The 56328-nt window shown below is 71.4% G+C and carries 54 protein-coding genes, 1 tRNA gene and 2 pseudogenes (1 of these 57 only partly in view); 42 read left to right on the top strand and 15 right to left on the bottom strand.

What is annotated here, in order from left to right:
• Positions 1-107 carry the end of a hypothetical protein gene (locus AC07DW_RS04360; protein ID WP_478856103.1) on the top strand. 325 nt of this gene lie to the left of the window's left edge, so 107 of the gene's 432 nt are visible here — the last part of the coding sequence; its start codon lies off the left edge, out of view; it ends in the stop codon at positions 105-107.
• On the opposite strand, the gene AC07DW_RS04355 is transcribed toward AC07DW_RS04360, so the two are convergent.
• The 3 genes and pseudogenes from AC07DW_RS04355 to AC07DW_RS04345 all read right to left on the bottom strand — a co-directional run bounded on the left by AC07DW_RS04355 (position 55) and on the right by AC07DW_RS04345 (position 2439).
• On the bottom strand, positions 55-951 hold the full coding sequence (locus tag AC07DW_RS04355; RefSeq protein WP_478856102.1) for a putative protein N(5)-glutamine methyltransferase: 897 nt from the start codon (positions 949-951) through the stop codon (positions 55-57). The two genes, AC07DW_RS04360 and AC07DW_RS04355, sit on opposite strands and share 53 nt — an antisense overlap.
• A gap of 436 nt (positions 952-1387) precedes the next feature.
• Positions 1388-1837: pseudogene (locus AC07DW_RS04350) on the bottom strand (MarR family winged helix-turn-helix transcriptional regulator); the annotation flags it as partial.
• Positions 1834-2439, bottom strand: coding sequence for a DJ-1/PfpI family protein (locus tag AC07DW_RS04345; RefSeq protein ID WP_478856101.1), 606 nt, complete (start codon positions 2437-2439; stop codon positions 1834-1836). The pseudogene AC07DW_RS04350 and the gene AC07DW_RS04345, both read right to left, overlap by 4 nt.
• Positions 2440-2681: 242 nt before the next feature.
• On the opposite strand from AC07DW_RS04345, the gene AC07DW_RS04340 reads away from it, so the two are divergent.
• From AC07DW_RS04340 to AC07DW_RS04330, 3 genes are all read left to right on the top strand, one after another.
• The gene (locus AC07DW_RS04340) at positions 2682-4055 is read left to right on the top strand and encodes an aminotransferase class III-fold pyridoxal phosphate-dependent enzyme (RefSeq protein ID WP_478856100.1); all 1374 of its coding nucleotides are present in this window, start codon (positions 2682-2684) and stop codon (positions 4053-4055) included.
• Positions 4056-4121: 66 nt separating this feature from the next.
• Positions 4122-4802: a GntR family transcriptional regulator gene (locus AC07DW_RS04335; protein WP_478856099.1), complete on the top strand. Its 681-nt coding sequence runs from the start codon at positions 4122-4124 to the stop codon at positions 4800-4802.
• A 177-nt stretch (positions 4803-4979) separates the two neighbouring features.
• Positions 4980-5630 (top strand): hypothetical protein, encoded by a 651-nt coding sequence (locus AC07DW_RS04330; RefSeq protein ID WP_478856098.1) that lies wholly within the window; start codon positions 4980-4982, stop codon positions 5628-5630.
• 12 nt (positions 5631-5642) lie between these two features.
• On the opposite strand, the gene AC07DW_RS04325 is transcribed toward AC07DW_RS04330, so the two are convergent.
• Positions 5643-6392: an SLATT domain-containing protein gene (locus AC07DW_RS04325; RefSeq protein WP_478856097.1), complete on the bottom strand. Its 750-nt coding sequence runs from the start codon at positions 6390-6392 to the stop codon at positions 5643-5645.
• 271 nt (positions 6393-6663) lie between these two features.
• On the opposite strand from AC07DW_RS04325, the gene AC07DW_RS04320 reads away from it, so the two are divergent.
• The 7 genes from AC07DW_RS04320 (at position 6664) to AC07DW_RS04290 (ending at position 13122) form a co-directional block, all read left to right on the top strand.
• Positions 6664-7005 carry a YbaB/EbfC family nucleoid-associated protein gene (locus AC07DW_RS04320; RefSeq protein ID WP_336323334.1) on the top strand — a complete coding sequence of 114 codons (342 nt, stop codon included), beginning with the start codon at positions 6664-6666 and terminating at the stop codon, positions 7003-7005.
• 110 nt (positions 7006-7115) lie between these two features.
• The gene (gene recR, locus AC07DW_RS04315) at positions 7116-7715 is read left to right on the top strand and encodes a recombination mediator RecR (protein ID WP_478856096.1); all 600 of its coding nucleotides are present in this window, start codon (positions 7116-7118) and stop codon (positions 7713-7715) included.
• A complete protein-coding gene (locus AC07DW_RS04310; RefSeq protein ID WP_478856095.1) occupies positions 7708-8367 on the top strand; it encodes a DUF5063 domain-containing protein in 660 nt (219 codons plus the stop codon). The genes recR and AC07DW_RS04310 overlap by 8 nt, the downstream gene beginning before the upstream one ends.
• A gap of 219 nt (positions 8368-8586) precedes the next feature.
• On the top strand, positions 8587-9858 hold the full coding sequence (locus tag AC07DW_RS04305) for an aspartate kinase (protein WP_156693136.1): 1272 nt from the start codon (positions 8587-8589) through the stop codon (positions 9856-9858).
• A 16-nt stretch (positions 9859-9874) separates the two neighbouring features.
• On the top strand, positions 9875-10933 hold the full coding sequence (locus AC07DW_RS04300) for an aspartate-semialdehyde dehydrogenase (RefSeq protein ID WP_478856094.1): 1059 nt from the start codon (positions 9875-9877) through the stop codon (positions 10931-10933).
• A 294-nt stretch (positions 10934-11227) separates the two neighbouring features.
• Positions 11228-11935 carry a SigE family RNA polymerase sigma factor gene (locus AC07DW_RS04295; protein ID WP_478856093.1) on the top strand — a complete coding sequence of 236 codons (708 nt, stop codon included), beginning with the start codon at positions 11228-11230 and terminating at the stop codon, positions 11933-11935.
• A complete protein-coding gene (locus AC07DW_RS04290) occupies positions 11932-13122 on the top strand; it encodes a hypothetical protein (RefSeq protein ID WP_478856092.1) in 1191 nt (396 codons plus the stop codon). The genes AC07DW_RS04295 and AC07DW_RS04290 overlap by 4 nt, the downstream gene beginning before the upstream one ends.
• Before the next feature lie 136 nt (positions 13123-13258).
• Here the strand turns inward: AC07DW_RS04290 and AC07DW_RS04285 are convergent, their stop codons facing one another.
• The 3 genes from AC07DW_RS04285 to AC07DW_RS04275 form a co-directional block, all read right to left on the bottom strand.
• Positions 13259-14059 (bottom strand): SURF1 family protein, encoded by an 801-nt coding sequence (locus AC07DW_RS04285; RefSeq protein ID WP_478856091.1) that lies wholly within the window; start codon positions 14057-14059, stop codon positions 13259-13261.
• Between the two features lie 22 nt (positions 14060-14081).
• The gene (locus AC07DW_RS04280) at positions 14082-15893 is read right to left on the bottom strand and encodes a S9 family peptidase (protein WP_478856090.1); all 1812 of its coding nucleotides are present in this window, start codon (positions 15891-15893) and stop codon (positions 14082-14084) included.
• Between the two features lie 283 nt (positions 15894-16176).
• Positions 16177-16650 (bottom strand): DUF7144 family membrane protein, encoded by a 474-nt coding sequence (locus AC07DW_RS04275; RefSeq protein WP_478856089.1) that lies wholly within the window; start codon positions 16648-16650, stop codon positions 16177-16179.
• 272 nt (positions 16651-16922) lie between these two features.
• Here AC07DW_RS04275 and AC07DW_RS04270 point away from each other — a divergent pair, with 272 nt between their 5' ends.
• From AC07DW_RS04270 to AC07DW_RS04230, 9 genes are all read left to right on the top strand, one after another.
• A complete protein-coding gene (locus tag AC07DW_RS04270; RefSeq protein WP_478856088.1) occupies positions 16923-17636 on the top strand; it encodes a Crp/Fnr family transcriptional regulator in 714 nt (237 codons plus the stop codon).
• Between the two features lie 134 nt (positions 17637-17770).
• Positions 17771-18052, top strand: a complete 282-nt coding sequence (locus tag AC07DW_RS04265) for a hypothetical protein (RefSeq protein ID WP_478856087.1) — start codon at positions 17771-17773, stop codon at positions 18050-18052.
• A 6-nt stretch (positions 18053-18058) separates the two neighbouring features.
• Positions 18059-18538, top strand: a complete 480-nt coding sequence (locus AC07DW_RS04260) for a hypothetical protein (protein ID WP_478856086.1) — start codon at positions 18059-18061, stop codon at positions 18536-18538.
• A complete protein-coding gene (locus AC07DW_RS04255) occupies positions 18531-20804 on the top strand; it encodes a hypothetical protein (RefSeq protein WP_478856085.1) in 2274 nt (757 codons plus the stop codon). The genes AC07DW_RS04260 and AC07DW_RS04255 overlap by 8 nt, the downstream gene beginning before the upstream one ends.
• A complete protein-coding gene (locus tag AC07DW_RS04250; RefSeq protein ID WP_478856084.1) occupies positions 20801-21868 on the top strand; it encodes a hypothetical protein in 1068 nt (355 codons plus the stop codon). The genes AC07DW_RS04255 and AC07DW_RS04250 overlap by 4 nt, the downstream gene beginning before the upstream one ends.
• The gene (locus AC07DW_RS04245; protein ID WP_478856083.1) at positions 21861-23939 is read left to right on the top strand and encodes a DUF4407 domain-containing protein; all 2079 of its coding nucleotides are present in this window, start codon (positions 21861-21863) and stop codon (positions 23937-23939) included. The genes AC07DW_RS04250 and AC07DW_RS04245 overlap by 8 nt, the downstream gene beginning before the upstream one ends.
• A 427-nt stretch (positions 23940-24366) precedes the next feature.
• Complete coding sequence (locus AC07DW_RS04240; protein ID WP_478856082.1) at positions 24367-25674, top strand: ice-binding family protein; 1308 nt, start codon at positions 24367-24369, stop codon at positions 25672-25674.
• 112 nt (positions 25675-25786) lie between these two features.
• Positions 25787-26554 carry a DUF5819 family protein gene (locus AC07DW_RS04235; protein ID WP_478856081.1) on the top strand — a complete coding sequence of 256 codons (768 nt, stop codon included), beginning with the start codon at positions 25787-25789 and terminating at the stop codon, positions 26552-26554.
• A gap of 79 nt (positions 26555-26633) precedes the next feature.
• Positions 26634-27692 (top strand): HTTM domain-containing protein, encoded by a 1059-nt coding sequence (locus tag AC07DW_RS04230; RefSeq protein WP_478856080.1) that lies wholly within the window; start codon positions 26634-26636, stop codon positions 27690-27692.
• A gap of 428 nt (positions 27693-28120) precedes the next feature.
• On the opposite strand, the gene AC07DW_RS04225 is transcribed toward AC07DW_RS04230, so the two are convergent.
• On the bottom strand, positions 28121-28666 hold the full coding sequence (locus tag AC07DW_RS04225; RefSeq protein WP_478856079.1) for a GNAT family N-acetyltransferase: 546 nt from the start codon (positions 28664-28666) through the stop codon (positions 28121-28123).
• 40 nt (positions 28667-28706) lie between these two features.
• Positions 28707-29465 carry a GntR family transcriptional regulator gene (locus AC07DW_RS04220; RefSeq protein ID WP_478856078.1) on the bottom strand — a complete coding sequence of 253 codons (759 nt, stop codon included), beginning with the start codon at positions 29463-29465 and terminating at the stop codon, positions 28707-28709.
• 444 nt (positions 29466-29909) lie between these two features.
• Here AC07DW_RS04220 and AC07DW_RS04215 point away from each other — a divergent pair, with 444 nt between their 5' ends.
• The 12 genes and pseudogenes from AC07DW_RS04215 to AC07DW_RS04160 all read left to right on the top strand — a co-directional run bounded on the left by AC07DW_RS04215 (position 29910) and on the right by AC07DW_RS04160 (position 40136).
• Positions 29910-30161 (top strand): DUF6284 family protein, encoded by a 252-nt coding sequence (locus AC07DW_RS04215; protein ID WP_478856077.1) that lies wholly within the window; start codon positions 29910-29912, stop codon positions 30159-30161.
• Positions 30158-31027 carry a DUF2637 domain-containing protein gene (locus AC07DW_RS04210; RefSeq protein WP_478856076.1) on the top strand — a complete coding sequence of 290 codons (870 nt, stop codon included), beginning with the start codon at positions 30158-30160 and terminating at the stop codon, positions 31025-31027. Before AC07DW_RS04215 ends, AC07DW_RS04210 begins: the two co-directional genes overlap by 4 nt.
• On the top strand, positions 31027-31365 hold the full coding sequence (locus AC07DW_RS04205) for an RRQRL motif-containing zinc-binding protein (RefSeq protein WP_478856075.1): 339 nt from the start codon (positions 31027-31029) through the stop codon (positions 31363-31365). The genes AC07DW_RS04210 and AC07DW_RS04205 overlap by 1 nt, the downstream gene beginning before the upstream one ends.
• 78 nt (positions 31366-31443) lie before the next feature.
• The gene (locus AC07DW_RS04200) at positions 31444-32997 is read left to right on the top strand and encodes a hypothetical protein (RefSeq protein ID WP_478856074.1); all 1554 of its coding nucleotides are present in this window, start codon (positions 31444-31446) and stop codon (positions 32995-32997) included.
• A 2-nt stretch (positions 32998-32999) separates the two neighbouring features.
• Complete coding sequence (locus tag AC07DW_RS04195; protein ID WP_478856073.1) at positions 33000-35069, top strand: hypothetical protein; 2070 nt, start codon at positions 33000-33002, stop codon at positions 35067-35069.
• A gap of 211 nt (positions 35070-35280) precedes the next feature.
• Positions 35281-35790 carry a hypothetical protein gene (locus tag AC07DW_RS04190; protein ID WP_478856072.1) on the top strand — a complete coding sequence of 170 codons (510 nt, stop codon included), beginning with the start codon at positions 35281-35283 and terminating at the stop codon, positions 35788-35790.
• A 177-nt stretch (positions 35791-35967) separates the two neighbouring features.
• A pseudogene (locus AC07DW_RS04185) lies at positions 35968-36084 on the top strand (DNA methylase); the annotation flags it as partial.
• Positions 36081-36977: a bifunctional DNA primase/polymerase gene (locus tag AC07DW_RS04180; RefSeq protein ID WP_478856071.1), complete on the top strand. Its 897-nt coding sequence runs from the start codon at positions 36081-36083 to the stop codon at positions 36975-36977. The pseudogene AC07DW_RS04185 and the gene AC07DW_RS04180, both read left to right, overlap by 4 nt.
• A gap of 170 nt (positions 36978-37147) precedes the next feature.
• The gene (locus AC07DW_RS04175) at positions 37148-37327 is read left to right on the top strand and encodes a hypothetical protein (RefSeq protein WP_478856070.1); all 180 of its coding nucleotides are present in this window, start codon (positions 37148-37150) and stop codon (positions 37325-37327) included.
• The gene (locus AC07DW_RS04170) at positions 37324-38487 is read left to right on the top strand and encodes a DUF3631 domain-containing protein (RefSeq protein WP_478856069.1); all 1164 of its coding nucleotides are present in this window, start codon (positions 37324-37326) and stop codon (positions 38485-38487) included. The genes AC07DW_RS04175 and AC07DW_RS04170 overlap by 4 nt, the downstream gene beginning before the upstream one ends.
• 186 nt (positions 38488-38673) lie before the next feature.
• Complete coding sequence (locus AC07DW_RS04165; RefSeq protein WP_478856068.1) at positions 38674-38889, top strand: helix-turn-helix domain-containing protein; 216 nt, start codon at positions 38674-38676, stop codon at positions 38887-38889.
• 68 nt (positions 38890-38957) lie between these two features.
• Positions 38958-40136 carry a site-specific integrase gene (locus AC07DW_RS04160; protein WP_478856067.1) on the top strand — a complete coding sequence of 393 codons (1179 nt, stop codon included), beginning with the start codon at positions 38958-38960 and terminating at the stop codon, positions 40134-40136.
• An 83-nt stretch (positions 40137-40219) separates the two neighbouring features.
• Here the strand turns inward: AC07DW_RS04160 and AC07DW_RS04155 are convergent.
• A tRNA-Pro gene (locus AC07DW_RS04155) sits at positions 40220-40293 on the bottom strand.
• 226 nt (positions 40294-40519) lie between these two features.
• Entirely contained in the window at positions 40520-41458 is a 939-nt protein-coding gene (locus AC07DW_RS04150) for a metallophosphoesterase (RefSeq protein WP_478856066.1), read from the bottom strand.
• A gap of 78 nt (positions 41459-41536) precedes the next feature.
• Between AC07DW_RS04150 and AC07DW_RS04145 the strand changes: the two genes are divergently transcribed.
• A complete protein-coding gene (locus AC07DW_RS04145) occupies positions 41537-42001 on the top strand; it encodes a GatB/YqeY domain-containing protein (RefSeq protein ID WP_478856065.1) in 465 nt (154 codons plus the stop codon).
• A 223-nt stretch (positions 42002-42224) separates the two neighbouring features.
• On the opposite strand, the gene AC07DW_RS04140 is transcribed toward AC07DW_RS04145, so the two are convergent.
• Positions 42225-44543 carry a transglycosylase domain-containing protein gene (locus tag AC07DW_RS04140; RefSeq protein WP_478856064.1) on the bottom strand — a complete coding sequence of 773 codons (2319 nt, stop codon included), beginning with the start codon at positions 44541-44543 and terminating at the stop codon, positions 42225-42227.
• Positions 44544-45129: 586 nt separating this feature from the next.
• Here AC07DW_RS04140 and AC07DW_RS04135 point away from each other — a divergent pair.
• Entirely contained in the window at positions 45130-45474 is a 345-nt protein-coding gene (locus AC07DW_RS04135; RefSeq protein WP_478856063.1) for a WhiB family transcriptional regulator, read from the top strand.
• Between the two features lie 240 nt (positions 45475-45714).
• Here the strand turns inward: AC07DW_RS04135 and bagB are convergent, their stop codons facing one another.
• Both bagB and bagA read right to left on the bottom strand, forming a co-directional pair.
• Entirely contained in the window at positions 45715-46992 is a 1278-nt protein-coding gene (bagB, locus tag AC07DW_RS04130) for an ATPase BagB (protein ID WP_478856062.1), read from the bottom strand.
• A complete protein-coding gene (gene bagA / locus AC07DW_RS04125) occupies positions 46989-47951 on the bottom strand; it encodes an ATPase BagA (RefSeq protein WP_478856061.1) in 963 nt (320 codons plus the stop codon). The genes bagB and bagA overlap by 4 nt, the downstream gene beginning before the upstream one ends.
• Positions 47952-48090: 139 nt before the next feature.
• On the opposite strand from bagA, the gene AC07DW_RS04120 reads away from it, so the two are divergent.
• The 5 genes from AC07DW_RS04120 to AC07DW_RS04100 all read left to right on the top strand — a co-directional run bounded on the left by AC07DW_RS04120 (position 48091) and on the right by AC07DW_RS04100 (position 51687).
• Entirely contained in the window at positions 48091-48249 is a 159-nt protein-coding gene (locus AC07DW_RS04120) for a Sp36 family protein (RefSeq protein ID WP_003967454.1), read from the top strand.
• The gene (locus tag AC07DW_RS04115; RefSeq protein ID WP_478856060.1) at positions 48246-48716 is read left to right on the top strand and encodes a RidA family protein; all 471 of its coding nucleotides are present in this window, start codon (positions 48246-48248) and stop codon (positions 48714-48716) included. The genes AC07DW_RS04120 and AC07DW_RS04115 overlap by 4 nt, the downstream gene beginning before the upstream one ends.
• Positions 48717-48909: 193 nt before the next feature.
• A complete protein-coding gene (locus AC07DW_RS04110; protein WP_478856059.1) occupies positions 48910-49815 on the top strand; it encodes an NUDIX hydrolase in 906 nt (301 codons plus the stop codon).
• Positions 49812-50642, top strand: coding sequence for an MBL fold metallo-hydrolase (locus AC07DW_RS04105; protein WP_478856058.1), 831 nt, complete (start codon positions 49812-49814; stop codon positions 50640-50642). Before AC07DW_RS04110 ends, AC07DW_RS04105 begins: the two co-directional genes overlap by 4 nt.
• A 160-nt stretch (positions 50643-50802) precedes the next feature.
• Complete coding sequence (locus AC07DW_RS04100; protein ID WP_478856057.1) at positions 50803-51687, top strand: prohibitin family protein; 885 nt, start codon at positions 50803-50805, stop codon at positions 51685-51687.
• Between the two features lie 89 nt (positions 51688-51776).
• Here AC07DW_RS04100 and AC07DW_RS04095 read toward each other — a convergent pair whose 3' ends face one another.
• Positions 51777-52451: a Crp/Fnr family transcriptional regulator gene (locus tag AC07DW_RS04095; RefSeq protein WP_073756902.1), complete on the bottom strand. Its 675-nt coding sequence runs from the start codon at positions 52449-52451 to the stop codon at positions 51777-51779.
• 304 nt (positions 52452-52755) lie between these two features.
• On the opposite strand from AC07DW_RS04095, the gene nth reads away from it, so the two are divergent.
• From nth to AC07DW_RS04080, 3 genes are all read left to right on the top strand, one after another.
• On the top strand, positions 52756-53697 hold the full coding sequence (gene nth, locus AC07DW_RS04090; RefSeq protein ID WP_478856056.1) for an endonuclease III: 942 nt from the start codon (positions 52756-52758) through the stop codon (positions 53695-53697).
• Positions 53698-54217: 520 nt separating this feature from the next.
• Positions 54218-54916: an NUDIX hydrolase gene (locus tag AC07DW_RS04085; protein WP_478856377.1), complete on the top strand. Its 699-nt coding sequence runs from the start codon at positions 54218-54220 to the stop codon at positions 54914-54916.
• A 74-nt stretch (positions 54917-54990) separates the two neighbouring features.
• Positions 54991-56190 carry a MarP family serine protease gene (locus AC07DW_RS04080; protein ID WP_478856055.1) on the top strand — a complete coding sequence of 400 codons (1200 nt, stop codon included), beginning with the start codon at positions 54991-54993 and terminating at the stop codon, positions 56188-56190.
• The last annotated feature ends 138 nt before the right edge of the window (positions 56191-56328 follow it).

The raw sequence follows: 56328 nt of genomic DNA, 5'->3' as shown, positions 1-56328 counted from the left end.
CGTGGCGGTGCCCGCCGACAGCGGCCGACCGGTTCGTCCACCCGTACCTTCTGCTCAACGTTCTGCTGGCCGTCGAGCGGGCGGCTTCTGCGCCCGAGTCGCGATGAGCACCGTGGCGTACAGGTCCGCACAGGTCACCACGTGCGGGACGAGCCCGGCGGCGGCGACGACCGCCGTGGCGGCGGGCGCCTGGCGCTCGCTCGTCTCGAACAGCAGACGGCCGCCCGGCGCCAGCCAGGCGCCGGCGTCGGCGGTGACCCGGCGCAGGACGTCCAGCCCGTCCGCACCGCCGTCGAGAGCGACACGCGCCTCGTGGACGCGGGCCTCGGCGGGCAGTAGTTCCAGCTCCTCGGTCGGGACGTAGGGCACGTTGGCGAGCAGTATGTCGACGCGGCCCCGCAGCGCCGCCGGGAGCGGCCCGTACAGGTCGCCCTCGTACACCCGGCCCCCGGCGGGCGTCACGTTCCGGCGGGCGCAGCGCACGGCGGCCGGGTCGATGTCGGAGGCGTGCAACTCCGCGCCGTCGAGCGCCGATACCAGGGCGGCGCCCAGCGCGCCGGTGCCGCAGCACAGGTCGACCACCACCGCGCGGGGCGGAGCGAGGGCGGCGGCCCGGGTGACGAGGAACTCGGTGCGGCGGCGCGGGACGAAGACCCCCTCGTCCACGGCGACGCGCAGGCCGTGGAACTCGGCCCAGCCCAGGACGTGTTCGAGGGGATGCCCGGCGACGCGGCGCTCGACCATGGCGTCGAGTTCGCCGGGCGTGCGGGCCGTCGACAGGATCAACCGGGCCTCGTCCTCCGCGAAGACGCAGCCGGCGGCACGGAGGGTGGCGACGACGCCGGACTCGGCAACGGCCGGGCGGGCGATCGAGGGGTCGGACGAGGCGTCGGGCGAGGGGTCGGCCGAAGGCGCGACGGTGTGGGCGGTGGGCTTGTTGAACGCAGACATGGGGAGCCTTCCGGGAGCCGTGGGGGCGCTCCCTCGGTCCCGTTGCCCCTATGTGGGGTCGACCGCACCGCGGTGAGAAGAGAGCACCCAGCCTGACCTGGCGTTGATGGGTCTCACCTCCTCGGATCGGTCTCCTGCCGCCACCGGCGCGGTGGCTGGAGAGACGGCCACCCTACCGGCTCGCAGGTCCCGGCGCAGACGCGTCGACCGGCTTGTCGCCCAGGATCCTTCCCCCCGACCGTCACCCCGACCGGCCCCGCTGCCCCTGCCCCTTTCCCGGCGCCCGTGCCGCTCCCGCCCGGCCCCGGCCGCCCCGCCGTCAACCGCCCCTCGCCCCGGAGCCTGCCTCCGAAGCCGCTCCCGAACCCGCCCCCGTTCCCCCCTCGGAGCCCGGCTCCGCCGCCAGGCCAGGGGCGGCACCCGCTCCCGGTCCCGCGACGGTGACCGTGTCGAGCACCGCGGACAGGCGCTCCAGCACGCTCGCCGTCTCGGCGAACGCCTCCTCGCCGAGCGCGGCGGCAAGGCGCGTCGCCAGGTCCGCGTGGCCGGGCTCTATGCGGGCGACCGTCACCCGGCCCAGGTGCGTCGGGGAGAGGAGCTTGGCGCGCCGGTGGGCCGGGTTCGGCAGGTACTCGGCCAGGCCCTCGTGGACCAGCAGGTCCGCGATCCGCTGCACGCTCTGCCGGGTGATGCCCATGGCGCGGGCGATCCCGGACACCGGCAGCGGCTCGGTCAGCACGGCGCCGAGGACCTGCCACCACGCGGCGGTGAGCCCGGCCGGCCTGGCCAGCTTCTCCGAGACGGCGAGGAACTGGCCGTTCAGCCGGAACACGCCGAGCGCCGTACGGCTGAGCAGGGCTTGAAGCTCCCTTTCCGCGCGGGTCATGCGTTCAGTTCCTCGAAGGCGGCCTCGTCCGAGTGGTGGAACAGCCGGTACCAGGCGTCCAGCCGCGTGCCCTCGAACGCGCCCATCCTGCCCAGCACTTCGCGGGCGAAGGCGACCGGTTCGGTGGGCCCGGCCGTGATCAGGTCGCCGTCGGTCACCGCGTCCGTGTCGACGTAGTGCTCGCCGCCCGCGTACCCGGTGGCCGCCAGGTAGAACGGCGCGGCACTGGTGTGGGGCCGGTCGTCGAGCAGACCCTCGCGGGCCAGCCCCGCGGTCGCCCCGCATATCGCGGCCACCGGCACCCCCGCGGCGAGGAAGGCGCGGGCCGTGGCGGCGAACGGCGCCAGTTCGTCGCCCGCGTCCCAGAGGTCGGCGCCCGGGAGGATCAGCAGCGCGCTGTCCTCGGGCCGCAGATCGGCCAGGGCCAGGTCGGGCAGGACGCGCAGTCCGCCGATGCTCCTCACCGGGTCGTCGGTGAGGCCGACCGTGCGGACCTCGTAACCGCCGCGTGCCAGCCAGGCCGTGGCGTGCCCGGTCTCCCAGTCGGCCAGCGTGTCGTAGACGCCGAGGTGAACGGTCTTGCGGTCGTCGGTGCCGGACATGGTGGCCTCCTGGATGGACGCGTCTTCGGCCGTACTGGATGCGGGGTGCTCCGCTCACACCGTCCGGTCCCGGTCGGCGTGTTCGATCCGTTCGATCTATGACAGAATGCTGTCAGGCCGACAGGATGCTGTCAACCCCTCTCTCCGGGAGCCGAGGGGGCGACACCCTGCCGACCCGCGCGCCTTCCGGCATACAAGATGGCCATACCGGCGCCCACCAGCACGTCCTTACCCTGTGCGGCATGACCCCTCATGCCGATCCCGCTCCGCTCGCCGATCCCGAGGCCGGCGCCGCCGTCAAGGCCGCCGACCGCGCGCACGTCTTCCACTCCTGGTCCGCCCAGGGCCTGATCGACCCGCTCGCCGTCGCCGGCGCCGAGGGGGCGTACTTCTGGGACTACGACGGCAACCGCTACCTCGACTTCACCAGCGGCCTCGTCTTCACCAACGTCGGCTACCAACACCCCAAGGTCGTCGCCGCGATCCAGGAGCAGGCCGCGAAGATGACCACCTTCGCGCCCGCCTTCGCCATCGACGTACGCTCCGAGGCCGCACGCCTCATCGCCGAGCGCACGCCGGGCGACCTCGACAAGATCTTCTTCACCAACGGCGGCGCCGAGGCCGTCGAGAACGCCGCCCGCATGGCCCGGCTGCACACCGGCCGCCCCAAGATCATGAGCGCCTACCGGTCGTACCACGGCGCCACCTCCACCGCGATCAACCTGACCGGCGACCCGCGCCGCTGGGCCTCCGACACCGCGTCCGCCGGCGTCGTGCGCTTCTGGGCGCCGTTCCTCTACCGCTCGCCGTTCCACGCCGAGAACGAGGCGCAGGAGTGCGAGCGCGCCCTGCGGCACCTGGAGGACACCATCGCGTTCGAGGGCCCGCGGTCCATCGCCGCGATCATCCTGGAAACCGTCCCCGGCACCGCCGGCATCATGACCCCGCCGCCCGGTTACCTCCCCGGCGTGCGCGAGATCTGCGACCGGTACGGGATCGTCCTCGTCCTCGACGAGGTCATGGCCGGCTTCGGCCGCACCGGCGCGTGGTTCGCGGCCGAGCACTTCGGCGTCGTCCCCGACCTGCTCACCTTCGCCAAGGGCGTCAACTCCGGCTACGTGCCCCTCGGCGGCGTCGCCATCTCGGCGGAGATCGCCGCCACCTTCGAAACCCGGCCCTACCCCGGCGGCCTCACCTACTCCGGCCACCCGCTCGCCTGCGCCGCCGCCGTCGCCACCATCCGGGCCATGGAGGAGGAGAAGGTCGTCGAGCAGGCCGCCCACCTGGGCGAGAACGTCCTCGGCCCCGGCCTGCGCGAGCTCGCCGAGCGCCACCCCTCCGTCGGCGAGGTGCGGGGCCTGGGCGCCTTCTGGGCCCTGGAGCTCGTCCGGGACAAGGAGACCCGCGAGCCCCTCGTCCCGTACAACGCGACCGGCGAGGCGAACGCCCCCATGGCGGCCTTCGGCGCGGCCTGCAAGAAGAACGGCCTGTGGCCCTTCATCAACATGAACCGCACCCACGCCGTCCCCGCCTGCAACATCACCGAGGCCGAGGCCAAGGAGGGTCTCGCCGCCCTCGACGCGGCGCTCACGGTCGCCGACGAGCACACCGCGTAACCGCCTCCGTGCGCCCCCTCCGCCTGGCTTAAGGTGTGCGGAACCGGACGGAGGGGGCCAGAAGCCATGCCCGCGAGCGGAGCCGTGACCCGCAACACCCTGCGGCAGCAGATCGCGGACGCGCTGCGTGACGAAGTGCTCGCGGGGCGTCTCCAGCCCGGCCAGGAGTTCACGGTCAAGCACATAGCCGAGCAGTACGGGGTGTCGGCGACGCCCGTCAGGGAAGCGCTGGTCGACCTGACCGCCCAGGGGCTGCTCGACTCCGACCAGCACAAGGGCTTCCGCGTCCACCGGTTCTCGGTCGACGACTACCGGGGCATGGTCGAGGCCCGCGCACTGATCGTGGACGGCATCTTCCGGCGCCTGACCGACCGGGTCGGCGCCCAGCACGCGCACGGGGCGCCGCTGGTGTCCGTACGGCGGCGGGCCGAGGAGGCGGCACGGGCGGCGCGCGCCGGGGACCTGGACATCCTCATCGGGTACGACCTCCGGTTCTGGCGCGAGCTCAGCGGCTTCGTCGCCAACCGCTACATCGCCGACTTCCTGCACCGGCTGCGCGTCCAGGCGTGGGTCTTCGCCGTGCCGCACCTGCGCACCGCCCGCGAACCCGGCGTCTGGCTGTGGAACGGCCACGAAGAGCTCGTCGACGCGGTCACGCTGGGCGACCCGGACGCGGTGATGGCGGCCATCGACGCGTACAACGCGCACTCCCTGCGGTGGGCGGACCATCTGGACGGCCTGCGCTGACGGCTCTTACCACTCACGACGGGTGGGTATGGGATGTGCACCCGCGCCGCGCACCGCCCCGTCCCACCCGCCCACCGCCATCGCCGTGACCCGGCCCCACCACCGCCGTGGACACGGCCCTCAGCCACCGCCGTAAGCGCGTGATCGCGTGCGTTACCGAAGGAGAGCGAGTGTCCCTTGGCCTGTGACCTGTGGTTGGTCCCCCTCGTCGACGTGCTGTGCCACAGCCCCGACAACCCCTTCGCCGAAGAGATCGCCGTGTACGACAAGGCCCTCACCGAGGCGGGCCTGCCGACCGTGCCCGTCTTCGCCTACATGCCCGGCCTGTCGGGCGACGTCGCGCCGGTGGCCGGTTTCGACTACGACGCCCTGCACTTCCTGCGTCGCGTCTACCTGCTCCAGATCTGCGGCCTCGCGGTCACGCCCGTCGACGAACTGGGCGGGGACTACGAGCAGCTGCTGGAGATGTTCGAGTCGACGGCCCAGCAGTCGCACCTGGTGTGGCACTACGACCACGCGGGCGCCTACGTACCCGTCGACTTCCCCACCCCGCTGTCCAACGAGGAGCTGCTGTCCGGCGGCGGCCCGCTGGGTTCCGCCCAGGGCCTGCTCCGGGAGCTGGAGTACGTCGCCCCGTCGATCGGCATCGACCCGGCGAACCCCCCGGCGGCACCGCGCCCCCCGGAGCGCCCGACCGCCCTGGAGGAGCCCGCCGGGCCGATCCCGCACGACGAGAGCCCCTTCGCCCGGGAACGGCACGTGTGGCTGGGCCTCCACGCGGCGGCCACCCGCAGCCTGGGCCAGGGCTCGATGATCATCTTCAGCTGACCGCCCAGGGGGTCAGCGGGGCTCCGGCGGGCGCTGGCGCGGCATGTTGGGGCGGGTGCCCGGGGGCAGCGGGAACCGCCCCGCGGGGTGGCCGCCCTCCGTCCGGGGCGGCGCGCAGGCCAGCGTCGACTGCATCACCAGCGGCGCGGGCCCCGACCGGAACTCGACCATCCAGTCCGCCGTCTCCGCCCGCACCAGCTCCGTCACGTCCTCCGAGAACCGCCGCAGCACCCCCAGGCACCGCTCCGCCGCCTCGCTCGCCGTGCCCTCCGTCGGGCCAAGCACCTCCCGGATGCTCTCCGCCGCCCAGTCGAACTGGAGCGCCTGGAGACGCCGCTGCACCGCCTGGGCCGTCGCCACGTCCCGCATCCACCCGGAGGTGAACCCGAAGTACCGGTCGCAGGCCAGGCACGCGGCGGCCAGCAGCAGCGACACGTATCCCCAGCCCGAAGCGCCCTCCAGCGCACCCGTCAGGTCCAGCAGGGGCAGCGTCGCGCCGGCGATCGCGCCCAGCGCCGTACCGGTCCGCAGGGTCCGGGCGCCCCGGCGCTTCCACGCGCGGTCCTCCAGGTACCAGTCGGCCGTACGCAGCGCGTGGCTCTCGACCCAGCGGTAGAGCTCGTCCAGCCGCTCCGCCGGCTCGCCCCAGTCCCCGAGCGGGAAGGGCCGCCCGGTCAGATCGCCACCGGGGCCGCCGTACCGGTCCTGGCTGTCGCCCTCCCCCCGGGCGGGGCCCCCGGGCTGCATCTCCGGCTGGCTCACCGGGGCACTCCTCTGCGCTCTGCGTGACAATCCGTAACGTGCGGCGGTGCGATGCGCGTGTGCGTACTGGTGCGCATGCCTTTCCTACCGCCGAATGGTGGGCCCGAAGTGCGGAATCCCGGTATTTCCGCCCGCAAGAGGGGCTTGATCAGCTAGGGGGCGCGCCAGGATTCCACCCGAAGGAGTGAAGGCCGGTGGATGGGGCAGACCATCCGACGACCACGTAGGCTCGGCTTACCGAATACATGTCGTCGAAATGCCAGGAGTGACCGTGATTCCCGGTGGTGGCCAGCCCAACATGCAGCAGATCCTCCAGCAGGCCCAGAAGATGCAGCAGGACCTCGCCCGCGCCCAGGAGGAGCTGGCGCGCACCGAGGTCGACGGGCAGGCGGGCGGCGGCCTGGTGAAGGCCACCGTAACCGGCGCCGGCGAGCTCCGCTCCCTGGTCATCGACCCGAAGGCGGTCGACCCGGAGGACACCGAGACCCTCGCCGACCTCGTCGTCGCCGCGGTACAGGCCGCGAACGAGAACGCGCAGGCGCTCCAGCAGGACAAGCTCGGCCCGCTGGCCCAGGGCCTGGGCGGCGGCGGTATCCCGGGCCTGGGCTTCTAGGCGCCGCCCGGCGCGGTCCGGTCCGGGGGGCGGGCTCCGGCTCCCGCCCTTCTAACCCGTACGCATTGCAACTACCGTAAGCATCACAGCACTCCACGAGAGGCGTTCCGTTGTACGAAGGCGTGGTTCAGGACCTCATCGACGAGCTGGGCAGGCTGCCAGGCGTCGGTCCCAAGAGCGCCCAGCGGATCGCCTTCCACATCCTGCAGACCGAGCCCACCGACGTACGCCGCCTCGCCCATGCTCTCCTGGAGGTCAAGGACAAGGTGCGGTTCTGCGCCGTGTGCGGCAACGTCGCGCAGGAGGAGCGGTGCGGCATCTGCCGGGATCCGCGCCGCGAGGACGCGGTCATCTGTGTGGTCGAGGAGCCGAAGGACGTCGTCGCGATCGAGCGGACGCGCGAGTTCCGTGGGCGGTACCACGTGCTCGGCGGCGCGATCAGCCCGATCGAGGGCGTCGGCCCGGACGACCTGCGGATCCGCGAGCTGCTGGCCCGGCTCGCGGACGGAACGGTCACCGAGCTGATTCTCGCGACCGACCCCAATCTGGAGGGGGAGGCCACCGCGACGTACCTGGCGCGCATGGTCAAGCCCATGGGCCTTAAGGTCACGCGCCTCGCCAGCGGACTTCCCGTTGGCGGAGACCTGGAATACGCCGACGAGGTCACGCTCGGGCGTGCGTTCGAAGGGAGACGACTCCTCGATGTCTGACGCCACACTGCACGCGCATTCGCTGGACCCCGACAGCTTCGCGGTCCAGATCGCCGACTCGATCGAGTCCTTCATCGTCGCCACCACGGAAGTGGCCAAGGGCGACGAGCCCGACAGCGCGGTCCCGTTCCTGCTGCTGGAGGTCTCGCAGCTGCTGCTCACCGGCGGCCGGCTGGGCGCGCACGAGGACATCATCCCCGAGGAGCGGTACGAACCGGACACCGGTCCGGACGTGGACGTCGACGAGCTGCGGATGCGGTTCGCGGCCATGCTCGACCCGGTGGACGTGTTCTCGGAGGTCTTCGACCCGTACGAGCCGCGCAAGGCACCCGTGCCGTGCCGGATCTCGGACAACCTCGCCGACATCGTCCTGGATCTGCGCCACGGACTGGCCCACTACCGGGCGGGCCGCACCGCGGAGGCCCTGTGGTGGTGGCAGTTCTCGTACTTCTCCAACTGGGGACCGACCGCGTCGGCGACCCTGCGGGCCCTCCAGTCCCTCGTCTCCCACGTGCGCCTCGACCAGCCGCTGGAGGAGCTGGACGGACTCGACACGGACGAGGACCTGACGGAGGACGCCCTGGCGGAGGAGGCGGGCCGGGTGATGGCCCAGGAGATCCTCGGCCCGCTGGGCATGCGTACGGTCAAGTAGCCGCCCGCCCCGGCCCGGCGGCCGGGGCCGTACGGGGTGACCCGGCACACATTCCGCGTACGCCCGGTGCGGAGGGGCAGGTACTGGACGGAGCGGCCGTGAAGCGCCCCACGATGATCACGTCGTGAGCGGGACATCTCACGATGTGATATGGCGGGGGCGTTTCCCGGCCGCTCGTTAGACTGAGCCGACCGCAAACGGACTGAGCGAGGAGCGCACGTGGGCCTTGTCGTGCAGAAGTACGGAGGCTCCTCCGTTGCCGATGCCGAGGGCATCAAGCGCGTCGCCAAGCGAATCGTCGATGCCAAGAAGAACGGCCACCAGGTGGTCGTCGTGGTTTCGGCGATGGGCGACACGACGGACGAGTTGATCGATCTCGCCGAGCAGGTATCGCCGATCCCTGCCGGGCGTGAGTTCGACATGCTGCTGACCGCCGGAGAGCGGATCTCCATGGCCCTGCTGGCCATGGCGATCAAAAACCTGGGCCACGAGGCCCAGTCGTTCACGGGCAGCCAGGCAGGCGTCATCACCGACTCCGTCCACAACAAGGCGCGCATCATCGATGTCACGCCGGGCCGGATCCGTACGGCGCTGGACGAGGGCAACATCGCCATCGTCGCGGGCTTCCAGGGCGTCTCCCAGGACAAGAAGGACATCACCACCCTCGGACGCGGCGGTTCGGACACGACCGCCGTCGCGCTCGCCGCGGCGCTCGACGCCGAGGTGTGCGAGATCTACACCGACGTCGACGGCGTCTTCACCGCCGACCCCCGGGTCGTGAAGAAGGCCCGGAAGATCGACTGGATCTCCTTCGAGGACATGCTGGAGCTCGCCAGCTCCGGCTCCAAGGTGCTGCTGCACCGCTGCGTCGAGTACGCACGCCGTTACAACATCCCGATCCACGTCCGGTCGTCCTTCTCCGGGCTCCAGGGCACGTGGGTCAGCAACGAACCGCGAGGGGACCGCAAGGTGGAGCAGGCCATCATCTCCGGTGTCGCCCACGACACGTCCGAGGCGAAGATCACCGTCGTCGGAGTGCCGGACAAGCCGGGCGAGGCCGCCGCGATCTTCCGCACCATCGCGGACAACGAGATCAACATCGACATGGTGGTGCAGAACGTGTCCGCCGCGTCGACCGGGCTGACCGACATCTCCTTCACGCTGCCCAAGGCGGAGGGCCGCAAGGCCATCGACGCCCTGGAGAAGCAGAAGGCCCTCATCGGCTTCGAGTCGCTGCGCTACGACGACCAGATCGCCAAGATCTCCCTGGTCGGCGCGGGCATGAAGACCAACCCGGGTGTCACGGCCGGCTTCTTCGAGGCGCTGTCCGACGCCGGTGTGAACATCGAGCTGATCTCGACCTCCGAGATCCGCATCTCGGTCGTCACCCGTGCCGACGACGTCAACGAGGCCGTCCGCGCCGTCCACACCGCCTTCGGTCTCGACTCCGACTCCGACGAGGCCGTGGTGTACGGGGGCACCGGGCGGTGACGAACCGGTGGAGCCGGTGACGCACCGCAAGCCGGCGCTCGCGGTCGTGGGAGCGACCGGGGCCGTCGGCGCGGTGATGCTCCAGATCCTGTCGCAGCACGCCGATGTCTGGGGCGACATCCGTCTGATCGCCTCCCCGCGCTCGGCCGGCCGCAAGCTGGCCGTCCGCGGGGAGGAGGTCGAGGTCCTCGCACTGTCCGAGGAGGCGCTGGACGGCGCCGACGTGGCACTGTTCCTGGTGCCGGAGGCGGTCGCCGCCCAGTGGGCGCCGGTCGCCGCCGCCAAGGGCACCCTGGTGGTGGACGCCTCGCCGGCCTTCCGGGCGGACCCGGACGTCCCGCTGGTCGTCCCCGAGATCAACCGGCACTGCGTACGCGCCCGCCCGCGCGGGATCATCGCGTGCCCGGGCGACACCACGCTGGCGCTGATCGTCGCGGTGGGCGCGCTGCACGCCGAGTTCGGCCTGAGCGAGCTCGTCGTCTCCGCGTACCAGGCCGCCAGCGGCGCCGGGCACGGCGGTGTCACCGCGCTGCGCGAGCAGCTGGCGCTGGTCGCCGGTACGGAGCTGGGCACCTGCCCGGGCGACGTGCGCCGGGCCGTCGGCGACGACACGGGGCCCTTCCCCGCCCCGCTCGCGCTGAACGTGGTGCCCTGGTCGGGTTCCCTCCAGGAGGGCGGCTGGTCCTCGGAGGAGCTGCGCGTCCGGAGCGAGACCCGCAGGATCCTCGACCTGCCGGACCTCGGTGTGACGGCGACCTGCGTCCGCGTACCGGTCGTCAACGCCCACTCGGTGTCCGTGCACGCCCGCTTCGAGCGCGAGGTGTCGGTCGAGCGGGCGCACGAGATCCTGGCGACCTCCCCCGGTGTGGTGCTGTACGACGACCCGTCGTCCGGGGACTTCCCCACGCCGGCCGACGTCGTGGGCACCGACCCGACGTGGGTGGGGCGCGTGCGGAGGTCGCTGGACGACGACCGGGCGCTGGAGCTGTTCGTCTGCGGCGACAATCTGCGCAAAGGCGCCGCTTTGAACGCCGTTCAGATCGCCGAGGCACTGGCGGCCGAGCTCTCCGCCTGATCCGGCCCGGAACTGCGGTGAACGGCTCGTCAGATCTTTGTAGGATCTGTGAACGCCCTGTGAGCAAGTCTTCGACCGGTGTCACTTGAACTGGGGCGATGGCATGTTCGACGATGCTTTCCCCCTTGCCGCAACCGGTGGTCGGGCGGAAAGCGTCTATGCGGTCGCCCCTTCGTGGCGCCCGTACATTCAGGGCATTGGGGAAGAGCGGGTACGCATGAGGGCAAACGTCGCACCGTCAAAAGCGGCCGCGTGCGCGTACAACCCTGACGGGGGGAAGCGTGTCCAACAGGCGTGGCAGAGGTACTCGACATCGCAGCGGTGGTCCCGTTCCGCGCCCGTGCGGCCGGAACCGGGTCCGGGTCCGGCCTGGGCACGGTGCGCCCGCTCCGGCGGCCCCGTCAGCCCGGCGGCATGCCGGTGATCGCGCCCATGCCCGCTGCTAGGCGTACGACCCGCATCCCGTCCCAGCGCGGTGCCGTGAGCGCCGACGAGACGACGGTGACCGCGGGCACGACTGTCGACCACCTCACCGAGACCTACCGCGCCCACTACCGGTCGCTGCTGGGTCTCGCCGCGCTGCTGCTGGACGACACCGCCTCGTGCGAGGACGTCGTCCAGGAGGCGTTCATTCGCGTCCACTCGGCGCGGCGCCGCGTTCGTGACCCCGAGAAGACCCTCGCGTACCTGCGCCAGACCGTGGTCAACCTGTCCCGGTCCGCGCTCCGCCGCCGCATCCTCGGTCTGAAGCTGCTCTCCAAGCCGATGCCCGACATGGCGAGCGCGGAGGAGGGTGCGTACGACCAGCTGGAGCGCGACGCGCTGATCAAGGCCATGCGCGGCCTCCAGCGGCGCCAGCGCGAGGTCCTGGTGCTGCGGTACTTCGCGGACATGACCGAGGCGCAGGTCGCGGAGACGCTGGGCATATCGCTCGGTTCGGTCAAGGCGTACGGGTCACGTGGCATCGCGGCGCTGCGCGTCGCCATGGAGGCCACGGCATGACGGAACACAGGCAGGGGTCCGCGCAGGAGGGACCCGACGGGCCGGACGGGCTGTTGAACGAGAACGACCGGACTGGGAACGGAATTGTGAACAACGGGCCGGAAAACGATCTCCCGGACCATGACGAGTTCGGCGTCGACGAACTGGCGCTGCGCAGAATGCTGCACGGCGCGGTGCGGGACCTCCAGCCCGCCGACGGCACCCTGGACCACCTCCGCCGGGCGGTTCCCGCCCGGCGTGCGCGCAAACGCCAGGCCCTGGTGGGTGTGGCCGCCGCGGCGCTGCTGTTCGGCACGGCGGTCCCCGCGTTCGTGCACGTCGCGAGCGCCGACGGCACCTCCGACGACCGCCCCGTGAACGCCGGCCACGGCGAGCAGGTCCAGGGCGGCACGGGCGAGGAGCCCGGTGACACGACCGGCGGGCCGGGTGCTCCCAGCTCCGGGACCGACCAGGGGACGAGCGGCGCCGGCGAGAGCGGCGAGGACGCCCCGGCCAAGCCGGGCGAGCCGGCGACGGGAACCTCCGACGGCACCGTGGGCGGTACGGCGGCGCCGGACAGCCCGGTGCCGGACACCGTGCCGGTGTGCGAGGCGGGCCAGCTCGGCGTGGCCGACGCGGTGGCCGGCCGGCCCGATGCCGAGGGCAAGGTGTACGGGACCTTCCGCATCGCCAACGTGTCGGGAACCGACTGCTCGATCACCGGCTCCGGCGGCGTGGCCTTCCGGGTGACGGGTGCGGCCGACGCGGCCAGGATCACGGTCGTCGGCCATGCGGCGGGCGACCCGGCGACGGGGCTGCCCGACCCGTCCCAGGAATCGGCGGCGCCCTTGCTGCTGAAGCCCTCGAACGCCTACGAGGTGAAGTTCGCCTGGGTGCCGAGCGACACATGCCCGGTGAACGGCGGCGGCAGTGGCGGCACGGGCGGTGCCAACGGCGGCGGCGAACCCTCGCCCGACCCGACGCCGTCCGCGGACGACCAGGCGTCGGACTCGGCCGGCTCGGACACCACGGCGGGTACGGCGGTCGAGCCGCAGCTCGCCAAGGCGGACGACGGCGAGGGCACCCGCGCGGAGGGCGGCGTCACGGTCACCCACACCGCGGAGCCGGGCGCCCCGGCGGCGGAGGCCACCATCCCGAACGCCTGCGCCGGCACCATCTACCGGACGGGCCTGCTGCCGGGGCAGTAGGGGGTGGGGCGCCCCGGCGTGGCCCGGCCGGGCGGGACACGCGGACGGCACTCGCCGCGCGGGACTCCAACGATCACGCGGCGCACCCGTCGGGCGCACCGGCCACGTGACGTCACCGGCCAGGTGAACGGCACCGCTACACGGACTCCACCCGGTCCGCGCGGTCGGCCACCGGGCCCACCCGCTCCACCGCCGTCGCGAGGCCGAGGGCCTCGTCCCGGGCCTGCTCGGCCTCCCGGCGGAGCAGGCGGAACCACATGAAGAGCACGAAGCCCGCGAAGGCGAACCACTCACCGGTGTACCCGAGGTTCTGGAACGCCTTCAGGTCCAGCCCGCTGCCCTCCGGGGCCGCCGCCGGTACGGGCGTGAGGCCCGCCGGGGCGTCCGTCAGGGTCACCCAGGCGTCGTAGACGTCGTCCTGGACGACGTTCACCAGGGACGCCGCGCTGATCATGCCGATCTGGCCCTGCGGGAGGGCGCCCGACGCGCGCACGCCCGCGCTCCCGGTGTGCTCCGAGGCCTGGAGCGCTCCGGTCACCGTGACCTCGCCGGCCGGCGGGGCCGGGACCGTGCCGCCGGCGGGCAGCCAGCCACGTACCACGGGCAGGGATTTGCCGTTCTCGGTGCGCAGCAGCGTCAGGACGTACGAGCCGTCCTTGCCGTCCAGCTCGCGCTCCGGAACCAGGAACTGCTCCCCGTACCGCCCCGTCGCCGTGGCGTGGCGTCCCGAGGTCTCCTTGTCGACCGGCAGCAGCTCGTCGAGCGGCGCGGCCTTCACCGTGCCGGGGTCCGGCCGCCGCTCCGCCTCCTGGTGCGAGTCGACGCGGTCCTCGAACCTGCCGAGCTGCCAGGTCCCCATGAAGAGGCAGAAGGGGATCGCCAGCACGACGAAGATGTTGATCCCCCACCAGCGGGGCGTCGTCAGGAACCGGTACACACCCCCACGGTACGGAACGCCGTCACTTCCCCTCCGCGCGGGTCCCCAGATGCCGGGCCGCGAAGGCCAGCTCCAGCCGCACCTGCTTGATCCGCTCCTCCACCACGAGCGAGCCGTGCCCCGCGTCGTACCGGTACACCTCGTGGACCGCGTTCCGGGCGGCGAGCCGGTCCACGTAGTTGTCGATCTGACGGATCGGGCAGCGGGGGTCGTTCACCCCCGCCGAGATGTACACCGGCACCCGCACCCGGTCCACGTACGTGATCGGGGACGACGCCTCGAACCGCTCGGGCACCTCTTCCGGCGACCCGCCGAAGAGGGTCCGGTCCAGTGCCTTCAGGGCCTCCATCTCGTCGTGGTACGCCGTGACGTAGTCCGCGACCGGGACGGCGGCGATGCCCAGCGCCCAGGCGTCCGGCTGGGTGCCGAGCCCGAGCAGCGTGAGGTAACCGCCCCACGAGCCACCGGTGAGGACCAGCCGGGCCGGGTCGGCCAGACCGGAGGTCACCGCCCAGTCCCGGACCGCCGCGATGTCCTCCAGCTCGATCAGCCCGACCCGGTGCTTGAGGGCGTCCGTCCACTCGCGCCCGTACCCCGTGGAGCCCCGGTAGTTGACCCGGACCACCGCGTAGCCGTGGTCCAACCAGGCGGCGGGGGCGGCGGCGAAGGCGTCGCTGTCGTGCCAGGTGGGCCCGCCGTGGATCTCGAACACCGTGGGCAGCGGCCCCTCCGCGCCCGCCGGGCGCTGGACGAGCGCGTGGATGCGGCCCCCCGGCCCCTCGACCCACACGTCCTCCACCGGCACCGACGCGGGCGCCTTCATCCCCGGCGGCTCCAGCACGACACCGCCCTTCGTGGACCGCACCACCGGCGGCCGCTCGGCGGACGACCACAGGTACTCCACGGCCCCGTCCGGCCGCGCCGTCGCACTCGACACCGACCCGGCCGGGGTGTCCACCCGCGCCAGGCGGCCCGTGGCGATCTCGTACCGCCACAGCTCGCTGCGCGCCTCGAAGCTGTGCACCACCAGCAGCCCGGACCCGTCCGGGTACCACTCGGCCGACACGTCACCGGGCAGGTCGAGCCCCAGCTCCGTCTCCGCGCCGGACGCCACGTCCCACAGCATCGGCTCCCAGCGCCCGCGCCGCTGGTGACCCACGAGGAGCCGGGTGTCGCCGGCCACCGGCGCGAACCCGAGCACGCTGAGCCCCAGGGCCTCCGCCCCGCCCCTGGTGTCGTCCATCTCGGCCACCACCGCGCCGTCCGGCCGGACCACCCGCAGTGCCGCGTGCATGGCGTCACCGTGCTCGGTGTGCTCGACCGCGATCAGCGTCCCGTCGTGCGACAGGTCCCCGACCCCGGCCGACTCCCGGTGCCGGTAGATCTCCACCGGCGGCAGCCCGGGCCGTACGACATGGATCGTCGAACCGTCCTCGTCCGTCGAACGCCCGACCACGGCGGTCCCGTCCCGCCCGATCGCGAGCCCCGCCGGATAGGACGCCTGAAGCCCCGGCGCCGCCGGCTCGTCCTCCCCGCCGGCGAACGGCTGGCGCATCCACACCCCGAACTCGTCGCCGTCCGTGTCCGAGAACCACCAGATCCACTCGCCGTCCGGCGACAGCACCCCGTCCGTCGTGCCGTTCGGCCGGTCGGTGACCTGCCGCTGCTCGCCGGTGTCCCGGTCCCACGCGTACAGCTCGTACGTCCCGGTCGCGTTGGACACGAACAACGCCCTGCCCGGCGCGTCCCACGCCCACTCGGGCAGGGACACCCGGGGAGCCCGGAAGCGCTTCTCCCAGTCGGGCATGGTCTGCGTATCAGTCGGCTCAGTCATGCGTCCATGAAACCCGATCGCCATGACAATCGGTCCGCCCCGTCCGCAACCTGTGGACAACCTCCGGCGCGGGGCCGGATCCCGCCGGCGCTCTCCCGCGGGGCGGCCGGGTCCCAGGCCGCGTCCGTAAGGTCTCGCCCGGCCCGCGACGTCCCGCACGCACGCCGGCCGCGTTGTCGTCGGTCGCCATGGCTCCGCCATGTCTCCCTCCGCCTCGCGATCGCACGCACCGGACGCCGCGCCCCCGCCCTCGGGGCGGACGCCGATACCTCCCGGGCACTCCCTAGCGCTTCCCGGGCGCCGCGGGACCGGTGTCCTCGGTGCACAGCGCCCAGATGACGAAGACGGCGATCGCGATCGAGACGATGGCCCACACCGGCTGGTAGGGCAGCCAGATGAAGTTGGCGATCACGGCGAGCGCGGCCAGCGCCACCCCGCTCGCCCTCGCCCACTCCGCCCCGCTGAGGATGCCCGCGCCGATGACGGCGACCAGCAGGCCGAGCACCAGGTGGATCCAGCCCCACGCGGTGACGTCGAACTCGAAGACGTACTCCCCGACGCGCTCGTAGACGTCGTCCTCGGCGATGCCCGCGATGCCCTGGAGCATCCCGAGCACGCCCTCCACCATCATCAGCACGCCGGCGAACATGACCCCACCCGTGGCCCACCCGCCCCGGCCCCGGGGTTCGCCGGGCGCGGTGCGGTGGGCGTACGCGTGGTGGGCGGAGCCCTGCGGACCCTCGGACATATCGCTCATCCCCCGAGCGTGCCCGCCCCCTCCCCACCCGGCGACCCCACGCCACCGAGCGGGTGACGCCACCGCCGGCACGGTCGGACATCCCACCAGCACGATCGGACCTCCACACCGGTGAGGTATTCGACCCGACGGGGAAAGTCTGTTCGGTCAATTCCGGCTGAGAAGCGTTAGAACAGGCCACATCCCGCGCTATCCGTTTGCCGACGCACCGCGCGACGGCAGCATGGTCAGGCTCGAACGGCGCGCTGCGCCGCGGAGGGAGATCGTCAGGGGTGCTCGTGAATCAGGCGTGGCCGCCGTCCACATTTCTCGGCCGGCTGCGGGACGCGACTCGGGAGGAACTTCTGAGCCTGGGCACCCCGATGGCCTATCCGCCGTATCGCACCCTGCTTCATCAGGGCGACGGAAGCCGGCACGTCCTCCTGCTCACCAGCGGTGTCGTGAAAGTGGTCGCCAGCGCCGAAAGCGGCTACGACATACTGCTCGCAGTCCGGATAGCGGGCGACCTGGTCGGCGAGATGGCGGCCTTCGAGGAACGCCCCAGGTCCGGCACGGTCGTCGCGTGCGGCGACGTCACCGCGCGGATCATTCAGATGCGGGCGCTGGAGAGCTTCCTCTCCCGGCACCCGGACGCCATGCGAGCCGTCCTCCACATGCTCTGCGCCCGTCTGCGCTGGGCCAACCGGCGCCGGATCGACTTCCAGGCGTACGACTCGCTGACGCGGCTGGCACGGGTCCTGGCGGAGCTGTGCCAGGCGTACGCCCAGCCCGCCCCGGACAGTGACGGCACGCGGTGCGACCTCGGAGTGACGCTGACACAGAAGGAACTCGCGTCCCTGGCCGGCCTCAAGCTCAATACGGCCGAAAAGAACCTGGCCACGCTGACGGCGCAGGGACTGGTGGAACGCAGCTATCGCAGCATCACCATCTGTGACGTTCCGAAGCTGCTCGAATTCGCCAAAGTGGCCGCTGACAACCCGTACTGATACGGGATCACCCGACGCGCCCTCTCCTAACCTCTCGGACAGCACTTCGTGGGCATGTCTGCCCACCACCTGCCCAGAGAGGAAATGATCGGGTGGCTGCGTGGCCTGATTTCTATCCCTGCACCTGCATAGCCGTGGACGCGCAAGCCTACGGAAGCAACAACGACCGTAGGCAGTCCGGAATCCAGCACGATTTGCCGCGGCTTCTCGACCGTGCCGCCAGGGGGGCCGGTCTGGACCGGGCGCAGTGGCAGATCCAGCGCAAGGGCGACGAGCAGCTCGCGGTCCGGCCCGTCGACGGCCAGGAACCCCGGCTGGTCGACGACTACGTCCGCCATCTGGTCGCCGAGCTGCGCGAGTACAACGCCCAGCGGGTGCCAGGGGCCCGCATGCGGTTGCGGGCGGTCATCCACTAGGGGCTGGTGGAGCTGGCGGACAACGGCTTCGCCGGCACGGCCGTCGTGGCCACGGCACGCATGCTGAGCGCGCAGCCGCTCTACGCCGCCCTGGCCGCGCACCCGGAGGCCGACCTGGTGCTGCTGCTGTCCGACGACGTCTTCCGGTCCACGGTCGTGGGCGGCCATACGACCCTGATGCCCGAGGACTTCACCCGCGTCACCGTCCAGGAGAAGCAGTACGAGGCCCCGGCCTGGCTGCGCGTGCCCACGCTCGGCGCACCGGCTGCCGCCTCACGCGAGCCGGGGCCCGCGGAGACGGGGAAGCCGGCGGAACCGGCACCGGGGGAGACCGCGGCCGCCCGGTCCGCACCGGCCGCCGCGGTCAGGGCCGAGGGGACGGGGATGAACCAGGAGTACCGGGCCGACCACCTCACCGTCACCAACATCACCGGACCCGTGAACGCCCGGGGCGCCGTCTTCGGGTTCGGGAGCGCCGGTGGCTGACGCACCCGACCCGGACGACGGGCCGGCCGTACCGCCGGTACCCCCTGAGGCGGAGACCGTGCCGCCCCCACCGGACGACGCCGACGGTCCGCCGGAGGCCGGGGGACGCGCCCCCGGCCCGGTCTCCGGCCCGGACGCGGCCCCCGAGCGCCGTCAGGAGCTGGACGAACGCGCGGAGGACGACCGGGGCTACGACGACCTGCGCAAAGTCCACCAGCTCGTCAACAACAACTTCTACGGCGTGGTCGACGCGTCCTCGGCGGCGTTCGGGTTCGGCGCCGTCCCGTCCCCCGGCCTCGCCCCCGGCACCATCGAGCCCGAGGAGGCGGACCGCGCCCTGCGGTTCCACCTCCCGCCCCGGCCCTGCTTCGACGAGGCGCTCGCCCGACTCCGCGAGAACGCCCTCGTCGTGCTGACCGGCCAGGACAACTGCGGCCGGAGAGCGGGCTCACTCGCTCTCCTCAGGAAGGTCCTGGGCGAGGACGCCAAGCTGCGCAGCCTGTCGCCCGCCAACGCCCTCGCGGAGCTGGCCCAGTCGCAGGACCTCAGACCGGGCCAGGGCTACGTCATCCTCGACTACGTCGGCGAGCTGAACGTCGAGGCCGTGCAGGCGTACGCGATCGGGCGGCTGAGCGAGGAACTGCGCCGCAGAGGGTCCTACCTGGTGATCACGGCGGGGGAGGCGACCCGCAGGCGGCTGGCGCTGCGGGAGCACTGCGTGACGTGGCGAACCCCGGACCCCGTGGAGCTGTTCGAGTACTGCCGGAGCCTGCTGCCGCACAGGGAACTCACCCCGGAGGCCGACCGGGAGTTGCGGGAGCGGGTCGGCGAACAGCGGCGGCCGGCGGACATCGTCGCCGCGGCGGTGGACCTGTCCCGAAACGGACCGGAGAAGGCGCTGGACACCCTGCGCGACCGGTGCCGGGAACTGGTCCGGGAGTTGTTCCGCAAGCAGCCGTCCGCGGACGACCTGATCCCGCTCGCGGCTCTCGCCTTTCTCGAAGGGGTCCCTGAACGGACGTTCGAGAAGGAGTGCGCGGCGCTCACCGCCCATGTGCGCGACTGGGAGCTGAGCGGCGGGACACCGGCCGCGGAGGGGGACGGCGCGGCGAGGGAGACCGCGCACGGTGCGGTGGCCCAGCAGTCCCGGGCGCGCTGGAAGGAGCGGGCCGTGGGACTCGTGACGACCGAGCACCGGGCCGGGCCCGGCCGTGACGCCGGGCGCAGCGAGCGGCGCCTGGTCTTCACCGACCCCCGGGTCCGCGAGTTCGTCATCGAGGAGCTGCACGACCTGTACGGCTATGAGCTGTGGTACCCGATGCGCCGGTGGCTGGGCGAGCTGGCCCTGCTGGGCGACCTGGAGACCCGTACGGAAGTGGCCCGCGGCGTCGCGCTGCTCGCCCGGCACGCGCTCGTCGAGGTCGACGAGAGCATGCTGAAGGTGTGGTCCGAAGGGCTCACCAGCCAGCGGGTGACCGCCGCGCTGACGCTGCAGTTCATGTGCGACGTCGAGCACCTCGCCCCGCAGGCCCTGAACATCGTCCTGGGCTGGACGGACAACAGCGGGCCGAACCGCGCCGTGACGGCGGCCATGGCGCTGACCGGCCGCCTCGGCTCCCTCTACCGCTTCGAAGCGCTCAGATCACTGTGGTTCCTGACCCAGCGCGGGGAGCGGATCGCGTTGTCGGCCCAGCGTTCGCTGGTCCTGCTGCTGCAGACCGCCGAGCGGGAGCCGGACCGCGCGGTGTTCGTCCTCCGGTACGTACGGACCGTGATCGCCAGGACGGCACGGGGGTCCCGGGAGCGGGCGATCGCCCTGCGGACCGCCCTCCAGCTCCTGGAGGCCGCCGGACCGGACTCGCCCGATCCCCTCACCGCGGCACTCCTCCGCACCGTTCCGGACAGCGCCCGCCATCTCGGGTCCTTGTGGGCGGACGTCCTGCACAGCGGCAACCGGGGCCGGGCGGTCGGCGCCCTGTGCCGGACCCTCGTACAGCTCCGGGACGACCCGTCCGTCACCGGTGCCGTACGCGAACTCGGGGAGGCCATGCGCGCGGCCATGACCGGCCGCCAGTGGACCGCGCTGTGCCGCCACCTGTCCATCGCCCTCAAGCACCCGGACTACGCCATTCCCGGCGCCGCCCAGCTGGCGCAGGTGCTCATCGGAACGCTGCGCGGCCGGCCGGCGGCCGACTCCGGGCGCTTCACCGCGTCCCTCATATCCACCCCTCCGTTCCTCTCCGCCCAAGGAGGCCGAAGCAAGTGAACTACCCGGTCATCGCCGAGCACATCCTGGCCACGGTCCAGGGCACCTGGTGGTCCCGGCGCCGCCGCCGCGACGACGTGCCGCAACTGCCGCCCGGCGCGGTCTACGTCTTCAGGGTCGGCGGCAACTACCGCCCGTTCCCCGAGGGCATGGTGTTCGACCCCACCCACCCCGACGTACTCGACGCCTCCTCGGTCAGCCTGGTCGACACCCGGGCGCGCCTGGTCGAGGTCGAGCGCACGCTCCCGTCGGTCAGCGAGGCGGACAACTTCACCGTCCGGGCGGCCTTCACGTGCCAGGTGACCGACCCGGCCGTCATCGCCCGGCAGGGCGTCATCGACGTCACCGTCCCGCTGCGGGCCTACCTGATGGGTGACGGGGACCTGCCGAGGGTGAGCGCCGGACACCGCGTGGAGGAGGTCAACGCGGTACGGACCCAGGCCGGCCACCGCCTGACCGCCTACAGCGCGATCGTGCCGCCACGGGTCGCGGGCATGAGCGTGGAGTTCGTCAGCGCCGAGGTGCACGCGTCCGACGACCTGCGGGACTGGGAGCAGAAGCTGCGGGACGAGCGGCGCTCCTGGGAACTCCGGCGTGGACAGCGCGACTTCGAGACCCAGGACGCGCTGCGGATCGCGGAACTCCTCTCCCAGGGGTCGGACCACGTGGACGCCTTCGGTATCGCCCGGGAGGAGATCGGCGTCACCGAGGCGGCGGCCCGCATCCACCGGGCCGCCGAGGAGGAGTCGGTCCGCCGTCACGAGGCCGAGACGTCGGACCGGGCCCACGCACAGGCGCGGGAGACGGCGGAGGCGCAGATGCGCCGGGACACGGTGCTGACACTGCTGCGGCAGATGGGTGGCAGCGAATACGTGGACTACCACCAGGTCCTGGAACAGGTCCTGCGGGAGACGGGCGGCCGGGCCGCGCCCGCCGTCGGACCCGCCGCCACCCGCATGGTCGGGGCGGGACCGGAGCGCGCGGGCAACAGGACGACGGGGCGGGACGGCTCGCGCGACCCGCAGAGCGGTTTCGTCAAGGACGAGGACGATCTCCTTGACTGACCTCCTCACGAATCACACGGCGGTCCCCGGTACGGCCAACGGCCAGGGCCCCGGCGGCCCCGCCGCCCCGCGTACCGCGAACGGCGGGGTCACCGCCCGCACCACGGCGAACGGACCGGCCCCCCGCACATCCGGTGACCGGCCCCACGCCCGCCGGCGCCACGCGTCCGGCTTCGACACGGCACGGCGGCTGCGTGTCCTGACCGGCGTCGACGAGGAACTGCTGGCCAGGGTCGGGTACGAGCGGAGCAAGTACACGGCCCTCGGCGGGGTGGTGCTCGGCACGTCCGTCATCGCGGCGTTCTCCATGTGGAACTTCGCGACGGAGGCGCTCGGCAGGGTCTCCCTCGTGGCCCTCGTCCCGACGGTCATCTGGATGCTGTTCGTGCTCAACCTCGACCGCTGGCTGGTCACCCCGCAGCCGAACGCGCGGCGACGGGTGGGACCCCTCCTGATGCGCCTGCTGATCGCCCTGATGCTCGGCGCGGTGATCGCCGAGCCCCTGGTGCTCCGTATCTTCCAGACGGCCATCGAGGCACACGTCGCCGACGAACGCACGGACGCGGTCGACCGCCTGCGGACGAACCTGGTCCGCTGCAACCCCGTACCGTCCACGACGCGGACCGTCACCCCGGCGGGCTGCGGCGAGACCTACGTCCTCACTTTCGGCGCGACGCCCGGTGAGGCGGCCGAGGAACTGGCCGCCCTGCGCTCGGACGCCGCCGTCCTGCAGAAGCGGGTGGACCAGGACACCACCAGGCTGGAGGCGATCGACTCCGAGGTACGGGACGAGTGCCGCCGGCTGATCCGCATCGCCGGGACGAACGTGTATCAGCGGACGTCCGAGTGCCTGCGCCTGCGCGACAAGGCACAGGACTACCGCACGACCCACCGCACCGACCAGAACGAGAAGCGGCTGGCCGGCATGAACAGCCGCATCTCGAAGATCGAGGCCGAGCAGACCGTGTCACGCGGCGCCTTCCTCAAGGCACGGGCCGAGAGCGTCGAGCGGAGGCTGGACGAGGAGCGTGCCAAGCAGAAGGAGATCGGGGTCCTGGAGCGGATGCGGGCACTCGACCGGCTCGCGACCGGGAACCCGGTGCTGTTCGTGGGCATCTGGCTGGTCCGCCTGCTGTTCGTCTTCCTCGACGTGCTTCCCGTGCTGGTGAAGTACCTGAGCGGTGAGTCCGCGTACGACCGGATGCTCACCGGCGCGAGCAACAGCGCGGTCAGGATTCACGAAGAGGAGGTCCGGCTCGCCGAGCGCCGGGCCGTGGCGAACCTCGAGATCGCCCAGGACGCCATCGAGCAGGAGGGTCCGGCGTCACCGCGCCGAGTCGGAGGCGGCGTTCCGGGAGCACACGGCTGCGATGAACATCCGGGTCCGGCAGGCGGTGAACGCCCTGGAGGACGAGATCCGCCGCTCGTCGGCGCTCTGACGCGCCCACCCGCGCGCCGAACACCCGGAGCCACGGCTGCCCCGCACTCGCCGGGGCGGCCGCGCCACACCGACGGAACACGGAGGGGGAGCATGTCCACACCCGGACACGAGGCCCACACGGACCCGGACGGCGACACCGGGACCGACCGTGGGGCGGAACTCGCCAGGGTCCTGCTCGTCGAGGCCCGTGAGGAACTGGTGAGGGCCGACAACAAGGCCGGCCTCATGCTGGCCTCCCTGGGCGCGGTCCTCACGGCTCTGCTGGGCGCGGTCGGCAGCGGCGTCGTCACCCCGCGCCAGTACGCCGTCCTCCCGCAGGTCCTCCTCTGGGCGGGCTGCGCCGCCTGTGTACCCACGTTCGTCCTGCTGGGCCTGGCCGTGACCCCACGGCTCGGAAACCCCCGCCGCTCCCGCACCCACTACTTCGGCGACGCGCGGCTCGCGACGTCGGTCGCGCATCTGGAGCGGACCGTCCGACACACCGACCCGGTGGCCCGCGATCTCGGCCAACTGGCGGTTCTGTCCCGGATCGCCTGGACCAAGTACCGCTGCATACGCCACGCCCTGGTGTGGGGCAGCGCCTTCTGCCTGCTCACCGCGCTGGGCGTAGTGCTGGGATCATGGACATAGCGGCACCCGCCCGCGAGCCGGTCGGCACGCGGCGCCCGAGGTGACGCCCACCCGCTCACCACCAGGTCAGGGCCTGATCCGCTCGCGCGGGTCAGGCCCTGACCCGGTGTTCCGGCCGCCGGGGTGGCGGGCCCTGAGTGATCGACCCGGGTGGCCCGGCGTTCCGCAGGTGGCCGTTTGGCGGACATTCAACAAAGCGCGAATGGTGCTGGTGGCCCTCAAGTCAATGGGCCCTGCCGTCTTCGCGCCCGTTCGGCCCATTCTTCATATATTCCACGATGCATATGGTGCACTCCGAGGAAATCACCCTGCTGGATCATAACCACGGGAAGCTGTCTGCGTAATATGACAGCCGTCAGAAATGGGCGATTCCGGACATCCGGTATTCGCTGATCGCGCCACCATCCCCTCTGGAGCTGGCTTCTCGATGACGCTGAATACATCTGCCGCGCCTCATTGGCGCAAAACATCGGCCTGGATGGCGGCGTTGCTCGCCATGGTGATCGCCGCTGTCGTAGTGGCGGTGACGCCCACGCGGGCGAACGCGGTTGCCCAGCCTGTGCCCCTGGGCACGGCCGAAAGTTTCGCCGTTCTCGCCGGTGAGTCGGTCACCAACACCGGACCTTCGGTCATTACCGGCGATGTCGGGGTGCATCCGGGGACGGCGATCTCCGGATTCCCGCCGGGACTGGTGAACGGAACCATCCACTCGGCGGACGCCGTGGCCGCCGGAGCGAAGAGCGACCTCGTCGCGGCCTACAACAACGCGGCCGGCCAGGCCTCGGACGGCGCTCTTCCCCCGGACGCGGGCGGCCTGACGCTGGTTCCGGGCGTCTACACGGCCTCGTCCACCCTGGGTCTCACGGGAACGCTCACCCTGGACGGCCAGAACAACCCCGATGCCATCTGGGTGTTCCAGGTCGGTTCGGGCCTGACGACGGCCTCCGCCAGCAACGTGAGCCTCATCAACGGCGCCTCGCCGTGCAATGTGTTCTGGCAGATCGGCAGCTCGGCCACCCTCGGTACCGACTCCGACTTCGTCGGCACCATCATGGCCATGACATCGATCACCGCCACCACGGAGGCGGACCTCGTCGGCCGAGCACTGGCCCGTAACGGTTCGGTGACGCTGGACACCAACACGATCACACGACCGGCCTGCGCCGGCGAGACCACGGGTGGCACGACCGGTGGGACCGCCACCGGCGGGACCGCCACCGGCGGAGTGATCGCCGGCACCACGGGCGGAACGAACGGCGGAACGAACGGCGGCACCACGGGCGGCGTCGGTGGTGTGCTCGGCGGAGTGACGACGGGCGGCACCACCGGTGGCGGCAACGGCGGAGTGGTCGGTGGAGTGCTCGGTGGAGTGACGACCGGTGGCCTCATCGCGGGCACCACGGGCGGCACCACGGGCGCGACCATCGGCGGCGTCCACGGTGGCACCACGGGCGGAGGCGGCCCCAAGCCGCCGGGGAAGCCGGGGAAGCCCGGTAAGCCGGGCAAGCCGGGCAAGCCCGGCCACGGGAAGCCGGGCAAGCCCGGCAAGCCCGGTCACGACCACGGGAAGCCGGGGAAGCCGGGCAAGCCTGGCCACGGGAAGCCGGGCAAGCCGGGCAAGCCCGGCCACGGCCACGACGGCAAGCCCGGTGACGGCAAGCCCGGCGGCTACGGCGACCTCGAGCACGGACGGCATGGCGAGTCCGGCGCACCCGGCGGTCACACGGGCCGGTAGTTCCTGCGGCGGGCTGAGCGCAGAGCCGGTCGCCCGCATGCGCGAGTGAGATGCGTGACGCGCGGTGGACCGAATCCACCGCGCGCCATGCGCGGAACCGGAAGAAGTGGAAATGAACAGCGGGATGGGAAGGCCGGGTGGGGCCGTGCTGAGTGGTGTCGAGCAAGCGGAAGCAAAGGAATCGGAGATCTCCGCCGCCGGTTCGGCCGACATCGGCCGCAGCGGTATTCCCCCCGCACCTCACGGCGGTTCGGGGCCGCCGCGCCGCTTTCTTGCGGCTGCCACAGGAGCCGCCGTGGTTCTTTGCCTGACGGTCACGCTCATTCATGTGCTCCTGGTCTTTCTGCATGTAGCACCGACGAACGCCATTTCACAGCGATACAGTCGGCAGATCAACGCATGGGTATATCCGCTGTTCGAGCAGAATTGGCGACTCTTCGCCCCGGACCCGGAGTCGGTCAATCGACAGATCTCCGTGAGGACCGTGCGGACCGCTCCGGACGGCACCGCGCGCGTGAGCGGCTGGTTCGATCTGAGCGGTGTGGACAGGTCCGCGACCGAGCACAACCCCTTCCCGAGCCACACGACGCAGAACATGTTGCGCCGGGCCTGGAGCTCCTACCTCGAAACGCTCGGCGGCGACGACCAACCGCGTTCGGAGCGGGCTGTGATGATCCAGCGGTACCTCCGCAACATCGCGGCGGAGCGCGTCGCCGACCAGCGCGGCGGCACCTTCGACTCCATCCAGCTGCGGGTCGTCACACTGCCCGTCGGCGCCCCCGACCCGGCGGGGGGCGACCGTCCGGCCACAGCCGCGCCCACCCCCGTGGAAACCCGTTACCTGCCCTGGTGGAAGGTGGCCCCGCATGGCACCGACTGAGCCGACCCCGACCCCGACCCCGACTCCGGCACTTACGCCGCCGGCGAAGTGCGACACCGAGCCAGCGGGTACACGCACAGTGGCGCAGCGAACGCTCGACCGCCTCGCAGCGTTCTTCGCCCTGCTGGTCGAGCGGCCGATCTCCCTGTACGCGGCGGCGGTACTGCGCATCGGCTACGGCATGCTCTACCTCGTCTTCCTCCTGCGCGAGTTTCCGCACCGTGACGAGATCTGGGGACCTGGTTCGCCGTGGACTCCCGCGCTGGCGAGGCAACTGTTCGACCAGACGGGATGGGCAAGCGTTCTCACCCTGTCCGACAGCCGCGCGTACTTCGAGCTCTGCTACGCGGTGGCCGTCGTCACGTCCGCGTTGTTCATGCTGGGCTGGCGGACCAGAGCGGTGTCCCTGATGTTCGCCATCGTGGTGGCGTCGTTTCACGCCAGGGCGATCTTCATGACGGACGGCGGGGACAATCTCATCCTCCTCATGGCCCTCTACCTGGTGTTCACCGCCTGCGGTCGGCGTTGGTCCCTCGACGCGCGCAGGGCCGGGCTCCGGTCGGGGGCGGGGCCGGAGGCACACCTGTCGCCGACGGTCGTGGGCGAGCTCCGGCGCCATCTCCGCGAAGCCCGCCTGAGGCTGGTCACGATCCTGCACAACTGCGGGATGTTCGTGATCGCCGCCCAGGTCTGCTTCCTCTACGGATCGGCGGGCCTGTACAAGGTGCAGGGCGGCACCTGGGGCAACGGGACCGCCCTCCACTACGCCCTGAACCTGCACCTGTTCCAGCCCTGGCCCGCGCTCTCCCAGATGGTCGACGACCACCAGGTGATGATTACCGCCGCCTGCTACCTGACGGTCCTGTTGCAGGTCGCCTTCCCCTTCGTCCTGTTCGGCAGGCTCAAATACCCCGTCCTGGTCATGTTGCTGACCATGCACGTGGGCATCGCGGTGATCTTGGGCCTGCCGCTCTTCTCCGCCGCGATGATCGTCGCGGACGCGGTCTTCCTGCCGGACGGCGTCTACCGCTCTCTCGGGCAGCTGTGCCGGCGCGCACTGCGTCGCGCGGGCGGCGGGGAAACATCACCCAGGCCGGAAACGGGACTCGTACCAGCGCAGCCACGACCGGGCGGCTGAGGCCGGCGCGAAGGGGGACGAGCCCGCCGAGCCCATCACATCCCGCGACCGGGCCAGCCCACGTACGTGCGTCCCGGCGGGCTGCCCGGGCCAGGACAGCGGCCAGCCGCACGCAACCCGGGCCCGGCCCGTGATCCAGGCGGGAAGATCGATCCGGTGGTAGTCCCGCAGTCGGTCACGCACAACGCCAGAGGGCAGTTACTGAATTCAGTAACTGCCCTCTGACCTGGTACTTCACTGTCGGGGTGGCGGGATTTGAACCCACGACCTCTTCGTCCCGAACGCGATTGCCCGCGCTCGTGAGGTTGGAGGATCCTTGCATGACCAAGGCGTTCCGGTAGCTGAGTGTCCGTAACAGTCCAGGGCTGTCCACGCGGGTCTGCACGTGTTGGCCCCCTGTTTGGCCCCCTGCCACTGTAGGTCACGAGCTAACGAGGGTTGGGGACAGCCTCTCGCTGGGGCCGCTCCCCTACGGTTCGGCCCACCGTCAGAGGCTGCTCGGGCAGGCTCAGGACATGGACGGGGCGTTGCGCCAGCCACCCCGAGCGACGGTGAGAGGGCGTCTCTGTTCGGACGTGGCTGAACCCAAGTCGCTCGTAGTACGAGTGAAGGCCCGCATTCGTGCGCCATGTGTCGATGCGCACCCAGTCGCGTCCTTCTGTCGCCGCCAGCCGGGACGTCCAGTCCACGATGCGCTCCCCGAGCCGTCGGCCGGCTGCGCTGCGGCCGACGATCAGCTTGTACAGGTACAGCGCGGTCTCCGGGTGGTCCTCATCCGTCCAAAAGTCTCGGTCAACGGGACCGCGGCTTACGGTCGCCAGGATCGCACCAGAGTCGCCCTCGACGACCCAAGCGCGTCCCTCATCAATGGATGCGCGCCACTTAGTGATCGCTTTGGCCCCCGTCTCGGGGTCACTCCACTGGTCGGTGCCCTTGGACCCGAGCCAGGACTCGGCTTCGGTTCGCAGTGCCATTAGGGCTGGTACGTCCTCCGCCCTCGCGGGGCGGAGGAACTCAGTCGGTGTCGACTTCATAAAGGATCTTGTGCCTGTCTCCGGGGAGGATGGTGACCATGCAACGCAGAGGCTTGCCGTCCACGTCGTAGCCAGTGCGGGTGTGCTCGGCTACTGGGGTTGCGGCGGGCAGAGCCAACAGCTCTGCCTCGTGTTTCGTCGGCATACGGACCGCGATTTCGTCCCTGTACTTGTCTTGAATGAGGCCGACGGAAGCGAGCACGCCGCCGGGAGCTGAGACGTCGCGCGGCTCCATCAGGAGAGTGCCAGCGACCAAGTCCTGAGGGAAGTACGAGTCGGCAAGCGCGTACGGGCGGTTATCCACGTAACGAATGCGCTTGCGAGCCACCGCCAAGCCGCCGTCCGGCAGTGCCAGCGCGTCGCGTACGTGCGCTGGTGGCTCGACGATGGACACGGTGATCTCTTGCCTTGGCGCCTTCCCCTCTTCTGCCACAGCACTGGCCCACTGGTCCCCGGCAGTCCTCCCCTCGACCGCGTTTGCGTGTCGGGTTCGGCTCTCCAAGGTCGACCAGTTCCACACGACCGGGGGGTAGTCCTCGCGGACGTACTTGCCCTGCCCCTGGCCTGTCACGACCAGCCCCTCATCAACGAGCACCCGCACGCCGGCGCGGATTGTCTCGCGGCTATAGCCGTACTCCGCCATCATTTTTGACTCGCTCGGCAGCGGGTCGCCGGGGGTCAACTCGCCCCTCACGATCTGATCCCGCAGATCAGCGGCGATTTCTTGAGCCTTCGTCATACCTCTTCGCACGGCGCCCTTCCCATGTCGAACCAACTCCTCCGTACAAGTTAGACCAGGGGGCTTGACTCGCCAAGCCTCCATCTACAAACTGATGGCACGTCACTCCTCCAGACAAGTCAGACGGGGTGTCAAGTACGTAGCTATGCCCACTTGTTCGGGATAGCTCTCTTCCTCCGGGAGGAGGGCCCCGGGCGCTCGTTGCTTGAGAACTGAACAGAGAGATTCGAAGAACAAGGCCGCCTCGTCGAGGAGGCGGCGGCGCGGCAAGATCCGCGCGCTCAACCCCTTCGCGGCCCTGACGGGCTGCGGCCGGTTGCCTCCTCCGCCCGTCTCGTACGGGCGGGGTTGAGGGGAGCCGGATGGTTCCGACGGCGAGAGGCCCCGGTGGTTGCACACCAGGGCCTCGTTCCGGGCCGTTCCTGGATGAGAGGAACACACCCAATGAAGTCCATCGCTGCACTTCAGGCCGTTGTTACGGCCACCCCGTTCGACGGCGAGCCGTCGGACGCGGAGCTGGACGCGATCGAGACCGAGATGCCGCTGATCCTGGCGGAGGTCGACCTGCTCGACGCGCAGATCATGACCATTGACCGGCCGGCCACCGAGCTGGACACCCGGCGCCGGGCCCGCAACCGGGTCATGGCGGCCCGCCGCGACCTGACCAACCGCCTCGGCTCGGGAGAGGCGGCGTGAACCACGCCGGTAAGACGCTGCTCGTCCTCGCCCTGGTCGCCGTGGTCGGCATGGCGTTCCGCGTCTCCTGGAACGCGCTGCGGGACGTCGCCGCCGCCGTGGGCGCGGACGAGACGGGCGCGAGGCTCTACCCGTTTGTGGTCGACGGCCTGATGGCCCTCGCGCTGGTTGCCACGCTGGTTCTCACCGATCGGGCGGACAAGAAGTTCGCGCTGCGGGTCCTGGCCGCCTACACCGCCGCCTCGCTGGTGCTGAACTTCGTGCACGGTCTCGTTCCCGAGCTGCACGGCGAGTCGGTCGACTGGACGCGGCTGGCCGACTGGGACGCGGTCAACTGGCTGCTCGTCCTGCTCGCGACGTCGCTTCCGGTCGGGTCGATCTACTTCGGTTCCGATCTGGTCGCCAAGGTGCTGCACCATCGACCGGTCGACCCCATGAATGCGGAGGAATCGACCCAGATCGACATGAAACGGTCTACCTCTGAGGTGGTCGAACTCGCCCCGGAGCCGATCCCCACCCTGGTCGGACCGGTGGCCATCGAGCCGCTTGAGCGGGTCGATTCCTCGCTCGACGGTGAGTCGACTGACCGGGTCCCGGTGCGTGCGGTCGCAGCTGAACAGTCGGCCCCGCGTCGGGCGACCGGTCGGGTCCCCGAGGCGGCCCGATCGACCCGCCCGCTCCGTACGGCCGATGAACTGCTGGCTGAGGCCAGGCAGTTGACCGAGTCATGGCCGATCGAGCAGTTGACGGCCGAGGGCATCCGCAAGGCGCTGCGTACGTCGCCGGACAAGGCCCGGACGCTGCGGGAGACCCTGCGCGCCGAACGGACCGCCGAGCAGGCCCTTGACCCGGTCGCGGTCTCCTGATGGGCACCATCCCCGTCTACCGGTGGCGCCTCGCCCCCGAAGGTCTCGCCACCTACCGCCAGCTCCGGGCGCTCGGCCCGCGGCCCGGCGGACAGGACGTCGCCGCCGAACTGCAGCGCCCCCGCCGCCGCCGCGGCCCGCTGGTCGCCTACCTCTACCGCATCGACCGGGCCAAGCCCGTCCGTCCCATGACCCCCGCCCGCCGGGCGTCGCTCGAGCGCGCGAACGCCGCTCAGCGGATCTGCCCCACCTGCGGCCGCGACGCGGGATACCGCATCCCGCGCTCGCTCGGCATGTGCGGCACATGTGCTCACCACCTGGAACAGCGCACCTCGTGAACCCGTACGCGGGCCCGACGCATCGCTTTGGCCGGCAGCGTCGGGCCCGCTGACCTCCCGTGAAGGAGTGCACTCAGCATGACCGACACCAGCATCGAACCGGTAGTAGCCCCCACCGCTGCACCGGACCCTGTCCAGCCACCGCCGACCGTGCCCGAGCCGACCAAGTCCGCACAGCTGGAGCACACCCCTGGCGGGTGGCCGGTCGTTCCCCTCGTCCTGACCGGCGCGAATACGACCGCGTCTCTGCTCGCCGCTGCGGCCATGGCCGGTGGCCCGGTCGCCGCAGCCGTCGCCGCGACCGGCGCGGTCGTCCTCGGGGCCACCGCCGCCCACCGCAAGAATGCCAAGACCGGCAAGAGGACCACGGCCACCGCCGTGGCAGGTCGCACCAGTCGACGTGGCGCAACCGGCAGGGTGCCGCAGCAGCTGCCGAAGCGGACCGGCACCCACAAGTCCTCGCGCTCGACCGGCCGAGGGAACAGCGGCAGCAAAGCGAGCCGCAAGGCCGCTCGTTCCGGCTCCTTCGGCACCACTGCGGTGAAGGGGGGCGAACGGAAGGCAGCGGGCGTCGGCAAGACCGGCACCTCTCGGCCCGGAACATCTACGGGGCAGTCCCGCGGTCGTGTCGGGCAGGTCAAAGCACTGCGCGAGCAGACCCGCACCGCTGCACCGTCGAAGGCATCCCAGCGAGCGGGGACGACTGCGGCCCGCCGCCAGGTCACCGACGCGCGTCGGGCCATGAAGAGCCAGGCCCGTACGGCGTCGCTCGCGAAGAAGGGGCCGGTCGGCCGTGCGGTCGCCCGAGGTACCGGCGCAGCCGGGAAGGCCCGCAGCGCTGCGGTCGGCAGGCTGCGGAAGGCGAGCGACACGAAGACGGCCGGCCAGGTCGCGCAGCAGCGCTCCGCCGTCCGCAAGGCCCCGGCGAGGAAGCGGGCACGCAAGGCGCTGATGCGGTCGGCGGCCCGGTTCCAGGGCCGTCGCCTGCTGGCTGCACTGCTCGGCGGCGCTCTGGGTCTGGTCGGGATGTTGACCACGCCGCTGGGCCGGAAGCTCGGCTGGGCCTGGCTGCAGAAGCCTGGCCGCCGCCTCTACGCCCGGCTGGTCAAGCAGGCGGGCGCGGAGCGTGGGGAGCGCGATCAGTCCATCCGTGACCAGCAGGAAGCGGACGAGGCCGCCGCCGACGCGGAGGCCGACGAGCACGACATCGAGCAGATCGAGGACCGGGCGGAGCGTCCGGCCGGTCTCATCCCGGCAGTACCCACCACGAGCAGTGAGGGAGTTCAGGTGTCTGGGTTCAACTTCGAAGAGCAGGCCGCAGAGATGGAGTCCGCGGCGCAGTCCTACGAGCCCGAGAGCGCCATGGAGATCCTGGCCATGGTCGAGGGGCTGCCCGCCGCGCTCACGAGCGTGGCGAACGTGATGCGGATCCTCGCCGAGCGGGCCGACTCGGAGTTCCCGCTGGAGAAGGAGGTCGCGGACGGCTTCAACGACATTTTCGGCGCCCTCATGAGCGCGGTCGCGGTTGCGGAGGACATGGGCCCGCTGTTCCGGCAGGCCCACGAGCAGGACATCGCCCGCCACGAGGACCCGCGTAACGGGCCCGAGGCCGAGAAGGGATGGAACGTCTGATCATGGCATCCAACACCGCCTCTACTGGGCCGGTGTGGGACTGGGCTGCCGGTCACGGACCCGTGACCGGCGCTCTGTCCGCCACCACCGGAGCCCTCGCCGTCGCCACCACCGGCGCCGCAACCGGAATGCCTGCCGGATGGGCTCTGGCCGTCGGCGCCGCCGGCGCCATCGGCCACACCGTTACCAGCCTGAAAGACCGGCTCTCCGCCCGCACCGTCTCGATGCGGGCCGCCGCGTGGCTGGTCGGCGCGGGATGGACCACCTGGGCCATCACCACCGGTCCGTTGACCTGGGCCGCCCTCGGCTCGCTCGCCACCCTCGGTGTCGGCCTGGGGGCCGCTGCCCGCTCCACCCTCCTGTACGAGGAAGCCCGCGAGCTGGAAGCGATTGCCGCTGCTGAGCGGCAGGTCGCACGTGAACTGTCCGCAGAGCGGCGGGCGATCGCGGCCGAGTGGGTCGACCGGGTTCAGCGCGTGTGCGGCGGGATCACGCTGCGCGTCCTCGCCGTTGAGCAGTGGCCGACCGGCACCGGGTTCACCATCGACGCCGAACTCCCCGCGGGCGGGGTGACTTACGAGCGGATCGCCCAGTACGCCCCGCAGCTCTCCGCCGACGCCCGTCTCCCGCACGGCTGCACCGCCACCGCCTCCCAGGGCATCAACCAGGGCCGCGTCCTCATCGACGTCACCACCGTCAACGTCCTCGCAGGAGAGATCGACTACCCCACCGATTACAGCCCCCTCTCGATCCACACCGGCCTGCCGTGGGGTGTCCGCCCGGACGGGCGGGAGGTACGCGCCTACCTGCGCGAGCAGTGCGCTCTGATCGTCGGCCCGACCGGCTCGGGCAAGACCAACTTCGTTCACGGCGTCCTCGCGTCCTTCGCCCGCGCCACCGACATGCTGACCTGGGTCATTGACCTGAACGCCGGATCGGCCGGCCTGCCCTGGGTCCGCCCCGCCCTTAACGCCGCCGGCGGTGGTGGGGAGCCGGTCCGCCCGGGGATCGACTGGCTCGCCGCCTCCTACGAGGAAGCCATGGTGATGCTGGACGCGGCCGTCGCGGTGGGCAAGCACCGCAAGGTGGCCTATCAGGACCTGATGGCCAAGGCGAACACCGACCTGCTGCCCATCTCCGCGAAGATCCCGCAGATCATGGTGGTGATCGACGAAGGCGCCGAGATTCTCGCCAGCAATGATCCGAAGATGCGCAAGCTGGCCGCCAAGATCCTGGAGGTGATCCGGCTGCTGCGGGCCATGGGCATCCGCACCGTCCTCACCGCGCTCGGCGCCACCGGGTCGGTACTGGGCAACCTGATGATCCGCCGGGAGGGCAAGACCAGGGTCTGCCTGACCGGCGGCGAGGTCGAGGGCATGGACCTGTCCAAGGTCTTCCCCGGCTCCCGGGGCCTGAAGGTCTCCCAGGCCCCCTACAAGGGGTCCGGATTCATGGGGACCCCCGAGTCGGCGGCCGGACTGTTCAAGGCATGGCGGATCAAGCCCAACCAGATCGCCGACATCGTCAACGCCACCTCCGCCCTCCATCCCCGCCTCGACGACATCTCCGCCAAGGCCGCCGGCCCCGCCTACGCCCGCCGCTGGGACGCCACCCGTACCGCCTGGATGGGCGGCACCCCCACCACCCAGCCCCCCACCACCGACGAAACACCGCAGCGGACCAGTGGGCTGAACCTGTCCGCCCACCGCGACCAGCAGCCACCCGCCACCCCGGCGGCCGAGCTGGACGCGGACGCACTCGCGGCCAAGCTCATGGCCGAAATCGACGCCCAGTTCGGCACCACCCCGGAGCCGAGCGAGCAGCCGCCGGCGGGGTTGAACCTGTCCGCGCTCAGGGGTGATGCGAGGAGCGGTCCGGAGTGGCTCGCCGAGGCGATCACCGCGATCGAGGCGGCGGGCGCCGAGGGCATGAAGCCCTCCGCCGTTGCCGACGCCGTCGGCAAGGATCGAAAGACCGTCCGCGCCGTCCTCAAGGCCGCCGCCAGCCGCGGTGAGTTGATCTACCGGGACAACGGTCCGCACTCCGTCTACGTCCACCCCAACCACGCCTGAGTAGCCCCACAGAGCGCTACCGGGTACTGGGTAGTGGGGCGTACCCCACTATCCAGTAGGACGCCCCAGTGGGGCACACCGGCCTCTGAACAGGCTCTTCTACTGGGGACCCCACTACCCACTACCCATTAGCCACATCACGCAGAGCAACCACCCACAGCGGGCAACCCCACAACCTCGGGGCCGCCCGCACCGCGTACAGGAGCCTGCAATGCCCTATGAACCCACCCTCCAGAGCACCGCCCCCGCCGCCCGCTACGGCGAATCCGTCCGCTACCCCACCGCGATCCAGCAGCCGCAGACGATGCCGAGCGAGATCCCGCCCGGCGTCGACTGGGTCACCCTGCCGAACGGGATGCGGACCCTCGCCTACACCCAGCCCACCGCCGCACCCGCGCCGCAGCCGATGCCGGTCGCCGCGCCGATTCCGACGTGGGCCAAGACCACCGCCCTGCTCACGCCGACAATCGGCGGCGGGATCGCCGCAGCCGGTATCGGACTCTCCTACGCAGCCCCGGGACTCATCGCCATGAGCCAAGCACTCTGGTCCGCCGCCGCACTCCTGGTCGCCGCCGTCATCGCCATGCCGCTGCTGCTCCGAGGCGCCCGCCGCGCCGTCGGCAGCGGAACAAGCAGCAGCGGGTCGACAACGCACATCACCCAGAACATCACCGCGACCGGCCTGTTCGGCCGCGCCAACGGAACCATCAACCACCGCTGAAACGCCGAGAGCGGCCCCCGTCTCGCCAAAGTCCGGGGCCGCCCTCAATCTCCCGATCGACTCAAGACCTGGAGGTCTTCCAGCATGACCCATCCGACCCTCATCCAGCGAGACGGCCACCGGCCGTTACTCCTGGACCTCTTCTGCTGCGCCGGCGGCGCAGCCATGGGCTACCGCTTGGGCATCACGTGGACCGACGTCCGCGAGGAACTGACCGAGGCGATTCCGCCCGCCTACTCGCAGTGGATCGGGCGGGCGTTCCTGACGCAGGCCCGACTGGGGGTGGCGGCATGAACAACCACCTTCTCTATGCCGCCCTGAGTGCCGCTGAGCGGGGATGGTCGGTGTTCCCGCTGCGTCCTGGCGACAAGCGGCCTGCGCTGCACGGTGAGGAGCAGTGCCCGCGAATCCGGGACTGCGCCGGTGGGCACCGCAAGTGGCAGGAGCGGGCCACGATGGACCCCGACCGCATCCGCCGCGCGTGGGCCGACCGACCGTTCAACGTCGGCATCGCCACCGGCCCCTCCCTGCTGCTCGTGGTGGACCTCGACAGGCCCAAACGGAAGAGCAGTGCGGACACGCCTGACGGCGCGACGACCTTCCATGCGCTCTGCGAGCGCGCCGGACAGGCCGTCCCCGACACCTACCGGGTGCGGACCGCAAGCGGGGGCGAGCACCTGTATTTCACCGCCCCGGACGGAACCCGCATGATCAACAGTGCGGGCCGTCTCGGCAGGCTCATCGACACCCGGGCGTGGGGCGGATACGTCGTCGCCCCCGGCAGCCTCACCCCCGCCGGCGCCTACACCGTTCTCGACAACCAAGATCCGGTCCCGCTGCCTGACTGGCTGTACTCCCTGCTCGTCCCGCGCCGCGTCTCGACACCCACGCGGGCCGCTGTTGCCCGCAGGAGCGTCCAAGCGGACCGGTACGCGCTGCGGGCGCTGGACCTGGAGACGGCGAGTGTGCAGAACGCTCTCCAGGGCGAGCGGAACACGACCCTACTGTCGGCCGCGCGGGCTCTGGGGCGGTTCATCGCGTGGGGCGACCTCCCCAGGAACGTGGTGGAGGAGGCTCTTCAACAGGCGGGCGAGGCGGCCGGCCTCTCGACACGGGCCTGTGCGGCGACCATTCGCAGCGGTCTGAACTGGTCCATCGCCCACAACCCGCAGCGGAGGGCGGCATGAGCACCCCACCGCCTCCCCGCCTGAAGAGCCACACCTGCACCCCATCCGGTCCCGGCGCCGCCGAACAGCCCCGGCGCCTGTGGGCCGTGGGCGCCTCAAAGGTCGTCGGCCCTTGGGCCGTCCCTTCAAGTCCTGACCCGCACCCAGCGACCGGGCCCCGGATCGTCGGGATGCTCCACGTCGTCGCCCCCGGACGCGGCGCCGTCCCCACCGCCACCTCCACGTGCGAGTGCGGGCGCAACCGCAGTGCCGTCGGACAGCGCCAGGTGCTCGCCCTCATCGCTGATCACACCGCCCACCGGGACCTGTGCCCGCTGCTCAACCCCACCGAACGGAGGACTGCCGCATGAGCGAGCAGCCCATCGACGGCGCCGCACTGCTCGACAACGTCGAGCACTTCCACCGCCGCTTCAACGTCTTCCCCCGCGAAGCCGCCTACGTCGCCGTCGCCCTGTGGGACGCCCACGCCCACCTGCTCGACTGCTTCGACTCCACTCCAAGGCTCGCGTTCCTCTCCCCGGAACCGGGATCGGGCAAGTCCCGGGGCCTGGAGATCGTGGAGACGCTGACCCCGAACCCGATGGTCGCGGTCAATGCCAGCGCAGCGGCCCTGTTCCGGGCCGTCTCCAGCCCCGAGGGACGCCCGACGATCCTCTTCGACGAGATCGACACCGTCTTCGGCCCCAAGGCCGGGGACAACGAGGAACTCCGCGGCTTCCTCAACGCCGGCCACCGCCGCTCCGGAGTCACCTACCGATGCATCGGCGACGGAGGCAACCAGACCGTGCAGGCCTTCCCGTCCTACACCGCCGTCGCGGTCGCCGGACTCGGCTCGCTGCCGGACACGATCCTGACCCGCTCCGTCATCATCCGCATGCGCCGCCGCGCCCGGAACGAGAAGGTCGAAGCGTTCCGGCAGCGGATCCACGAGAAGGAAGGCCACGCGCTGCGCGACCGCCTCGCCGCATGGGCCGACCAGGTCCGCGAGCAGGTCACCGGAGCGTGGCCCGAGATGCCCGACGGCGTCACCGACCGCCCCGCCGACGTGTGGGAGCCGCTGCTCGCTGTCGCCGACGCCGCCGGGGGCGACTGGCCCAAGCGGGCCCGTAAGGCGTGCGTGGAGCTGGTGGCAGCCGCCCAGATCGACGACAAGGGCAGCCTCGGCATCCGGCTGCTGACCGACCTGCGCGACCACGTCATGGTCGGCGTCGACCGGCTACCCACCATCGCCGTCATCGACCGCCTCAACGCCCTCGACGACGCACCCTGGGCCGACATGGGCGGCCGACCGCTCGACTCCCGTCGGCTGTCGAAGATGCTGCGCGAGTACATGACCGGCGACAACGGGCCGATCGTGACCCGCAACATCCGCACCGCCGGCGGCATCCTCAAGGGCTACTTCGCCGCCGACCTGGCCGACGCATGGGCCCGCTACTGCCCGCCCGCTCCCCAGCAAGCGCTACATCCGCTACAGCCGCTACACCCCAGCTCAGAAGGGGTGCCCGCGTAGCGGCAAGCCCCAGATGTAGCGGCTACGCCCCCGACCCGCCTCGGGCGCCGTAGCCGCTACATCCCGCCCATCCGCTACACCAAACAAGCCGCTGACCTGCGATGTAGCGGATGTAGCGGATGTAGCGGACTTCTCAGAAGGGGGCCGACGGGCCCCGAGACGTCGTCCCGCACGGAGAGGCAGTCCATGGCTACGGTCCCCGCCGAGTTGCCCACGGAGCATCGGCTTCACCGCATCGAGGCCGCCGCCGAGGTGCTCAGCATCAAGCGCTCCACGGCGTACGAGCAGATCCGCATGGGGCGGTTGCGAACCGTCCGTGTGGGGCGTCGGCGTCTCGTACCCACCGAGTACATCGAGGAGTACGTAGACCTCCTCAAGCGTGAGGCCGACGCTGCGGCCTGACGCCACAGACCCCAGAGACCAGCGGGCCGCTCCCTCAGGGGGCGGCCCGCCGCATGGAAGGGCACAGCATGACTGAGACTCCCAAGCTCACCCGCAGGGCAGGGCATGGCGAGGACAGCATCTATTGGGACGCGGCGAAGAACCGCTACGTGGGGGCCGTCTCCCTAGGGTTCGCTCCCAACGGCAAGCGCCGCCGGCCGAAGGTGTACGGCAAGACCAAGACCGAGGTTCGAGCGAAGCTCCGCGACTTGAAGAAGGAGGTTGAGAGCGGAGTCAAGTCGCCCGCCAACTACACCGTGGCGGAGGCTGTCACGGACTGGTTGGAGCGCGGATTGAAGGGACGCGACGAAGGGACCGTTACCAAGAACCGGCGCTTGGCTGAGAAGCACGTGATTCCGCTCATCGGGAAAGCCAAGCTGAGGGACCTGAGCGCAGACGATGTGGATGACTGGCTGGAGGATCGGTCCGAGGTGCTGGCGACTCGGAGCCTGCGCGACATCCTCGCTGTGCTCCGCCGATCCATCGCGCATGCTCAGCGTCGGGACAAGGCCGTCCGCAACGTCGCGCTACTCGTGACAGCACCCGAGGGGAAGGCGGGTCGTCCGAGCAAGGCCCTTAACGCTGAGCAGGCGAAGGCCGTGCTGGCGGCCGCACGGGGCTCGCGGCTTTACGCGTACCTCGTCCTCTCACTCCTCAGTGGGGTCCGCACCGAGGAAGCGCGGCCTCTCACCTGGGATCATGTCTTCCTGACGACCGACGAGGGTGTGCCGGCCCACGTCGCGGTCTGGCGCTCCGTACGGAGACACGGCGACACCAAGACGAGGAAGAGCCGCCGGACCATCGCGCTTCCCAAGCAGGTGGTCGACGTGCTGGAAGAGCACCTGCGCTGGCAGAAGCAGGAGCGGGCGTCGAAGGGCATGGAGTGGAGCCGAGGGGGTCTGGTGTTCACGACCCGTAGCGGTGAGCCTTTGGACGCGGCGAACGTGCGGCGGGACTTTCGGGCGATCGTGAAGAAGGCGGGGCTGGCTCCGGAGTGGACGCCTCGGGAGTTGCGCCACAGTTTCGTCTCGCTGCTTTCCGATCACGGCATTCCGCTGGAGCGAATTGCCCTGCTGGTAGGCCACAGCAGCCAGGCCACGACGGAGGCTGTGTATCGGAAGCAGCTCCGGCCGGTGATCACGCAGGGGGCGGAAGCGATGGATGAGATCTTCGCCAGTGATCAAGGGGCAGACGCGACCGAGGGATGATCGTTTTCGGGTGGCCCCCTGTTTGGCTCCCGCAGCACGACAGAGGGCACGTACGACTCTCCGTACGTGCCCTCTGACCAGCGTCGGGGTGGCGGGATTTGAACCCACGACCTCTTCGTCCCGAACGAAGCGCGCTGCCAAGCTGCGCTACACCCCGATGTCACCGTGTGTCCCGGCGACGTCGTTTACTTTAGCCCACGGGCGCCCGGAGACGAAATCCGGTTCTCGCGGGGCGGGCGGCCCCGCCCGGCGCGGTGGGCCGACACGGTGGGGACGACTGCCGGCGGCGCGGGGCGCTCCCGGAGGGTGAGGCCGCCGGGCACCTGGTCCGGGCTGCCCCGGACCAGGCCGATCACGATCCGCCCCACGGGACGGGCGAGCGATCAGTCCCGGGGGGTCAGGGTCAGCAGCGTGGCCTCGGGCGGGCAGGCGAACCGGACCGGGGTGTAGCGGTTGGTGCCGCAGCCCGCCGAGACGTGCAGGTACGCCGTGTTCCCCCCGGCGCGGTGCGTGGACAGGCCCTTCACGCGGTCGGTGTCCAGGTCGCAGTTGGTGACCAGCGCCCCGTAGAAGGGGACGCACAGCTGCCCGCCGTGCGTGTGGCCGGCCAGGATCAGGGGGTAGCCGTCGGCCGTGAACGCGTCCAGCGACCGCAGGTACGGGGCGTGGACGACGGCCAGCGACAGGTCGGCGTCCGGTTCGGGGCCGCCGGCGACCCGGTCGTACCGGTCCCGCTTGATGTGCGGGTCGTCCAGGCCGGTGAAGGCCAGCTCCAGGCCCTCCAGCTTGAGGCGGCCTCGCGTGTTGGTGAGGTTGACCCAGCCCGCCGTGTCGAAGGCGTCGCGGATGTCCTCCCAGGGGTTGTGCACGGCTCCCACGGCCGGCGCGTTGCCGTTCAGCCCGTGCCGCCCCTGGGCCTTCTCGAACAGGTAACGGGCCGGGTTGCGGAGCTTGGGGCCGTAGTAGTCGTTGGAGCCGAAGACGTACACGCCGGGGAAGTCCAGCAGCGGGCCGAGCGCGTCCAGCAGCTCCGGTACGCCGTTCGGGTCCGAGAGGTTGTCGCCGGTGTTCACCACGAAGTCGGGGCGCAACCCTGCCAGCGACTGGAGCCACGCGCGCTTCTTGCGCTGTCCGCTCACCATGTGGATGTCCGACACCTGGAGCATCCGCAACGGCCGCGTCCCGCGCGGCAGTACCGGGACGGTGATCCGGCGGAGCCGGAACGAGCGGGCCTCGAACCCGGCGGCGTAGGCCAGACCGGCCGCGCCGACCGCTGCGATTCCTGCGGTGACTTTCAGGGGAACTCCGTATCGCGCGCGCATACCGCCATCGTCCCAGACCGGCCGTGGCGCGGGAAATGCGCGGGCGTGCGGGTCATCGCACCTGCGACACTTGTCCGCATGACCACGCTCAAGTCCAAGCTGCAGGAAGACCTCAACGCCGCGATCAAGGAGCGCGACGAGCTGCGTTCCTCGACGCTCCGGCTGACCCTCTCCGCCATCACCAAGGAGGAGGTCGCGGGCAAGGAGAAGCGCGAGCTCTCCGACGACGAGGTGCGGAAGGTGATCGCCAAGGAGGCGAAGAAGCGCCGCGAGGCGGCCGAGGCCTTCGGGCAGGGCGGCCGGGCCGAGCAGGCCGAGCGTGAGCGGGCCGAGGGCGTCATCCTCGACGCGTACCTGCCGCAGCAGCTCGGCGACGACGAGCTGAAGCGGATCGTCGCCCAGGCGGTCGAGGACGCCAAGGCGGCCGGGGCCGAGGGGCCGCGGGCGATGGGCGCCGTGATGAAGATCGTGAACCCGAAGGTCGCCGGCCGCGCCGAGGGCGGCCGCGTCGCCGCGGTCGTCAAGCAGCTCCTGGCGGGCTGAGACCGGGGTACGGCCCGCTCGCCGGCGCCCCGCCCGTACCGGCCGCTCGGCTCAGGTCGTGCGCGGGTCCGTACGCCCGCTCGTCCGGACGGGGGCGGGGAGCGGGGGACGGGGAGCGGGGGACGGGGAGCGGGATGCGGGGAGCGGGCGTACGGGGTGCGGCCGCGGCCCGGACGGAAAAGGGGCGCCCCACCGGTCGTCCGGTGGGGCGCCCCTTCTCGTGTCAGCGTCGTCCGCCGCCGTTGCCCTGGCCGCCGCGCTGGTCGCCGCCGCCGATCAGGTCCGGCGGGAGGCTGATGCCGCCCCAGGGGTTCTCGGGCTTGTCGTCACCGCCGGCGCCGTCACCGCCGCCGTCACCACCGCCCGAAGCGCCGCCGCCGTCACCGCCCCCGCCGGCACCGCCGTCGTCGCCGCCCCCACCGCCGTGGCCGCCGCCGGGCTTGTTGTCGCCCGGCTTGCCCTTGCCCTTCGGATCCTTGGGCGCGTCGGGGATGTGGACGTCGACGAAGTCCGGCGCCTCGTGGCCGTCCAGGGCGCCGGTCATGGCGTCCTTCCAGATCGGCCCCGGCACCTTCCCGCCGAAGACCTTGTCGTGGTACTCGCCACCGATGGTGATGTACTCCATCTCGACGTCCTGGCTCGGGGAGCCGACCCACACCGCACCCGACAGGTTCGGGGTGTAACCCACGAACCAGGCGTTCTTGCGGCCGTCCGTCGTACCGGTCTTGCCCGCGTTGTCGCGGCTGCTGAGGCCCGCCGACTGGCCCGTACCGGAGTCGATCACACCGCGCAGCAGGTTGTTGATGGTGTCGGCCGTCCGCTCCGACATCGCCTTGGTGCAGTGGGTCTTCGGTACCGACAGGCTCTTGCCGTCCGCCGTCGTGATCGACTCGATGGCGGTCGGGGTGCAGTACGTGCCCCGGTTGGCGAAGGCCGCGTACGCGGTGGCCATGTTCAGCGGCGAGATGCCGTTGGAGCCGAGGGTGAGGCTGGAGGGGCGCTCGGGCAGCTTCTCGTCATTGCCCATCACCACGTCCAGCTTGTCGGTCATCTCCACGACCGGGCACATGCCGATCTCACCGATCATCTGCACGAAGTACGTGTTGACCGACATCGCCATCGCGTCCTGGAGGTCGTACGGGCCGACCTCCGACTCGTTCTCGTTCTCCACCGTGTCCCCCTGGTTGACCCAGGGCTTCCCGCTGCACGTGGAGACGGACGACGGGTAGGGCATCTCGTACGGCGACGGGTACACCTGCGTCGGCGGCTTGCCCTGCTCCAGTGCGGCGGCCGCCACGAAGGGCTTGAACGTCGAACCGGTCGGGAATCCGTAGTTCGAGCCGCCCATGCCCTTGTTGACCGAGTAGTTGATCTGGGTCTCGTTCTTCCCGAAGCCGTACGGCCGGGACTGACCCATCGCCAGGATCTTGCCCGTGCCCGGCTGGACCATCGTCACGGCCGTGGCGACCTTGTCGGTCTGGTAGACGTGCTTGGCGATCGACTCCTGCGCCGACCGCTGCGCCTGCGGGTCGAGCGTGGTCTTGATCGTCAGTCCGCCGCGGTTCCAGACCTTGCTGCGTTCCTCGCGGCTCTTGCCGAAGACCGGGTCGGTGAGGAAGACCTCGCGCACGTAGTCGCAGAAGAAGCCCGCACCGTCGACGGCGGTGATGCAGCCGTTCTTCGGCTTGCTGACCTTCAGCTGGATCGGGGTGGCCCTGGCGCGCTCCGCCTCCGCCTTGCTGATGTCGCCGACGGCCGCCATCCGCGCCAGGACGACGTTGCGGCGCCTGGTCGCCTCCTGGACGTCGTTGACGGGGTCGTACCGGCTCGGCGACTGGACGATGCCGGCCAGCATCGCCGACTCCGCCAGCGTCAGATCCTTGGCGCGCTTGGAGAAGTACCGCTGCGACGCGGCCTCGATGCCGTACGCCTGCTGCCCGAAGAAGGTGATGTTGAGGTAGTTCTCGAGGATCTTCTTCTTCCCGAGCTCCTCCTCGACCTGGATGGCGTACTTGAGCTCCTGGATCTTGCGGCCGAGCGTCTGCTGGGTGGCCTCGGCGACCTTGTCGGGGTCGTCGCCGGCCTCCTCCACGAAGACGTTCTTCACGTACTGCTGGGTCAGCGTCGAGGCGCCCTGCGCGACGCCGCCCGACTGGGCGTTGCGGTTGAGCGCACGCAGCACGCCCTTGAGGTCGATGGCGCCGTGCTCGTAGAACCGCGAGTCCTCGATGGCGACGATCGCCTTCTGCATGTACGGCGAGATGTCCTTGAGGTCCACGACCGTGCGGTCACGGGAGTAGACCGTGGCGATCTGGCCGCCCCGCGCGTCCAGGATGGTGGTGCGCTGGCTCAGCGGGGGGCGCTTGAGGTTGGCCGGGATCTCGTCGAACCCCTGGACCGTGCCCTTGGCCGCGAGCCCCAGCGCTCCCGCGGCGGGCAGGGCGATGCCCGCCAGTACGGCTCCGGCGAGCACGCTGACACCGACGAACTTGGCGGCCTGCTGGGTCCCGGTCAGACCACCGCCCGAGCGCTTCTTTGGCATGGAGTCAGCCTAATCCGTCGGTGGTGGCGTTCCGAGGGAGCGGGGGCCTTCCGGGGGGTTCGCGTACCAGGTTGTGACATGGAGCGATGCCGGGCGGGGGAGGAGCGGGGCGCCCGGGAGGAGCGGGGCGCCGGCTTCCGTCGCCGTCGCGCGCTCCGGGGCGGGTTCCGGTGGGCGGGGTGGGGCGGGGCGGCGGGGCGGCCCGTCCGGGGCCTCCTGCCTCGTTTTCCGGACAGGTGGACAGGCCTTGGCCTAAGCTGGTCACTACTGTCACAGCAGTTGTCGCCCCCGCACGAACCGCGCGTTCCCGAGCCGCGCAGACCTGTGTCCGTTTCCCCCTGATGCGTCAGCGCGTGCCCTTTCTGGCTCAACCAGAACGCCCTGGCCTGCGTCATTTATGACGCATGTCCTTCGCTCACTCCCCTGGGTGATCTGCCGCCTACGCATAGTCCGTTCGGACCATTCAAGATTGGGCCCGAAGGGGGTGTTGCGCTGTGCCCACCTTCCGTAACGTCCTCAACTGGTGGCGGTGAATATGCCGCTGCCGCCGTGGGGGAGCCTCGATTCGGGAGAGGACGGCGCCGGTATGGGCTGGGTAGCTGACTGGAGTGCGCAGGCCGCCTGCCGCACTACCGATCCGGACGAACTGTTCGTACAAGGTGCGGCGCAGAACAGGGCCAAGGCGGTGTGCACCGGATGCCCGGTGCGGACCGAGTGCCTGGCCGACGCGCTGGACAATCGCGTCGAGTTCGGCGTGTGGGGCGGCATGACGGAGCGCGAGCGCCGCGCGTTGCTGCGGCGGCGGCCGACCGTCACCTCGTGGCGTCGCCTGCTGGAGACCGCGCGCACGGAATACGAGCGGAGCGCGGGCATCCTGCCCGTCGCGCTGGAAGACGACGAGACCTACGAGACGTACGCCGCGGTGGGGTAGGACCGCCGCGCCGGCCCAGGCCGAACGTCTGACGGCCGGTTACGGCGACCCCGCCACCGGGCTGTCGCGTGCCACCGGCCCGCGGCGTGCGCCGCCACCGGCTGGCGGTGTGTCACCGGTCCGCGGCCTGCACTTCCGCCGGTTCGCGGAGCGGCACCGCCGGCGGCTCGCGCGGCCATGCCCGTACGGCACCGGCGACTTCCGGCCCACGGCACGATCACACCACCAGCCGACCGCCGGTCAGGGGCGGCCCGCCGCCAGACGGTCGCCGATCGCGCGCAGGCCCGCCAGGTCGTGTACGTCCCCGGGCAGCGCGGGTACTTCGGTCACCGCCACCTCGGGGTGGAGCGCGGTGAACCGGTCGCGCGTGCGCTGTTCCCGCGCGAGCACCTGCATACGCTCGGCGTGCAGCCGCAGCAGACCGGCGGTCAGCTCTGCGACGGCCGGCGGTGTCGTGACCTCGGTGGTGGTAGCGGTGGCGGCGTCGGGGCGTGCCGCCGTGGTGCGGGATGCCCCGGGCTCGGGAGAGGTCGCCTCGGGGCCACGAACACCAGTCTTCCCGGCCCCCTGATCCACAATGCGGCCCTCTTCAAGATTTTCCGCCGCGGCCAGTGCCCGCTCGGCGGACAACCCGACGGCCCCGCTGCCGTGCACCCGGTTGAGCACCAGCCCGGCCAGCGGCATCCGTTCCGCCGCCAGCCGCTCCACGAAGTGCGCCGCCTCCCTCAGTGCGTCCCGCTCCGGCGCGGCCACCACCAGGAAGGCCGTGCCCGGCGCCTGGAGGAGTCGGTAGGTGGCGTCCGCCCGGGTGCGGAAGCCGCCGAACATGGTGTCCATCGCGGTCACGAAGGTCTGCACGTCCCGCAGCAGCTGACCCCCCAGCAGCTTGCCCAGGGTGCCCGTCATCATCGACATGCCGACGTTCAGGAACTTCATCCCCGCCCGGCCGCCCACCTTCGCCGGCGCCATCAGCAGCTTGATGAACGTGCCGTCCAGGAACGACCCCAGCCGCTTCGGCGCGTCCAGGAAGTCCAGCGCGGAGCGCGACGGCGGGGTGTCGACCACGATGAGGTCCCACTCCTCGCGCGACCGCAGCTGCCCCAGCTTCTCCATCGCCATGTACTCCTGCGTGCCCGCGAAGCCGGCCGACAGCGACTGGTAGAAGGGGTTGCCCAGGATCGCGCGGGCCCGCTCGGGGTCCGCGTGCGCCTCGACGATCTCGTCGAAGGTGCGCTTCATGTCCAGCATCATGGCGTGCAGTTCGCCGTCGCCCTTGATGCCGTCCACCCGGCGCGGCACGTTGTCCAACTGGTCGATGCCCATCGACTGGGCGAGCCGGCGGGCCGGGTCGATGGTCAGGACGACGACCTTCCGGCCCCGCTCGGCGGCGCGTACACCCAGAGCCGCCGCCGTCGTCGTCTTGCCGACACCGCCCGCGCCGCAGCACACGATGATGCGCGTCGCCGGGTCGTCGAGCAGCGGGTCGACCTCCAGGCCGGGAGCCCCTTCGAGAGTCATGCGCCCACCCCGAGCTTCCTCAGTTCCTTGGCCAGCCGGTACACGCCGGCGATGTCCGCCCCTTCGCCCAGGAAGGGCAGTTCGTACGCCGGGACCCGGAGCTTCGCCAGCGCCTCCCGCTGCTCCCGCTCCAGCTCCACCCGCTGCGCGTGCTCGGCGGCCTGCTCCAGCAGGGGGCCCACCAGCCGGGCGGAGCCGCTGACGCCGGCCGCGGCGAGCGCCTTCGTGATGCCCTTGCGGTGGCCGCCGGTCGCCGCCCGTACCGCGTCCTCGTCCAGGACGTGCGGGCGGACCATGTTGACCACGACGGCGCCCACCGGCAGGTCGGCCTCCCGCAGCTCGGCGATGCCGTCGGCGGTCTCCTGCACCGGCATCTCCTCCAGGAGGGTCACCAGGTGCACGACCGTCTCGGGCGACTTCAGCACCCGCATCACGGCCTGGGCCTGATTGTGTATCGGGCCGATCCTGGCCAGGCCCGCCACCTCGTCGTTGACGTTCAGGAAGCGGGTGATGCGGCCGGTGGGAGGGGCGTCCATGACGACGTGGTCGTACGCGAAGCCGCCGTGCTTCTCCCGGCGGCGTACCGCCTCGCACGCCTTGCCGGTCAGCAGGACGTCCCGCACGCCCGGCGCGATGGTGGTGGCGAAGTCGATGGCGCCGAGCTTCTTGAGGGCCCGGCCCGCGGAGCCCAGCTTGTAGAACATCTGGAGGTAGTCCAGGAGGGCGCGTTCGGCGTCGATGGCCAGCGCGTACACCTCCCCGCCGCCCGGAGCGACGGCGATCTTGCGTTCCTCGTACGGCAACGCCTCCGTCTCGAAGAGCTGTGCGATGCCCTGCCTGCCCTCGACCTCCACGAGGAGGGTCCGCTTGCCCTCGGTCGCGAGGGCGAGCGCGAGGGCGGCGGCGACCGTCGTCTTACCGGTTCCGCCCTTGCCGCTGACGACCTGGAGCCTGCTCACGTATTCGAGCCTAACCAGTCGTGCCCATGGCGGGTCGCCCCCGGGTCGGATTGGGCGGGTCCGGGCGGGCGGGGCGCGGGGCGGGGACGTGGGACGCCTGGGCGGCAGGCCGTCTCCGGCAGCGGCTACAGTCGGCTCCATGACCAAGTGGGAATACGCGACCGTGCCCCTTCTCGTGCACGCGACCAAGCAGATTCTGGACACCTGGGGCGAGGACGGCTGGGAGCTCGTCCAGGTCGTTCCCGGGCCGAACAACCCCGAGCAGCTCGTGGCGTACCTGAAGCGGGAGAAGGCGTGACGGGCCGTGTGGAGGCGACGCTCGCCGAACTCGGCCTGACCCTGCCCGACGTGGTGCCGCCGCTGGCGTCGTACCAGCCGGCGGTCCGGTCGGGCGTGTACGTCTACACGGCGGGCCAGCTTCCGATGGTGGACGGCAAGCTTCCCGTCACCGGCAAGGTGGGCGCCGAGGTCACCCCGGAGGAGGCCAAGAAGCTCGCCCGGATCTGCGCGCTCAACGCGCTGGCCGCCGTGAAGTCGGTCGCCGGGGACCTGGACCGTGTCGCCCGCGTCGTGAAGGTCGTCGGCTTCGTCGCCTCGGCGGCGGACTTCACCGGGCAGCCGGCCGTCCTCAACGGCGCCAGCGAGCTGCTGGGCGAGGTGCTCGGCGACAAGGGCGTGCACGCGCGCAGCGCGGTGGGCGTCGCCGTCCTGCCGCTGGACGCGCCGGTCGAGGTCGAGATCCAGGTGGAGCTGGTCCAGGACTGAGCCCTGACCGCTCGCGCACGGCCCCGGCCCGGGTGGGCGCGGGGCCGTCGCCGTGTCCGCCCGCGTCGCCGAGCGCCTCGCCTCGCCGCTGTCCGCCGGTCCGTGTCCGCCGGCCCGCATCCGCCGGTCCGTGTCCGCCGGTCCGTGTCCGTCTCCTCTCGAACATCTCGACGGATGCGCATAGCATCCGGCCATGTCCAATGGTCAGTGGTATCCCCCGGAGTGGCCCGACCGGATCCGCGCGCTCGCGGGCGGCACGCTCACGGCCGTGACCCCCAGGCGGGCCGCGACCGTCCTGCTGCTGCGCGACGGTGCCCGGGGCGCCGAGGTGCACATGGTGCGCCGGCGTACGTCCATGGCCTTCGCGGGCGGCGCGTACGCCTATCCGGGTGGCGGCGTCGACCCCCGCGACGAGCACCCGGTGGACTGGGCGGGCCCGGCGCCCGCCGAGTGGGCGGCCCGGCTCGGGGTCGCGGAGCCCGCCGAGGCGCAGGCGATCGTATGCGCGGCGGTGCGCGAGACGTACGAGGAGTCCGGCGTCCTGCTCGCCGGCCCGACCGCCGACTCGGTCGTCGCCGACACGAGGGGCGACGACTGGGAGGCCGACCGGGCGGCCCTGGTGGGCCGTGAGCTGGCGTTCGCGGACTTCCTGGAACGGCGTGGCCTGGTGCTCCGCTCCGACCTGCTGGGCGCCTGGGCGCGCTGGATCACGCCCGAGTTCGAGCCGCGCCGCTACGACACGTGGTTCTTCGTGGCCGCCCTGCCGGCCGGGCAGCGCGCGTCCAACGCCTCGACGGAGGCCGACCGCACCGTCTGGACCCGCCCGGCGGACGCGGCGGCAGGCTACGACCGGGGCGAACTGCTGATGATGCCCCCGACGATCGCCACGCTGAGGTCCCTGGAGCGGTACGGGACGGCCGTCGAGGCCCTGGCGGGAGCGCTGGACCAGGACCTCACCCCCGTACTGGCGCAGGCACGCCTGGAGGGCGACCGGGTGGTGCTGAGCTGGCCGGGGCACGAGGAGTTCACGAAGACGGTCGGAACCGGGGCCACGGTCGACACCGGGGCTCCGGCCGGCACCGGAGGCGAGGACGCATGACCGACGCCGCCGCTCTCCCCGGCCGGCCCCGCGGAGCCGTGGTCACCGGCCCCGCGACCGAAAGGGCCGTCAACGTCCTGGCGCCCAACCCCTCACCCATGACGCTCGACGGGACGAACACCTGGATCCTCTCGGAGCCGGACTCGCCGCTCGCCGTGGTGGTCGACCCCGGCCCGCTGGACGAGGCGCACCTCCGGAGGGTGATCGACACCGCCGAGAGCCTCGGCAAGCGCGTGGCGCTGACCCTCCTCACGCACGGCCACCCGGACCACGCCGAGGGCGCGGGGCGGTTCGCCGAGCTGACCGGCACCGCCGTACGGGCCCTGGACCCGGCACTGCGGCTCGGCGACGAAGGGCTGTCGGCGGGCAGGGCGATCGAGGTCGGGGGCCTGGAGCTGCGCGTCGTCCCGACGCCCGGCCACACCTCCGACTCGCTCAGCTTCCACCTGCCGGCCGACCGCGCGGTGCTGACGGGCGACACCGTACTGGGGCGCGGTACGACGATGGTGGCGCACCCCGACGGGCGGCTCGGGGACTACCTGGACTCCCTGCGCCGGCTGCGCTCGCTGGCGGTCGACGACGGCGTCCACACGGTGCTGCCGGGTCACGGGCCGGTCCTGGAGGACGCCCAGGGCGCGGTCGAGTACTACCTGGCCCACCGCGCCACACGGCTCGCCCAGGTCGAGACGGCCGTCGAGAACGGTCACCGCACGGCGGCGGAGGTCGTCGCGCACGTGTACGCCGACGTGGACCGGTCCCTGTGGCCGGCGGCCGAGCTGTCGGTGCGGGCGCAGCTGGACTACCTGTCGGAGCACGGGCTGATCTGAGGGCCCCGTCCGCGGGGCGAGCGGGGGAGGGACGGCCGCTCAGGGGGCGGCGGCCTTGGGGGCTGCCTGACCAGGAGCAGCGGTCTTATGAGCAGCAGCGGCGCAGGCCCATGCCTTACGCTCCGCTTACTTCTGTGCTTCGTCCCTGGGGGGATCTTCCGTGTTCGTCGTCTCCATCCTGTTGCTCATCGCCGCCGTGGTGCTGTTCTTCATCGCGCGCGGCACCGACAACCGCGGTCTCAGGCTCGGCTCGGCCGGTGCGCTGATCGCCGGCCTGTTCGCCGCCGTGACCAGCTGCGTGCACGTGATCAGCGCCTACGAGGTCGGTGTGCCCGTGACCTTCGGCAAGGTCGGCACGCCCATGAACTCCGGCATGAACCTGACGTCGCCGTTCACCAACGTCACGACCTTCTCCACGCGCCCGGTCGACCTGAACCTCTCCGACAAGGACGTCGTCGAGGTCCGCTCCTCGCAGGGCGGCGTGATGTACACGGAGGTGACCGTGAAGTGGGCGGTCACCCCGGCCAAGGCGGTCGAGCTGTACAAGCTGGCCGGCAGCGAGGACGCGATCCAGCAGCGGCTGGTCTTCCCGGACAGCCGGGAGATCATCCGTAACGTCTTCGCCCGCCACACCAGCGAGGAGGGCTACGCCTCCGCCCGCGAGCAGATCAACACCGAGATCGGCGACCTGATCAAGGAGCGGCTCGCCCCGCGCGGTATCGCGGTGACGACGGTCAACCTGCGCAACGTGAAGCCGTCCGACCAGTTGCAGAGCCAGATCGACCGCAAGATCCAGCAGCAGCAGGCCACCGAGCGGGCGACCGAGGCCGCGCGTACGGCGAAGGCGGAGTCGGAGCGGCGCCGGATCGAGGCGGAGGGCATCGCGCGGGCCAACAAGATCCTCAACGAGTCGCTGACCGACAAGGACCTGCTCAACCAGTGCATCGACGCCTACAAGGAGGCCGCCGCGAAAAACCCGGTGTACGCCGTGCCGTGCGGCGGTGGCGGCGGCAACCCGCTGATCGTGGACGGCACCAAGAGGTGACGACACGGCGATGGGCCGCCCCGGTGATCCGGGGCGGCCCATTCGTCGTCACGGCTACGGGGTGAGGCGGCGTCCCGTACGTCCGCTCACTAGCGCGAGCGCTTGGCGAGCCGCTCGACGTCCAGCAGGATCACGGCGCGCGCCTCCAGGCGCAGCCAGCCGCGGCCGGCGAAGTCGGCCAGCGCCTTGTTGACCGTCTCGCGGGAGGCGCCGACGAGCTGGGCCAGCTCCTCCTGGGTCAGGTCGTGCACCACGTGGATGCCCTCCTCCGACTGCACGCCGAAGCGGCGCGACAGGTCGAGGAGCGCACGGGCGACCCGGCCCGGAACGTCGGAGAAGACCAGGTCGGACATCTGGTCGTTGGTCTTGCGCAGGCGGCGGGCGACCGCGCGCAGCAGGGCCGTCGCCACCTCGGGGCGGGCGTTCAGCCAGGGCTGGAGGTCGCTGTGGCCGAGGCCGAGGAGCTTGACCTCGGTCAGGGCGGTGGCGGTGGCGGTACGGGGGCCCGGGTCGAACAGGGAAAGCTCACCGATCAGCTCACCGGGACCGAGGACGGCGAGCATGTTCTCGCGGCCGTCGGGGGAGGTGCGGTGGAGCTTCACCTTGCCCTCGGTGACCACGTAGAGCCGGTCGCCCGGGTCGCCCTCGTGGAAGAGCGCGTCGCCACGGGCGAGCGTCACTTCACTCATCGAGGCGCGGAGCTCCGCGGCCTGCTCGTCATCGAGCGCCGCGAAGAGCGGGGCGCGCCGCAGAACGTCGTCCACGAGTTCTCTCCTATGTCGACCTGCTCAGGGACGTTGTCCCATGATGCCGGACGGTAAAGCAGTGCGATCAATCACAACAAGTCTGACGCACGGGTACGCGTGTCCGTACGGCAGGGCCCCGATTGGGGCGTGATCGTCGATGGCCGGGGCGGATGCCGGCGGTGGCGCTTAGGCTGGCCGGGTGTCCAATTCGCCGGTGAGAGCGCAGGTCGAGGGGGCCGGGAGAGTGTCCGGGGATCAGAATTCCGCTGTGGGCGAACAGGTGTCGCCCGGGTCGGCGAATGCCGCAAAGGCGGACAAAACGATGAAGTCGGCCAAGGCCGCCAAAGCAGCCAAAGCAGCCAAAGCAGCCAAGGCGGCCAAGGCGGCCAGGACGGCCAAGGCCGCCAGAACAGCTGAGACGGCCCCGGCGGCCAGGACGGCCAGGACCGGCAAGGGAGAGGCGGCGCCGGAGAAGGCGGCGAGGGCGTGGAAGCCGGAGTCGCGTCTGGCGATGGTGCGCCGCGCCCGGAAGATCAACCGTGAGCTGGCCGAGATCTATCCGTACGCCCATCCCGAGCTCGACTTCCGCAACCCCTTCGAGCTGCTCGTCGCGACCGTCCTGTCGGCCCAGACGACCGACCTGCGCGTCAACCAGACGACCCCCGCGCTCTTCGCGAAGTACCCCACGCCGGAGGACATGGCGGCGGCGTCCCCGGAGGAGCTGGAGGAGATCATCCGGCCGACCGGCTTCTTCCGCGCCAAGGCCAGGTCGCTGCTGGGCCTCTCCGCGGCGCTGCGGGACGAATTCGGCGGCCGGGTCCCCGGCCGCCTGGAGGACCTGGTGCGCCTGCCGGGCGTCGGCCGCAAGACGGCGAACGTGGTCCTGGGCAACGCGTTCGGGGTACCGGGCATCACCGTGGACACCCACTTCGGCCGGCTGGTCCGGCGGTGGAAGTGGACCGAGCAGGAGGACCCGGAGAAGGTCGAGGCGGAGATCTGCGAGATCTTCCCCAAGTCGGAGTGGACGATGCTCTCGCACCGGGTGGTCTTCCACGGCCGGCGCATCTGCCACTCCCGCAAGCCGGCCTGCGGCGCCTGCCCGATCGCGCCGCTGTGCCCGGCGTACGGGGAGGGGGAGACGGACCCGGAGAAGGCCAGGAGACTCCTCAAGTACGAGATGGGCGGCTATCCGGGCCAGCGCCTGGCCCCGCCGCCGGACTACCCGGGTCGCCCGGCGGCGCCCCTGGGTACCGGTGACGAGTGACGGAACGAACCAGTGGGTGGAACGCGTTGTGAAGCCGGGGGTGCCTATGACGCGCGCTGAAGAAGACCCGTACGACCGCGGGACCGACCGCCCGGCCCGGCCGGGGCCGATGCCGTCGGTGGGCATCGAGCCCACCGTCCCCCGCGCGCCCCACCGCCCTCCGGTGTCGCCCGCCGGCCGCGGAGCGCTCCCGACGACCACCACGGGCGCCGAAGCCGCGCCGCCCCGCGCGGACCGCCCGGCGGCGCGGCCGGCGCCCCCGGGAGGCCCGAGCCCGTCACCGCAGGCCGCTCACCCGGACCGCCCGGGCGCCCCCGCCCGCCCGGCCACTTCCGCCGATCCGGCCGCCCACGCCCCGAAAGCCGGCCCCGCCCACCTCGGGGCCTCCGTCCGCCGCGAGGCCCCCGCCCGCCGAGAGGCCCCCGGTCGCCCCGATGCCGCCGCCCGGCCCGGGGCGCCCGCCCACGCGGCCGGTACCGGTGCCGCCGGGCCGGTCGCCCACGCCCGTGCGGGTGACGCGGTGCACGCGGGGCCGGCCGTGCGCGGCCGTGCCGGGTCGGTCGCCGTGAGCGAGGAGGGCCTGCCGGACTGGCTGGAGCCGGTGGCGCGGGTGGCGCGCACCGTACGGCCCGAGCAGCTCAGCCGGTTCCTCCCGCCCGAGCGCGGGGGCCGTCAGTCCGCCGTGCTGATCCTGTTCGGGGAGGGCGCCCACGGCCCCGAGCTGCTGCTGATGGAGCGGGCCGGCAGCCTCCGCTCCCACGCCGGGCAGCTGTCCTTCCCCGGAGGCGCCCTCGACCCCGAGGACGGCGATCCGGAAGCCGACGGCCTGCTGCGGGCCGCGCTGCGCGAGGCGGAGGAGGAGACGGGCCTCGACCCCGCCGGCGTACAGATCTTCGGCGTACTGCCGCGGCTCTACATCCCGGTCAGCGGCTTCGTCGTGGCCCCCGTCCTCGCCTGGTGGCGCTCCCCGAGCCCGTTCCACGCCGTCGATCCGGCCGAGACCGCCCGCGTCTTCACCGTCCCCGTGGCGGATCTCACGGATCCCGCCAACCGCGCCACGACCGTCCACCCCAGTGGGCACCGTGGTCCGGCATTTCTGGTCGAATCGGCCCTGGTCTGGGGTTTCACCGCCGGAGTGATCGACCGGATCATCCACTTCGCCGGCTGGGAGCGCCCCTGGGACCGGGGCAGGCAGGTCCCACTCGACTGGCGCTCATGACAGGCTGACGCTGTGTTCCGCGGCCGAATGGGGCGGCTGGGGCGACCGGAGACGAATCTGCGAGGCTAATGACGGTGAACGTGCTGGACATTCTGCTGCTGGTCGCCGCTGTGTGGTTCGCGATCGTCGGGTACCGCCAAGGATTTGTCGTCGGCATCCTGTCGGTGATCGGTTTCCTCGGCGGCGGACTCGTCGCGGTCTATCTCCTCCCCCTGGTCTGGGGGCCGTTGACGGACCACGCGAAGGTGTCGACGACCGCCGCCATCGTCGCCGTCGTCATCGTGATCGTGTGCGCCTCGGTGGGCCAGGCCTTCACCACCCACCTCGGCAACAAGCTGCGCCGTCACATCACTTGGTCGCCGGCCCGCGCGCTGGACGCGACCGGCGGCGCCCTCGTCAACGTGGTCGCGATGCTGCTCGTGGCGTGGCTGCTCGGCTCCTTCCTGGCCCAGACCACCCTGCCCACGCTCGGCAAGGAGGTCCGCAACTCCAAGGTGCTGCTCGGTGTCTCCCGGGTGATGCCCGCCCAGGCCTCGACCTGGTTCACCGACTTCACCTCCGTACTGGCGCAGAACGGCTTCCCGCAGGTCTTCAGCCCGTTCGCCAACGAACCCATCACCGAGGTGCGCCCCCCCGACCCGGCGCTCGCGGGGAGCCCGGTGGCGGCCCGCGCCAAGAATTCGATCGTCAAGGTCGTCGGCACGGCGCCGAGCTGCGGCAAGGTCCTCGAAGGCACCGGCTTCGTCTTCGCCGAGCGCCGCGTCATGACCAACGCCCACGTCGTCGGCGGAGTCGACGAGCCGACCGTCCAGATCGGCGGGGAGGGCAGGCGGTACGACGCGAAGGTCGTCCTGTACGACTGGCAGCGCGACATCGCGGTACTGGACGTGCCCGACCTGGAGGCCAAGCCGCTCCGGTTCACGGACGCCGACGCGCGCAGCGGTGACAACGCGATCGTCGCGGGCTTCCCGGAGAACGGCGCGTACGACGTCCGCTCCGCGCGCGTGCGCGGCCGGATCAACGCCAACGGCCCGGACATCTACCACCGCGGCGAGGTGCGCCGCGACGTGTACTCGCTGTACGCGACGGTCCGCCAGGGCAACTCCGGCGGCCCGCTGCTCACGGCGGACGGCGAGGTGTACGGGGTGATCTTCGCTAGGTCGCTGGACGACCCGAACACCGGTTACGCCTTGACGTCCGACGAGATCCGCCAGGACATCGAGCTCGGCCGGACCGCCAACCAGCAGGTCGACAGCCAGGGCTGCGCTCTCTGAGCGGGCGGGGCGTGCCTAGTGTCCTGCGCCGGGAATTCGTTGAATTAGTAAGCTGTCTCCATGGCGAAGATGGGGCGGCCGATGGCCGAGCTGGTGTTGTCGGAGGATGAGCGGGCGGCGCTGGTGCGCTGGTCGCGG

It is taken from the genome of Streptomyces sp. NPDC045701, assembly GCF_056432045.1.
This window is presented reverse-complemented; position numbering and strand designations above follow the sequence as displayed.

Excerpts from the sequence above, each read along its gene's own strand:
- AC07DW_RS04355 (WP_478856102.1), bottom strand. The coding sequence starts at position 951 with ATGTCTGCGTTCAACAAGCCCACCGCCCACACCGTCGCGCCTTCGGCC.
- AC07DW_RS04345 (WP_478856101.1), bottom strand. The coding sequence starts at position 2,439 with ATGTCCGGCACCGACGACCGCAAGACCGTTCACCTCGGCGTCTACGAC.
- AC07DW_RS04340 (WP_478856100.1), top strand. The coding sequence starts at position 2,682 with ATGACCCCTCATGCCGATCCCGCTCCGCTCGCCGATCCCGAGGCCGGC.
- AC07DW_RS04335 (WP_478856099.1), top strand. The coding sequence starts at position 4,122 with ATGCCCGCGAGCGGAGCCGTGACCCGCAACACCCTGCGGCAGCAGATC.
- AC07DW_RS04310 (WP_478856095.1), top strand. The coding sequence starts at position 7,708 with ATGTCTGACGCCACACTGCACGCGCATTCGCTGGACCCCGACAGCTTC.
- AC07DW_RS04290 (WP_478856092.1), top strand. The coding sequence starts at position 11,932 with ATGACGGAACACAGGCAGGGGTCCGCGCAGGAGGGACCCGACGGGCCG.
- AC07DW_RS04280 (WP_478856090.1), bottom strand. The coding sequence starts at position 15,893 with ATGACTGAGCCGACTGATACGCAGACCATGCCCGACTGGGAGAAGCGC.
- AC07DW_RS04275 (WP_478856089.1), bottom strand. The coding sequence starts at position 16,650 with ATGAGCGATATGTCCGAGGGTCCGCAGGGCTCCGCCCACCACGCGTAC.
- AC07DW_RS04240 (WP_478856082.1), top strand. The coding sequence starts at position 24,367 with ATGACGCTGAATACATCTGCCGCGCCTCATTGGCGCAAAACATCGGCC.
- AC07DW_RS04235 (WP_478856081.1), top strand. The coding sequence starts at position 25,787 with ATGAACAGCGGGATGGGAAGGCCGGGTGGGGCCGTGCTGAGTGGTGTC.
- AC07DW_RS04225 (WP_478856079.1), bottom strand. The coding sequence starts at position 28,666 with ATGGCACTGCGAACCGAAGCCGAGTCCTGGCTCGGGTCCAAGGGCACC.
- AC07DW_RS04220 (WP_478856078.1), bottom strand. The coding sequence starts at position 29,465 with ATGACGAAGGCTCAAGAAATCGCCGCTGATCTGCGGGATCAGATCGTG.
- AC07DW_RS04215 (WP_478856077.1), top strand. The coding sequence starts at position 29,910 with ATGAAGTCCATCGCTGCACTTCAGGCCGTTGTTACGGCCACCCCGTTC.
- AC07DW_RS04205 (WP_478856075.1), top strand. The coding sequence starts at position 31,027 with ATGGGCACCATCCCCGTCTACCGGTGGCGCCTCGCCCCCGAAGGTCTC.
- AC07DW_RS04200 (WP_478856074.1), top strand. The coding sequence starts at position 31,444 with ATGACCGACACCAGCATCGAACCGGTAGTAGCCCCCACCGCTGCACCG.
- AC07DW_RS04195 (WP_478856073.1), top strand. The coding sequence starts at position 33,000 with ATGGCATCCAACACCGCCTCTACTGGGCCGGTGTGGGACTGGGCTGCC.
- AC07DW_RS04190 (WP_478856072.1), top strand. The coding sequence starts at position 35,281 with ATGCCCTATGAACCCACCCTCCAGAGCACCGCCCCCGCCGCCCGCTAC.
- AC07DW_RS04180 (WP_478856071.1), top strand. The coding sequence starts at position 36,081 with ATGAACAACCACCTTCTCTATGCCGCCCTGAGTGCCGCTGAGCGGGGA.
- AC07DW_RS04175 (WP_478856070.1), top strand. The coding sequence starts at position 37,148 with ATGCTCCACGTCGTCGCCCCCGGACGCGGCGCCGTCCCCACCGCCACC.
- AC07DW_RS04170 (WP_478856069.1), top strand. The coding sequence starts at position 37,324 with ATGAGCGAGCAGCCCATCGACGGCGCCGCACTGCTCGACAACGTCGAG.
- AC07DW_RS04165 (WP_478856068.1), top strand. The coding sequence starts at position 38,674 with ATGGCTACGGTCCCCGCCGAGTTGCCCACGGAGCATCGGCTTCACCGC.
- AC07DW_RS04160 (WP_478856067.1), top strand. The coding sequence starts at position 38,958 with ATGACTGAGACTCCCAAGCTCACCCGCAGGGCAGGGCATGGCGAGGAC.
- AC07DW_RS04150 (WP_478856066.1), bottom strand. The coding sequence starts at position 41,458 with ATGCGCGCGCGATACGGAGTTCCCCTGAAAGTCACCGCAGGAATCGCA.
- AC07DW_RS04145 (WP_478856065.1), top strand. The coding sequence starts at position 41,537 with ATGACCACGCTCAAGTCCAAGCTGCAGGAAGACCTCAACGCCGCGATC.
- AC07DW_RS04140 (WP_478856064.1), bottom strand. The coding sequence starts at position 44,543 with ATGCCAAAGAAGCGCTCGGGCGGTGGTCTGACCGGGACCCAGCAGGCC.
- AC07DW_RS04135 (WP_478856063.1), top strand. The coding sequence starts at position 45,130 with ATGGGCTGGGTAGCTGACTGGAGTGCGCAGGCCGCCTGCCGCACTACC.
- bagB (WP_478856062.1), bottom strand. The coding sequence starts at position 46,992 with ATGACTCTCGAAGGGGCTCCCGGCCTGGAGGTCGACCCGCTGCTCGAC.
- AC07DW_RS04120 (WP_003967454.1), top strand. The coding sequence starts at position 48,091 with ATGACCAAGTGGGAATACGCGACCGTGCCCCTTCTCGTGCACGCGACC.
- AC07DW_RS04110 (WP_478856059.1), top strand. The coding sequence starts at position 48,910 with ATGTCCAATGGTCAGTGGTATCCCCCGGAGTGGCCCGACCGGATCCGC.
- AC07DW_RS04105 (WP_478856058.1), top strand. The coding sequence starts at position 49,812 with ATGACCGACGCCGCCGCTCTCCCCGGCCGGCCCCGCGGAGCCGTGGTC.
- nth (WP_478856056.1), top strand. The coding sequence starts at position 52,756 with ATGAAGTCGGCCAAGGCCGCCAAAGCAGCCAAAGCAGCCAAAGCAGCC.